Origin of the sequence: Pseudomonas sp. MWU12-3103b (assembly GCF_023100615.1) — a bacterium.
Taxonomy (GTDB): Bacteria; Pseudomonadota; Gammaproteobacteria; order Pseudomonadales; family Pseudomonadaceae; genus Aquipseudomonas; species Aquipseudomonas putida_A.
This window is the reverse complement of the sequence record NZ_JALMEY010000003.1, coordinates 399,089-450,021: the sequence shown is the minus strand read 5'-3', so window position 1 is coordinate 450,021 and position 50,933 is coordinate 399,089. Positions and strand designations below refer to the sequence as shown.

The following is a 50,933-nucleotide window of genomic DNA, read 5'->3' as shown; positions in this document are numbered from 1 at the left end:
TATTCTACAGCAGCCTCATTTGCTGTCAAGCGATTATTTTCAGAAGTTTTCGAAGAATTCTTCAACAACTTCAACCACTTGCGCTTCCGATCTCTCGTTAGCGGGAGGCGAATTCTACAGCGTTACACGCTGCTGTCAACACCTCTTTTTCTCCGCTTTCGACCGAGAAGATCGAACCGTCAAAAGAGCCAAACATCACCGCCCCTTCAACCCCTTCCAGGCTTCGATGAACTGAAGCAAGTCGCTGTCGAAAACCGCGTAACTCGTTGAATATCAAGGAGTTTTCCGTTTCGACTGCGCCGGAAGTGGGGCGAATTATAGACCTCCTGAATCTGCCGTCAACCGTTAATTTCAGTTTTCTATCAATGCACCGAAAAAGCCTGCTTATATATAGATGCAACGTCAGCGAATGCGCAGTATATTGCCCAACACTTAAAACAACACCCTGCTCTCACCTTCGGATGATGCCTCGCAATGACTGACCAACCTCGCTCTCTGGCCTCAATGCTGTTCCCGGTTGGCCTCTTATTAATAGCCATGGCATCCATTCAGTCTGGCGCCTCTCTGGCCAAGAGCATGTTCCCGGTGGTTGGCGCTCAGGGGACGACCACCCTGCGCCTGGTCTTTGCCAGCGTAATCATGCTGTTACTACTGCGTCCGTGGCGCGCCAGGCTGACAGCTCAGTCCCTGCGCACGGTGATCGTTTACGGAATGGCGCTGGGCGGGATGAACTTCCTCTTCTATATGTCATTGCGCACCGTGCCACTTGGCATTGCAGTCGCGCTTGAATTCACGGGTCCGTTGGCCGTCGCCATCTACGCCTCCCGCCGCGCTATCGATTTTCTCTGGATTGCTCTGGCGGCAGTTGGCCTGCTCCTGTTGATCCCGACAGGAGCGACATCCACGGGGATTGATCTAATGGGCGCCGGTTACGCCTTGGGGGCCGGCGTGTGCTGGGCGCTGTACATTCTGTTCGGCCAAAAGGCTGGCGCCGACAACGGAGTGACGACCGCGGCCCTGGGCGTGATGATTGCCGCACTGTTTGTCGCCCCGATCGGCATCGTGCATGCCGGCGCGGCATTGCTCACCCCGTCGCTGATCCCGGTGGCCATCGGCGTCGCCATCCTCTCGACTGCTTTGCCCTACACGCTGGAGATGGTCGCCCTCACCCGCATACCAGCCCGCACCTTTGGGACTTTGATGAGCATCGAACCGGCCTTTGGCGCGTTGTCCGGGCTGCTATTCCTGCAGGAGTACCTCACGCTGTCACAATGGATGGCGATCCTGTGCATTATTCTGGCTTCCGTCGGGGCAACCATGACCATGGGCAGTAGCGCCAAACCCGTTGTAGCGTCAGATTGAAACAGGATTTGACGAAGGTCTGGCAATTGGCGTTCATTTAGGCCATGTTTAGACCCCTTAACTCAGTGCCAGGCATGGATTTTTTCGGACAGGGATATCGAACCGCTTAAAGCGCAGGCGAATACAGGCAGACCCGAGCGCCAGACTCGTGGCTACCATAAGGACGGTAATGAAACGAATTTTGATACTGATCGCTGTATTGGCAGTAGCGGGGTGCGCAGCCACCGCCAAGACCCAAGTGAAGCACGGTAAAAAAGGGCTGCACATCAACTGTTCCGGGCTGTCGTCCTCTTGGGACAAGTGCTACACCAGCGCCGCCAATGCCTGCGCCCCAAAGGGCTACAAAGTCATCGCCAAATCAGGGGACGCCGTGGAAGAACCCGGCGACTACCCGTTCGGTCTTAATCCGGCCGGTTATACCAGCCGCAGCATGATCGTCATCTGCAAATGAATCATGCTGGCTGCTCGCCTTGTCGAGCAGCCAGCTGACGCCCGATTTCCTCATGACTGGATTTCAAAACCGTCCGTTGAATCTCCGGCGTCACCAGCATCCGCGCCACTACCAACGCTCCGACGCATTGCGACAGAATCGCCCACGCCAGGCTGTCGCTTTCCAGAATCTGCGCCCAACTGGCGTGCAACCGACAAATCCACAACTCTGCCTGCTCGCGAACCTGATCATCTGAACGGGCAATTTCCGCACCCAGTGTCGGCAAGGCGCAGCCCGATTCAGGCTGCTCCACGTGAGCCATGCTCAGGTACTGTTTCAGACAGCGTTCCAGCCGCTCACGATCCTGCGCCCCCTGCCCTCCCAGTCGCTCCAGGCTCTGACACAGTTCACGCTCGACGATCGCCGTGAACAGCTCGTTTTTCGACGAGAAGTGGCTATAAAACGCTGCGCCACTGAGGCCGATAGCCTTCATCAAACCATCGACACCGACTGTGGAAAAGCCCGAACGCTTGGCTGACAGCGCGCTGCTGTTCAGCAGTTTTTCTCGGGTTTCCAGCTTGTGACCGGCGGAATACCGCATGTGCTTGCCCTCTTGATCGACCGCCTTGACGTTGTCCGGATCCTAGCATAACGTTCGTTCACTTAACGATCGTTTACTAAAGGAATCTACCCATGAATAACAAGAAGGTCGTGTTGGTGGTGGGTGCTGGCGATGCCACCGGCGGAGCGATTGCCAAGCGCTTTGCCAGAGAAGGTTTTATCGCTTGCGTCACCCGGCGCAGCGCCGACAAATTGCAGCCGCTGGTCGAGGCGATTCAGGCCGAGGGTGGCGAAGCTCACGGCTTTGCCTGCGATGCGCGCAAGGAAGAAGACGTCATTGCGCTGATTGAAGAGATTGAAACCCGCCTCGGCCCGATCGAGGCGTTTGTCTTCAACATTGGTGCCAACGTGCCTTGCAGCATTCTCGAAGAAACTGCGCGCAAGTATTTCAAGATCTGGGAAATGGCCTGTTTCTCGGGTTTTCTCAATGCCCGCGAAGTGGCCAAGCGTATGGTCACGCGCCAGCGCGGTACCATTCTGTTCACTGGCGCCACCGCCGGACTGCGCGGCGCTTCCGGATTTGCCGCGTTTGCCGGCGCCAAACACGGCATCCGTGCACTGGCGCAAAGCATGGCGCGCGAGTTGGGGCCGATGAACATCCACGTCGCCCATATAGTGGTCGATGGCGCGATCGATACCGACTTCATTCGCAACAGTTTCCCCGAGAAGTACGCGACCAAGGATCAGGACGGTATTCTCAATCCCGAACACATCGCCGAAAACTATTGGTATCTGCACAGTCAGCCACGGGATGCCTGGACCTTCGAGCTGGATCTGCGCCCGTGGAACGAACGCTGGTAAGCCCCGCCTCCTCCATAACAATAATCAGAGAGCAGCGAAGATGACGAAAACCGTGGAGTTCTATTTCGACCTCGGCAGCCCTGCCACCTACCTGGCTTACACCCAATTACCGAAAATATGTGCCGCAACTCAAAGCGAGCTGATCTACATCCCGATGCTGCTGGGCGGCGTGTTCAAGGCGACCGGCAACGCATCGCCGGCGATGATTCCGGCGAAGGGCCGCTACATGTTTCAGGATCTGGATCGCTACGCCAAACGTTATGGCGTGCCGCTGAAATTCAATCCGCATTTTCCGATCAATACACTGATGCTGATGCGCGCGGTCACCGGCATACAACTGCGCCAACCGGAACGCTTTCACGCATTTATCGATTGTCTGTTCAAGGCATTGTGGGTGGAGGGACGCCCTCTCGATGAGCCGGAGACTGTCGCTGCGGTTTTGAGCGGACAGGGCTTCGATCCCAATGAAGTTCTGGCCCTGACCAGCGACGAGACAGTCAAGGCAGCCCTGAAGGACAACACCGAAACAGCCATTAAACGCGGGGTATTTGGCGCGCCGAGCATGTTTATCGGCAACCAGATGTTCTTTGGACAGGACCGCCTCGACTTCGTCGAAGAGGCCCTGCGTCAGGCTTAGAAAAACCTCAGAACCCGGACGCTGCCAACAGCGCCCGGGTTTCAGCCATTCAAATCGCCGCTGTGCGCGTGTTCAGCCACTCCAGCGCGGCCCCCTCCAGCAACGGACTCAGGCGCTCACGCACTTCAGCGTGGTAGGCGTTGAACCACTGCTTCTCTTCCTGCGTCAGCAAGGATGGCTCCAGGCAGCGCGTATCGATCGGGCACAGGGTCAAGGTTTCAAACTTGAGGAACTCACCGAACTCGCTGCTCCCCGCCTCGCGGTTCATCGCCAGGTTCTCGATGCGCACGCCCCAACGACCCGGACGATAGGTGCCCGGTTCAATCGAGGTGATCATCCCCGGTTGCATCGCCGTTTGCGGTGCCGGTGCTGCCTGATAGGCGATCACCTGCGGGCCTTCGTGCACGTTGAGGAAATAGCCGACCCCATGACCGGTGCCGTGACCGTAATCCACGTTTTCCGCCCAGATCGGTGCGCGGGCGATGGCATCGAGCAACGGCGAGAGAATGCCTTTCGGGAACTGCGCCCGCGACAGCGCGATAACGCCTTTGAGTACGCGAGTGCAATCACGCTTCTGCTCGTCCGTCGGGGTTCCGACCGGGACCATTCGGGTGATGTCGGTGGTGCCACCCAGGTACTGGCCGCCCGAGTCGATCAGCAGCAAGCCGTCACCCTCGATCACCGCGTGTTCTTCTTCGGTGGCGTGATAGTGCGGCATCGCGCCATTGGCGTTAAACGCGGCAATCGTGTTGAAGCTCAGCGACACGTAATCCGGACGGCGCTCACGGGCAGCGGTGAGTTTTTCGTCGATGGTCAGTTCGGTGATGCGTTCACGCCCCCAGGCCGATTCCAGCCAGGCGAAGAATTCGCACAACGCCGCGCCATCCTGCTCCATGGCCTGGCGGATATGTTGCGCATCAGCTTCGCTCTTTTGCGATTTGGCGAGGGTGGTCGGGTTCAAGCCTTCGACCAGTTTCACCGCGCTGTCGAGGTTATCCAGCAAACCGCTGGTCACCCGCGCCGGATCCACCAGCAGGCTCGCGCCACCCGGTACGGCGCGCAATGCGTCGGCCACTTCGCGGTAATCGCGCAGGGTCACGCCGTCCTGTTCCAGCACTGCACGCAGCTCGGCATCGACTTTGCTCAAGGCCACAAACAGCGTGGCCTGCTGTTGATTGATCAACGCAAAAGAAACAAACACCGGGTTGAACGACACGTCGCCGCCGCGCAGGTTGAACAGCCAGGCGATGTCATCGAGGGTGGCGATGAAGTGCCAATCGGCGCCACGTTCCTGCAGGGTCTCGCGCAGTTTGGCGAGTTTTTCGCCACGGCTGACCGTCGCTTGCGGTGGCAGATGTTGATAGATCGGCGCGTTCGGCAGGCTCGGGCGATCCGCCCAGACTTCATTCAACAGGTCGATGTCAGTGCGCAGACGCGCGCCGCGGGCTTCGAGCTTGCTGCTCAGGGTGCGCGCTGAAGCCACGGCCATCACCGCACCGTCGACCGCGACTACGCCACCTTCCGGGGTCTGCTCGGCCAGCCAGTCCAGCGGGCTCGGCTGCCCCGGTTGCAGCTTGACCAGCTCGATGCCGCTGCCCTTGAGTTCCTTGGTCGCCTGCTCCCAATAGCGACTGTCGGCCCAGACCCCGGCGAAATCAGCAGTCACGATCAAAGTGCCGACCGAACCATGAAAGCCCGACAGCCATTGCCGCCCCTGCCAATAACCCGGCAGGTATTCCGACAGATGCGGGTCGGCCGATGGCACCAGCAACGCATGAATGCCTTCACGGCGCATCAATTCACGGGTGTGCGCCAGGCGCTGGGGAACCGTTCCTTCGGTCAAAGTCTGGGTACTCATCATGTCTCCTGCCAATCACTTCATCGTTATTGTTCGTAGCCGTGAAAACGGCTGGTTAAAGCCCTGTCGCCCAGAATGCCGGGGCACTGGCGCAGGCGCTTTTGATCAGTTCTGCCGCCTGATCGATATCGTCGGCGGTGGTGAAACGGCCGAGGCTCAGACGAATGGTGCGACCGGCCAGCCGGGCGTCGTGCCCCAGTGCCAGCAGCACGTGAGAAGGCGTGTTGCTCGCCGAGTTGCAGGCCGAGGTCGCGGAAAAGGCGATCGACTGGCTCAAGGCCGCACTGTTGAATTCACCTTCGCTGAAAGTCAGGCTCAACGTGTGCGCGATACGCTGGCTGGCGCTGCCGTTGAGGCGTACGCCCGGCAGACTCAGCAACTGTTCGAGCAGCCGTTCACGCAGCGCCACGATGGACTTTTTCTCGGCATCGAATTGGGCTGCCGCCAAGGCGAATGCCGCGCCCATGCCGGCGATCTGATGCGTCGCCAGGGTCCCGGAGCGCAGCCCGCCTTCATGACCGCCGCCATGAATCTGCGCCTGCAAACGCTGTTGCGCGCGCGGGCCGACATACAACGCGCCGATCCCCTTGGGACCGTAAAGCTTGTGCGCCGAAAACGACATCAAGTCCACTGGCCACTGCTGCAGATCGATCGCCACTTTGCCGGCGCCCTGCGCGGCATCGACATGGAACAACGCGCCACGGCCGCGCACGACTTCACCGATGGCCGGGATATCGTTGAGGGTGCCGAGTTCGTTGTTGACCAGCATCAGCGACACCAGAAAGGTATCGTCGCGCATGGCTTCGCTGACTGCCTGCGGGGTGATCAGGCCATCAGCGTCCGGTACCAGATAGGTCACCGCGACGCCGGCATCCTGCAATTGCCGGGCGGTATCGAGAATGGCTTTGTGTTCGATCTGGCTGGTAATGATGTGGCCACCGGCAACGCCGCGTGCCTGGGCCACGCCCTTGAGGGCAAGGTTGTTGGATTCGGTGGCGCCGGAGGTCCAGACGATCTGCGCAGCCTCGGCGCCGACCAGTTCGGCGACTTGCCGACGGGCCTGCTCGACCGTGTGCCGGGCCTGCTGGCCGAAGGCATGGGAGCTGGACGCCGGGTTGCCGAAGTTACCGTGAAAACCCAGACAATCGATCATCACCTGGATGACCCGCTCGTCCACCGGGGTGGTGGCGGCGTAATCGAAATACAACGGACGTTTATTCATAAAAGACTCGCAGAGCGTGTTCCGGGATCAGGAGGCTCGTGTCTGCAAACGGCACAGCGCAGCCTTGTGAGCTGCGCCTGGGTTCGAGACCGTCATCAATACCTGATCGGATGCCGTTAAAGAAGAACAACTTCATTTAAAAGTGCGTAGGAACGCTCCTGAAGCCGAGCTTAACAGGCATCGGGCCGGCGGTTGAAGCAATGCGTCAGTGAAAGCTTTCGAGAAGTAATGGGTACAGCGAAATCACCAACAGCGCCGCCATGCCCCAGTTGAACACGCGCAACCAGCGCGGATCCTTCAGCACGTTGCGCAACAACGTGCCGCACGCTGCCCAGACACCGACGCTGGGCAGGTTGATGATGGCGAACACCGCAGCGATCACCACCACGTTGGTGAAGTAACCCTGCATCGGCGTGTAGGTGCTGATGGCGCCGATGGCCATGATCCAGGCCTTGGGATTGACCCACTGAAACGCGGCGGCACCCAGATAGCTGATCGGTTTGGCCTCGCCTTCCACGCCCTCACCCACCGGCCCCGAATGGGCGATTTTCCACGCCAGGTACAACAGATATGCAGCGCCGAGATAGCGCAGCACCGTGTAGAGAATCGGATAAGTCTGGAACACCGCGCCCAGGCCAAAGCCCACGGCGACCACCAATACGAAGAAACCGCAGGTAATGCCGAGCATGTGAGGAATGGTGCGGTTGAAGCCAAAGTTCACGCCCGACGCCAGCAACATGGTGTTGTTCGGCCCCGGTGTAATCGAGGTGACAAGGGCAAACAGGGCAAAGCCCAACAGTAGATCAAACGAGAGGGTCATGGGGTAATCCGTCAGGGGTCATTCTGGTGTTGACCCTATCGCACGGCGGCCCGCGAACCCACGGACAGTTACGCGAAAATTCGAGCAGTACAGTTTTCGATTAACTCGGACGACCGTGTAGCTGTATGCACGCCCGGCGCTCATTTCAGCTTTCTTGTCGAATTGCGATTCGCCCAACAGTGCGGATTTTTTCGCGTGATATTCGTCGAAAGACAAGCCGCTGCGGTTCAGCGCCTCCATCGCCAGTTCGCGGGATTCTTCGGCGGTGTACGGCCGTTGTTCGGGGGAAACGTAGCTCGCGCAACCGGCGAGTACGGAGACAGCGAGCAGCAGCGAAACAGTCAGTAAACGATTCATGGGGAGCGTCCTGGCGAGCGGTGGTAGTCGATGGACAAAGGCTACGCCCGCGCCTCTCCGGGCAAAAATCAACGCTCTCAATAGTGGCTATCAAGATTTCAGCTTCAACGCCCTCATATCTCTTAACGATCTATAAATATCGATTAACGTTCTTTTACGGAATAACCAGCAGCCGCTATAAATCCCTGCACACGGCGAACAACTGTTGCTCCAGCAACTGTTGCCCAGGCAACAGCAGATCAGCAAACCCGCCTGATATCTGCACAACCGACTCACGCCAGAGCGCTAAGACCCAAGTAAACCGGGGCTCTCAGGAATTGGTACAGCGCTTGCTCAAGCCTTGGCACTTACTCACTGCTCGCTGAGCAACTGTTGATAAAAAGGAACCCATCATGTCGCGTCCTCTGAAAGTCGTCGCCCTCTCCGGCGGCACCTGGCGTCCATCGCGCACGCTGGTGCTGACCCAAGCGCTGTTGGCCGAACTGGCCGGACACTTGCCGGTCGAGAGTCATCTGATCGAACTCGGTGATATCGCCCGGCCGTTGGGTGCTGCCCTGTCGCGTCAGGAGCTGAGTGCCGAGGTCGAGGCCGAACTGCAAGCCATCGAACAGGCCGATCTGCTGATCGTCGCCGCGCCGGTGTATCGCGGTTCCTACCCGGGACTGCTCAAGCATCTGTTCGACCTGATCGACCTCAACGCACTGATCGACACCCCGGTGCTGCTCGCCGCCACCGGTGGCAGTGAGCGCCATGCGCTGGTACTCGATCATCAGTTGCGGCCGCTGTTCAGTTTCTTCCAGGCGGTGACCCTGCCGATCGGGGTCTACGCCACCGAAGCCGATTTCGCCGACTACCAGATCACCAGCGAACCGCTGAAAGCGCGGATCCGTCTGGCCGCCGAACGCGCCGCGCCACTGTTCGGCACACAAATCAAACCGTTGCTGAAAATCGCTTAAGGAGCTGTTCATGGATGTTTTCTGGTTCCTGCCGACCCACGGCGACGGCCATTACCTGGGCACCACCCAAGGCGCGCGCCCGGTCACCCTGAATTATCTGAAACAAGTGGCGCAAGCCGCCGACAGCCTCGGCTATCACGGCGTGCTGATTCCCACCGGGCGCTCCTGCGAAGACTCGTGGGTGATCGCCTCGGCGCTGGTGCCGTTGACCGAACGCCTGCGTTATCTGGTAGCGATCCGCCCGGGGATCATTTCGCCCACCGTTTCGGCGCGCATGGCGGCGACGCTCGATCGACTGTCCAACGGTCGTCTGCTGATCAACGTGGTGACCGGCGGCGACCCCGACGAAAACCGTGGCGACGGCAGCTTCCTGAGCCACAGCGAACGCTACGAAGTCACCGACGAATTCCTCAGGATCTGGCGCCGGGTGTTGCAAGGCGAATCGGTGGATTTCGAGGGCAAGCACCTGAAAGTGCAGAACGCCAAAGCCTTGTATCCGCCGGTGCAGAAACCGTATCCACCGTTGTATTTCGGCGGCTCGTCCGACGCGGCGCATGACCTCGCTGCCGAGCAAGTCGACGTGTACCTGACCTGGGGCGAACCGCCCGCCGCCGTTGCCGAAAAACTCGCCGATGTACGTGAACGTGCCGCTCGCCATGGACGCAAGGTGAAGTTCGGTATTCGCCTGCACGTCATCGTTCGCGAGACCGCCGAAGAGGCGTGGAAGGCTGCGGACAAACTGATCGAGCACATCAGCGACGAGACCATCGAAGCCGCGCAGAAATCCTTCTCGCGCTTCGACTCTGAAGGCCAGCGGCGCATGGCGGCGTTGCACGACGGGCGTCGCGACAACCTGGAAATCGCCCCCAACCTGTGGGCCGGCGTCGGTCTGGTACGCGGCGGTGCCGGTACCGCGCTGGTGGGCGATCCGCAGCAAGTGGCCGCGCGGATCAAGGAGTACGCCGACCTCGGTATCGAGAGCTTCATCTTTTCCGGTTATCCGCACCTGGAAGAGGCTTACCGCTTTGCCGAACTGGTGTTCCCGCTGCTGCCCGAACCGTATGCAAGCCTGGCCGGACGCGGCGTGACTAACCTGACCGGGCCGTTTGGCGAAATGATTGCCAACGATGTGTTGCCCGGCCAAGCCAAGGCCTAAAAACGCCCATTGTAGGAGTGAGCCTGCTCGCGAAAGCGGTGTATCTGAGACGGTGATGTCGACTGTGCTGACCACATCGCGAGCAGGCTCACTCCTACAGGGATTGCATCGATTTTGAGGAACACCGCGTGACCGCCAAACCACAAAGCACCCTGCTCTCCCCGCTGCAGACCGCGCGCCAACTGGCCGCCGAATTCGCCCTCACCGCCGTCGAGCGTGACGAGCGCGGCGGCACGCCGAAGGCCGAGCGCGATGCCCTGCGCGACAGCGGCCTGCTGGCCCTGAGCATTCCCACCCGTTACGGCGGCCTCGGCGCGACATGGAGCGAAACCCTGCAAGTCGTGCGCGAGTTCGCCAAGGTCGACAGTTCCATCGCCCACGTCTTCGGCTTTCATCACCTGATGCTCGCCACCGTGCGCCTGTTCTCGCGGCCCGAACAATGGCAGCCGTGGTTCGAACAGACCGCGCGGCAGAACTGGTTCTGGGGCAACGCGCTCAACCCGCTCGACACCCGCACCGTGGTCAAGGACTTCGGCGGTTGGCGCGAGTTTTCCGGGAAGAAAAGCTTCTGCTCCGGCGCCAGCGATTCGCAGATGCTGATCGCTTCGGCCGTCGACGAAAGTGCCGGCGGCAAGTTGCTGATCGCGGCGATCCCCAGCGGTCGCAGCGGCATCACCCTGCACGACGACTGGAACAACATCGGCCAGCGCCAGACCGACAGTGGCAGCGCCACGTTCGAACGGGTGCGGGTCGAAGAATCCGAGCTGCTGCTCGATCCCGGCCCATTGAGCACACCGTTCGCCTGCCTGCGTCCGCTGATCGCGCAACTGACCTTCACCCACATGTTCCTCGGCATCGCCGAAGGTGCCTTTGAGGAAGCGCGCCAGTACACGCTGAGCGAAACCCGGCTCTGGCACAAATCCGCCGCCCGCAATGTGCGTGAAGACCCGTACGTACTCGCGCATTACGGCGAGTTCTGGGTGGCGCTGGAAGGCATCCGCCTGCTGGTCGAACGGGCCGCCGCGCTGCTCGATGAGGCCTGGGCCAAAGGCCCGAACCTGACCGCTGAGGAACGTGGACATCTGGCCACGGCGATTGCCACCGCCAAGGTCGCCGCCAGTCGTCAGGGGCTGGAGATTTGCAGCCGCTTGTTCGAAGTCACCGGCGCGCGTTCGACCCACGCCTCGCTGCGCCTCGACCGGCACTGGCGCAACCTGCGCACGCAGACCCTGCACGACCCGCTCGATTACAAACTTCATGAGCTGGGCGACTGGGCGCTGAACCAGGCGCTGCCGGTGCCGACGTTCTATTCCTGATCTTGCCTTTAATGGAGCGAGCCCCATGCAACTGCTGACCCTTCCGCCCTCACCCGCGCTGGCGACATCGATCCGCGCCACCGCGCAGGTCTTCGAAGACCCCAAGTCCCAGGCCCTGCTCGCCCATCTGCAACAAGTCGCGCCGAGCGAAGCCAGCGTACTGATCATCGGCGAGACCGGCACCGGCAAGGAGCTGGTGGCGCGGCACATCCATAACCTGAGCCACCGCCGGCATCGGCCGTTTGTCGCGGTCAACTGCGGCGCGTTCTCCGAATCGCTGGTGGAAGCCGAGCTGTTCGGCCATGAAAAAGGCGCCTTCACTGGCGCCCTCAGCGCCAAGGCCGGGTGGTTCGAAGAGGCGGATGGCGGCACCTTGTTCCTCGACGAAATCGGCGATTTGCCGATGGCGATTCAGGTCAAGTTGCTGCGGGTGTTGCAGGAGCGCGAAGTGGTGCGCCTCGGCTCGCGCAAGAGCATTCCGATTGATGTGCGCGTGCTGGCCGCGACCAACGTGCAACTGGAGAAAGCGATCAATGCCGGAAACTTCCGCGAAGACCTGTTCTACCGGTTGAACGTGGTCAATCTGGAACTCAGTCCGCTGCGCGAACGACCCGGCGATATCCTGCCGCTGACCCGGCATTTCATCGAGGCCTACAGCCAGCGCCTGGGTTACGGACGGGTCAGCATCAGCCCCGGTGCCGAACAGAAACTGCGCAGCTACAGTTGGCCGGGCAACATCCGCGAACTGGAAAACGTCATCCACCACACCCTGTTGATCTGCCGTAACGGCGTGATCGAGCGCGACGATCTGCGCCTGTCGAACCTGCGCATCGAGCGCCCGGACGATCAGCAGTCGAACGCCGACGATTCACCGGAAGCGCTGCTGGAGCGAGCCTTCCAGAAGCTCTTCGAACAACAGGCCGGCGCCCTCCACGAAAAGGTCGAAGACGCCCTGCTGCGCGCCGCCTATCGCTTCTGCCATTACAACCAGGTGCACACCGCCGCGCTGCTCGGTCTGAGCCGCAATGTCACCCGCACGCGGCTGATCAAGATCGGCGAACTGGCGGTGAACAAGCGGCGACTCACGGAGAACCTGCACGGTGAACGCCTGATTCAGTTGTCGATCTAGCCGACCAGGTTGCAGTGCAGCGCATCGTCATGACTGCGGGCGATGCTGCTCAACACCTGGAATGAATTGAAGGTCACGGTTTTCGCCTGGTGGGCGCGGATCAGCTGCCAGAAATCCTGCTCGCCGCTTTCATAACGACAGAACGCCGCCTCCCCGGCTTCGCGGCTCTGCCACTGGAGCAAGCTCAGCACCCGCCGACCGTCGTCGCTGACCTGGACGCTGGCGCTGACAAAGCCTGCGTAGCGCTGCGCCAGGTGTTCACTCTGCTGCGCCAGCGCACTGACCAATGCCGGTTGCTGGCGCGGCTCGATCTCGAATTCGATCAATTGGGTAAAGCTGCGATTTTTCGCTGAGGTTTGCATGAGAAGTCCCCACTCATCGTAAGCCGAGTCTTGCGACTCGAAGGCCTGCAGGGTAAAACCTCTAGTTAAGTCAAGGTCAAGAGTCATTTTGCAAAATGATCACCAAGGAAAACCTGCACAAGCAACTCACCGTGGGCGAAGTCGCCGCGCGCAGCGGAGTCGCGGTCACTGCCCTGCACTTTTATGAAGCCAAAGGCCTGATCACCAGCCAGCGCAATGCCGGCAATCAGCGCCGTTATCCACGGGCAGTCTTGCGCCGGGTGGCGTTGATCAAGGTCGCGCAGCGTCTGGGCATTCCGCTGGCGGAGATTGGCGAGGCGCTGAAGAGACTCCCCGACGACCGCGCTCCGACAGCAGCAGACTGGAAAGTCCTGTCCGAACAATGGCGCCGCGAACTGGACGAGCGGATCAATCAACTGACCTTGTTGCGCGACCGGCTTACCGGTTGCATCGGTTGCGGGTGTCTGTCGATGGAGGCTTGCCCGTTGCGCAATCAGGGCGATGTGCTCGGTGATCAGGGGCCGGGGGCGCACTTTCTGGACTGACTGCTCGTCGGGGAAAAATCCTGGCCACGCAGACAGTTCTATAGTGAATCTTCCACAAATCCAGTGGAGCCATACCTCGCAAAACAAAAACAGGGAGAACGTCATGAGCGTCAAACCCATTCCCGAGGGGTATCACAGCATTACCCCGTACCTCGGCATCCTCAAGGCCGCCGAAGCCATCGAGTTCTACAAGAAAGCCTTCGGCGCCACGCAGGTCATGCGCCTGGACATGCCCGACGGGCGCGTCGGTCACGCCGAGCTGCGCATTGGCGACAGCGCGATCATGCTCGGCACACCGTGCGATCAAGGGCCGTTGAGCGATCCGGACAATGCCGTGTCGGTCGGTCTGCATCTGTATGTCACCGATGTCGACAAGTCTTTTCAGCGGGCGCTGGATGCTGGGGCGAGTGCGGTGTCGGAGGTCAAGGATCAGTTTTATGGCGATCGCAGCGGGACGCTGAAGGATCCTTATGGGCACCTGTGGTTTCTGGCTACGCGCAAGGAAGATCTGACCGAGGAGCAGATCAAGCAGCGGGCGATGGAGATGTTCAGTCAGGGTTGAGATTTTCAGGGTTTGGGCTGGCCTCTTCGCGGGCAAGCCCGCTCCCACAGGGATCTCCGGTGTTTATACGATGGGTGTCACACAGTAAAAACTGTGGGAGCGGGCTTGCCCGCGAAGGGGCCAGCCCTGACGACACACATCACACTTCATGAACCTGTACACCACGCTTCAACCCTTGCCCCGAGTGCCGAACACTTTCAGGATGCATCCCACCCGCACCTGAACAAGGATTAGCCCGATGTTTGCCGGATTCGTCAAAGACCAGCGCCACGTCAACGGCGTCGACATCGCCTATCGCCTCGGCGGCAGCGGCCCGGGGTTGTTGCTGTTGCACGGACACCCGCAGACCCACGTGATCTGGCACAAGATTGCCGAGCAGTTGGCGGAGCACTTCACTGTGGTCGCCGCCGACCTGCGCGGCTACGGCGACAGCGCCCGACCGGCTGCCGATGAACAACACCGTCATTATTCAAAACGCGAAATGGCCAGGGACAACTTCGAGTTGATGCAGGCGCTGGGCTTCGAACAGTTTTCGATTCTGGCCCACGACCGTGGCGCGCGGGTCGGCCATCGCCTGGCCCTCGACCACCGCGCTGCGGTGCAGCGGATGCTGCTGCTGGACATCGCCCCGACCCTGGCCATGTACACGCAGACCAACGAAGCCTTTGCCCGCGCCTATTGGCACTGGTTCTTCCTGATCCGCCCGGCGCCGTTGCCGGAAACCCTGATCGAGGCCGATCCCGCAGCCTATCTGCGCAGCGTGATGGGCAGCCGCAGCGCCGGACTTAAGCCGTTCACCGAACCAGCGTTCAGCGAATACCTGCGCTGCCTGCAACGTCCCGGCAGCGCCCGGGGCATTTGCGAGGACTACCGCGCCAGCGCCAGCATCGACTTGGAACATGACCGGGCCGACATCGCTGCCGGCCATCAGCTTGATCTGCCGCTACGCGTATTGTGGGGCGCGCAAGGCACGGTCGGGCGCTGCTTCGACCCGCTCAAGGAATGGCAGCACGTGGCAACCGACGTCAGCGGCAAGGCGCTGCCGGCCGGGCATTATCTGGCCGAAGAAGTGCCAGAACTGTTGCTCGCCGAAGCGCTGGATTTCCTGCGCTGAATCGAGCCCTGTACCGCCGATGCTATGCTGGCGGCTTGTGCCGCCAGTGCTCGTTCCCACATGTCCCAGAACAAAGAAACCGTGCCCCTGCCCGAAGACCTGCGCGTGCTGCTGACCGTTATCCGCAAGAACGGTTTCGCCGCTGCCGCCGATGAACTGGGCCTGTCCCCGGCCTACGTCAGCAAACGCATCCAGATTCTCGAATCGACCCTCGGCACTCGCCTCCTGCACCGCACCAGTCGCCGGGTGTCGCTGACCGAAGACGGCGAGCGGGTGCAGCGCTGGGCCTTGCGCATCCTCGATGATTTTCAACAACTGCATGACGATCTCGCCGACGCTCACGACAGCCCACGCGGGCGCTTGCACATCTGCAGCAGTTTCGGTTTCGGCCGCAACCATGTGGCGCCTGCGGTTTCGCGGCTGGCCGAGCTTCACCCGCAGTTGCAGATCCGCCTGGACCTGTTCGACCGCGCGGTGGACATCGTCAATGAAGGTTTCGACCTGGAAATCCGCGTCGGCGACGACCTGCCCGGTCAGCACATCGGCCGGCAACTGGTGAGTAACCGCCGGGTGCTGTGCGCTGCGCCCAAATACCTTGAGCGCCGCGGCACACCGCAGACTCTGGACGACCTGCAACAACATGACTGCCTGGTGATCAAGGAGCGCGACAACGCTTTCGGCATCTGGCATCTGGATCGCGACGGCACACAGGAAAGCGTGCGGGTCAGTGGGCCGCTGTCTTCCAACAACGGCGAGATCGTCCTGCAATGGGCGCTCGACGGACGCGGCGTGTTGCTGCGTTCATTGTGGGATGTGAAACCGTTGCTGGAACAGGGCCGACTGCTGCCGGTGCTGGCCGATTACAGCCAGAGCGCCAATGTCTGGGCGGTGTACCCGACGCGGCTGACCAACTCCGGCAAGCTGCGGGCGTGTGTGGAGTTTTTGCAGGGGCATTTCAAGGATCTTTCTCTGTAGCCTAAACATCACAAAACCCTGTGGGAGCTGGCTTGCCAGCGAAGGCGTCAGTTCAGCCAATATAAATGTCGGATGTGCTGGCCTCATCGCTGGCAAGCCAGCTCCCACAGGGTCAAAGGGGTGTCAGGTCAGCCATGGGTTGGCGGCCAGGTGTTCGCGTTCGAAAGCCTCGATCTGCTCACGCCGCTGCAACGTACTGCCTATCGCATCCAGCCCCAGCAACAGCGCGGTCTTGCGCAAACCATCAATCTGGAAATCGATGACTTCACCGTCCGCCAGACGTATCTGCTGCGCCTCAAGATCCACATTGATCAGTGCCGTTTCAGGCTGACTCACCAACCGGCCAATGCGCTGCACCTGTGCCTCGTCCAGGGTAATCAGCAACACCCCGTTGCGTTGGCAGTTGTCGTAAAAAATCCCGGCAAAACGGCTACCGATCAGCGCGCGAATGCCCATTTGCTGCAACCCCCACACCGCATGTTCGCGACTTGAACCGCAGCCGAAATTCGGCCCGACCACCAGAAAGTTCGCGCCCTGCCAGGCCGGTTGGTTCAACACGAATTCCGGGTTGGGCGTGCCGTCGGCAAGAAAGCGCAGATCGAAAAACAGCCCACGATCCAGTCCCTGACGGTCGATACCCTTGAGAAACTGCTTGGGCATGATCACGTCGGTGTCGACGTTGGCCGCGAGCAGCGGCGCGGCCCGGCCGCTGACCTGAGTAAAGGGTTGCAGGCTCATGGGCGTTCTCCGAAGTGGCGGATGTCGGTCAGGTGGCCGTTGATCGCTGCTGCGGCGACCATGGCCGGGCTCATCAGGTGCGTGCGCGCCCCCGCGCCCTGGCGGCCTTCGAAATTGCGATTGGTGCTGGAGGCGCAACGGTCGCCGGGCGCGAGCACGTCATCGTTCATCGCCAGGCACATCGAGCAGCCGGACTGACGCCATTCGAAACCGGCGTCGATGAAGATCTGCGCCAGCCCCTCAGCCTCGGCCTGGGCCCGCACTGCGCTGGAACCGGGCACGATCATCGCCCGCACATGCCCGGCCACCCGCCGACCGCGCACCACGCTGGCGGCGTCACGCAGATCCTCGATCCGCGCGTTGGTGCAGGAGCCGATAAAAGCGTGGCTGATGACGATATCGCGCAGCGCCATCCCCGCCTCCAGGCCCATGTATTGGAGGGCGCGGCGCATGTCCTGACGCAGGATCGGATCGTCGATGCGTTGCGGGTCCGGCACCTGCGCGCCAATCGCAGCCGCCTGGTCGGGGCTGGTGCCCCAGGTGACCATCGGTTCCAGCAGACTGGCGTCGAGATGGATTTCGCGGTCGAACACGGCGCCGGGATCGCTGCGCAGTTCACGCCACTTTTCCACGCCCCGCGCCCACAGTACGCCTTGTGGTGCGCGGGGTTTGCCGTTGAGATAAGCAAAGACTTTTTCGTCCGGCGCCATGAACGCACCGCGTGCACCGGCTTCGACCGCCATGTTGCAAATGGTCATCCGCGCCTCGACGCTCAGCGCATCAATGGTCGAACCGCAGAACTCGATCGCATAGCCAGTGGCGCCCGACGCACCGATGCGGCCGATCAGCGCCATGATCACGTCCTTCGACGTCAGCCCCGGCGCCAGTTCGCCATCCACCGTCACGCGCAGGCTTTTCAGGCGTTTGTAGACCAGCGTCTGCGAGGCCAGCAGGTGCTCGATTTCCGAGGTGCCAATGCCAAATCCGAACGCCCCCAGCGCACCGTACGTGGTGGTGTGGCTGTCACCGGCAGCGATGACCATGCCCGGCAGAATGAAGCCCTGCTCCGGGGCGATCACATGCTCGATGCCCTGACGTTTATCGAGAATATCCAGCAGTTCGATGCCGAAGTCCCGGCAGTTCTCCGCCAGATACGACACCTGCCGCGCACCGCCGGCATCAGGCATCGCCGCCACCCGTTTGGGGGTGGTCGGGTTGACGTGATCGACCACCGCCAACGCCGTACCCGGCCGCCAGACCTTGCGCCCGGCAGCACGCAGACCGCTGAACGCCTGAGGGCTGGTGTATTCGTTGATCACCTGGCGATCGATATACAACAGCACATGACCCTGATCGTCGAGGCGGCACACGGTGTGCGAATCGATGTGTTTGTCGTAGAGGGTTCTGGGGTTCATCAGGGGGCTCGCTCAAGGGAATGCGGTGCTTTCCATCATAGGGAGCGCTTTGATGGCATCAATTGCCAGGCAGTGAGAGCGGCGTTCATGAATCGTGTTTGATCGGCTGATCAATGACTGCCCCTGTGGGAGCGGGCTTGCTCGCGAAGGCGTCGCGTCAGTCGACATCAAAGTTGAATGATCTACCGCATTCGCGAGCAAGCTCGCTCCCACAGGGGTTGGTGGTGACTGGGGGAATTGCGAAACATTTGCTTTCATATCACCTTTCGGGATTTGTCCGGCTCATCCGTCCTATAGAGATGCAGGCCGTTCGCACAGGCAACAGCCACGACCGCGCCTTTTGCGGACACCCGCGCTGCGAAGCCCGTAGCCGCGTGCCCTTTCATCGAAATCAAGACGCGCAATCATGTCGAAGAAATCCCGTTCCAAACTGTGGTTCCTGGTGCATAGCTGGCTCGCGCTGCCGATCTGGTTTTTTGTCCTGATCGTCTGTGTCACCGGCACGCTGGCGGTGGTCAGCCAGGAAATCGTCTGGCTGGCCAACCCGCAAATGCGCGCCAGCCAGCCATCGGATGACGCACCACGGCTCAGCTACGATCAGGTACTGGCCGCGATCAAACAGGCCGAACCGCAGACGCTGGTGGAAAGCATCAGCCGCCCCGACGAATCGCACTTCGCCCTCGATGTCGAGGTCAGCTACCCCGACGGCCGCTCGCAGACGGTCTACGTCAACCCTTACACCGGGGTGATTCAAGGCCCGGCGCCGGACTTCAACTTCAAGGCGTTCACCCGCGCCCTGCACGGCTGGTGGCTGGTGCCGTTCACCAACGGTTTCAGTTGGGGCTGGTACCTGGTGTCGTTCCTCGGCCTGCCAATGCTCGCTTCGCTGGTCACCGGGCTGGTGGTGTACAAGCGCTTCTGGAAAGGTTTCTTCAAACCCACCCTGCGTTTTCGCCACGGTGCGCGGATCTTCTGGGGCGACTTCCATCGACTGAGCGGCATCTGGTCGATCTGGTTCATCGCGGTGATCTCGATCACCGGCACCTGGTTTTTGATCCAGGCCATTCTGGCCGACAACCAGGTGTCCATCAGCAGCGAACCGATCATTCCCGCCATGTCTCGGGAAAGCGTACCGATGTCGAGCGACGCCAGTCCTCCCCCACGGATCAGCCTCGATCGCGCGGTACAGATCGCCGAACAGCACATCCCCGGGCTGGAAGTCAGTTTCGTCAGCCTGCCGGGCAATGCCTACAGCCACTTGAGCCTTGGCGGGCGCGGCTGGTATCCGTTGATGTTCCAGACCGCCACGCTCAACCCGTACAACGGTGAGATGGCCGCCACGCGACTGCTGACTGACCGCTCCTCGCTGGAGTTCGTCACCGAGTCGATGCGCCCGCTGCACACCGGTGATTTCGGCGGTCTGTGGATCAAACTGATCTGGTTCTTCTTCGGTCTGCTGCTGAGCATGATGGTCCTCAGCGGCCTGTTGATCTGGACCAAGCGCACCGCGCTGGCCACCGCCAACGCGCTCAAGCGCGAAAATAAAAAGGCCCGCAGCCTCCGCGTCAGCCGTGAACCGGCGGAGGTCAGCCCATGAGCCCGTCCAACCGCACTGCCCAACCGTCCGCCCTGCGCCGCTTCTGGCACAAATGGCGCTTTCACCTGAACGCCCTGTTGCTGCTGATTCCGCTGGGTTTCATGCCCAAGTATTTCGCCGATGCCGCGCTGTTTCGCGGTGACGTCGGCCTCGGTGAGCATGAGGTCGGCGAAATCCAGGTCGGCCCGTGGAGCCTGCGCCTGGCCGAACTGCGCAACGAAGCGCCGCGTCTGAGTGGCCCCGCCGGCTACATGAAGGACTTCAATGCTGCCCTGTGCGACGCCTGTGTCGAACAGGTCAAGGCCACCTACCTGCGCATCGGCAAACCGCGCAGCCTGCGCGCCGCCGGGGTGATTTTCTTTGGCACGCCGTATCGCATGGGCGCGCAATTGCCGGTGGCGGAAAAGACCAAAGCCGATGCCGAACTGTGGATCACCATGGAAGGCTGGGACGGCAGCATGCATCAGGCCTCGATTCCCCTGAGCCAGGCCTCCCCCGCCACCCTCGCCTGGCTGAACCAACAAGGAGCCAAACCATGAACCGCGTTCAACGCCCTTCCCGCCTGCGGTTGCGTGCCGCGTTGCTGATGCTCTGCGCAGGTTTCAGCGCCGGCGCCCTGGCCCATAACCCGATGTGCGAATGCAAAGCCGTCGATGCCGAGCAGATCAAATGCACCGGCGGCTTTTCCGACGGCAGCGGCGCGCCGGGGGTGACCCTCGATGTGATCGGTTACGACGAAACCATTCTGCTGCCGGGCAAGCTCGGCGCCGATTCGACCGTGACGTTCAAGAAACCGGCGGCCGAGTTTTATGTGCTGTTCGACGCCGGCCCCGGCCACGTTGTGGAAATCGACCAAGCCGACATCGAGGCCCCATGAGCACGCCCACCACCCAAGTCGTCCGCCCGGCCGGTGCCGGGCATGAAACCCTCAATGTTCTGCTGTTGTGTTTACTGATCCTTGCCGTCGCCGGATCAGTGGTGGCATGGCGCGGGGTGTCCCATGAACCGGAGCCGGTTTCCAGCCATCAACTCGATGCACGGCGCGACCTGAGTGCCGCCGAGCAAGGCATCTATGCCGACCTGCGGGTGACCCTCGACGAGATCCGCCTGCTGCGTGAAGAGCAGCAAAGCCTACCGACCCCGCAAAATCTGGCCGAGGAAGGTTTCGCCCCGTTCGCTCAGGACGCCAGCTCGGTCAGCCGTGGCGGGCATGCCTGGCAATTGCTGGCGGACACGGCCTATTTCGGCCACAGCCAGGCGCCCGCCGTCGCCGGTTCGTTCGTGATGCTACTGAGCGCCGACGCCACTGCCGCGCCGGACATCTGGCTCAACCGCGCCGCCGAGTTGCAGACGCCCACCGAACTGACTGACGCCTCGCTGTCCGCCGCAGGCTGGAAACAGATCGTCGCGCAGTTCGATGCCGGCGTGACCCGCGAGCATCGCCACTGAACCTTCGCCTTCACCCGAGAGAAGACCGCTAGCCCATGCTTATTTCCCTGACTCGCCGTCCCCTCCTGCGCACCCTGCTGTTAGGCCTGTGCGCGTGCCTGCTGAGCCCGCTGGCCAGCGCCGATCCGGGCAAACGCCTGCGCATCGGCATCACCCTGCACCCGTATTACAGCTATGTGGCGAATATCGTCGGCGACAAGGCCGAGGTGGTGCCGCTGATTCCCGCCGGCTTCAACCCGCACGCCTACGAGCCACGCGCCGAAGACATCAAGCGCATCAGCGGGCTGGATGTGATCGTGCTCAACGGGGTCGGCCATGACGACTTCGCCGACCGCATGATCGCCGCCAGCGAAACGCCGAACATCAAGACCATCGAAGCCAACGAAAACGTGCCGCTGCTGGCGGCCACCGGTACCGCTGCGCGCGGCGCCGGCAAAGTGGTCAACCCGCACACCTTCCTGTCGATCAGCGCTTCGATTGCCCAGGTCAACAACATCGCCCGCGAGCTGGGCAAACTCGACCCGGACAACGCCAAGGCCTATACCCAGAACGCCCGCGCCTACGGCAAACGCCTGCGGCAGATGCGCGCCGATGCGCTGGCCAAACTGACTCAGGCACCGAACGCCGAACTGCGTGTGGCCACGGTGCATGCGGCCTACGACTATCTGCTGCGCGAATTCGGCCTGGAAGTGACGGCCGTGGTCGAACCGGCCCACGGCATCGAACCGAGCCCGAGCCAGTTGAAAAAGACCATCGACCAACTGCGCGAACTCGACGTGAAGGTGATCTTCTCCGAGATGGATTTCCCCTCCACCTATGTCGAAACCATCCAGCGTGAGTCCGGGGTGAAGCTGTACCCGCTGTCGCACATTTCCTATGGCGAATACAGCGCCGACAAGTACGAAAAGGAAATGACCGGCAACCTCGACACCGTGGTGCGGGCGATTCAGGAGTCCGGGGCATGACAGCAAAAGAAACCCTCTCTGACACCCCGCCATCCCCTGTGGGAGCGAGCTTGCTCGCGAAGGCGTCCGGTCAGTCAGCATCATTATTGAATGAACCACCGCATTCGCGAGCAAGCCCGCTCCCACAAGATGACCGGCAACCTCGACACCGTGGTGCGGGCGATTCAGGAGTCCGGGGCATGACAGCAAAAGAAACCCTCTCTGACACCCCGCCATCCCCTGTGGGAGCGGGCTTGCTCGCGAAGGCGTCCGGTCAGTCAACATCATTATTGAATGAACTACCGCATTCGCGAGCAAGCTCGCTCCCACCAGATGACCGGCAACCTCGACACCGTGGTGCGGGCGATTCAGGAGTCCGGGGCATGACAGCAAAAGAATCCCTCTCTGACACCCCGCCATCCCCTGTGGGAGCGGGCTTGCTCGCGAAGGCGTCCGGTCAGTCAGCATCATTATTGAATGAACCACCGCATTCGCGAGCAAGCCCGCTCCCACAAGGGGTAAGTGGGCCGACTCTGGATTTTGCAGAAGTCTTTCTGACCCTCGGTCGCACGACAATCCTCGACAACGTGACCTTTCAGGTGCAACCCGGCCACGTCCACGCCCTGGTCGGCCCCAACGGCGGCGGCAAGAGTTCGCTGGTCAAGACCTTGCTCGGGCAAATGCCGCATCAGGGTCAACTGAGCCTGCACTGGCCCGGCCAACCCGGCACCATCGGCTACGTGCCGCAGGCGCTGGAGTTCGATCGCGGCCTGCCGATGACCATCGACGATTTCATGGCCGCCATGTGCCAGCGCCGCCCGGCGTTTCTCGGCCTGAGCAAGCACTACGCCAACGCCATCGGCGAGGCGCTGGAACGGGTCGGCATGCAGGACAAACGCAAGCGGCGCATGGGCGCGTTGTCCGGTGGTGAACGTCAGCGCGTGTTGCTCGCGCAAGGCTTGATCCCGGCCCCGCAATTGCTGGTGCTGGATGAGCCGATGTCGGCCCTCGACGAAGCCGGGATCCAGGTGTTCGAACGCCTGCTCGGCGACTGGCGCGCCGCTGGCATCACCGTGCTGTGGATCGAGCACGATCTGGAAGCGGTCAAGCGTCTGGCCGACCGGGTCACCGGTCTCAACCGCCGCGTGCTGTTCGACGCTACGCCGCAACAGGCGCTGACTCCGGAACGCCTGTTGAGTCTGTTTTCCACCCATCCACGGAGCGCGGTCTGATGAGTTACGAAGCCTTTCGTTTGATGATTCAGGGCTGGGCGTCGTCCGGTTACCTGCCGGAAGCGCTGGCCTACGGCTTTGTGGTCAACGCATTGCTCGCCGGCCTGTTGATCGGTCCGGTGCTCGGTGGCCTCGGCACGCTGGTGGTGGTCAAGCGCTTTGCGTTTTTCTCCGAAGCGGTCGGGCACGCGGCGCTGACCGGCGTGGCCATCGGCATTCTGCTCGGCGAACCCTACACCGGGCCGTACGGCAGCCTGTTCGGGTACTGCCTGTTGTTCGGCATCCTGCTCAACTACCTGCGCAACCGCACCGGCCTGGCGCCCGACACCCTGATCGGCGTGTTTCTCTCGGTGTCGCTGGCGCTTGGCGCGAGCCTGCTGTTGATTCTGGCCGGCAAGATCAACGTGCACATTCTGGAGAACGTGCTGTTCGGTTCGGTGCTCACCGTCAATGGCAACGACCTGCTGGTGCTGGCCATCGTCGGTTCGCTGGTCATGGCCCTGGCACTGCCTTTGTACAACCGGATCATGCTCGCCAGTTTCAACCCGCAACTGGCGGCGGTGCGCGGCGTCGCGGTGAAGACTCTGGATTACCTGTTCGTGATTCTGGTGACGCTGATCACCGTCGCGGCGGTGAAGGTCATCGGCGCGATTCTGGTCGGCGCATTGCTGGTGATTCCGGCGGCGGCCGCGCGCTTGCTCAGCCAGTCGCTCAAGGGCTTCTTCTGGTGCTCGGTGCTGATTGCTACCGTCAGCACGCTGTGCGGGATCCTCGCGCCGATCGTCTTCGATCTGCCGATCCCGTCCGGCGCCGCGATCATTCTGGTCGCCGGCATCGCCTTCGCCCTCGCCGCCATCGCGCGCGGGGTTGTCCCGAGTCTGAAAGGGAACCTTGGATAAATGATATTCTCACTGCGAAAACTGACCCTGGCCATGGCCCTGTGCGGCGTGGTCGGCAGCCCGTTGCTGGCGGCTGAAAACACCAAACCATTGCGCGTACTGGCCTCGCTGCCCATCACCTATGGCCTCGGCGAAGTGCTGCTCAAAGGCACCGACGTCAGCCTGGAGCGCGCAGCTCCGGCGAATCTGCCGGGCAGCCGTCAGACCGCATACTTCACCGGTCGCGGCGCTACGGCGCTGGGCAAACTGGCGAGCAATGCCGACGCGGTGATCGGCGTGCGCTCGCTGTGGGCCGATGATCCGCTGTACCCGATCGCGCGGCGCAGCAACATTCGCATTGTCGAGGTCGACGCGGCGCGCCCGGTGGACGGCGCCCTGCCAGGGATCGCCGTACAACCGGGGCTGAAGGTCGATGGCTTGAACAGTCAGCCATGGCTGGCGAGCAACAACATGGGGCGCATGGCTGATGTGATCGCCGCGGATCTGGTGCGCCTGGCGCCGTCGGCCAAACCGAAGATCGAGGCCAATCTGGCGGCGCTGAAACAGCGCCTGCTCAAGCTCAGTGCCGACAGCGAAGCGCGCCTGGCCGAGGCTGAAAACCTGAGCGTGATGAGCCTCAGCGATCACTTCGGTTACCTGATCGGCAGCCTGAATCTGGAGCTGATCGGTCAGGATCCACGGCCTGATAGCGAGTGGACGGCGCAAGAACTGAAGCAACTCACGGCGACGCTCAAGGACAACGACGTGGCGCTGGTGCTGCATCATCGCCAGCCATCGGAGGCAGTGAAAGCAGCAATTGCCGCCTCGGGGAGTCATCTGCTGGTGTTGAGTACCGACGCGGCGGATCCGGTGGCGGAGCTGGAGGGGAATGTGGATTTGCTGCTCAAGGGGTTGAGTGGGGCGTAGTTTCAGTAATACCGCGTTATCGTTCTTCGCGAGCAAGCCCGCTCCCACAGGGGAGTTGTGCGCACCACAGATCCAATGTGGGAGCGGGCTTGCTCGCGAAGAGGCCCGCCAGAACAACACCATTGCGAGCAATAAAAAAACCCGCTGCCTGTCACCAGTCCAGCGGGTTTGTTTTTGCCTGGCAGATTACTGAGCCGCCGCCTGCCCTTCCATCTTCTGTCGCAGGCTCAGCGGACGCATGTCGGTCCAGACTTCTTCAATGTAGGCCAGGCATTCCTTCTTCAGGCCGCTCTTGCCCACGGTGCGCCAGCCCTCCGGCACGGCTTTGTAATCCGGCCAGATCGAGTATTGCTCTTCGTGGTTGACCACGACCTGAAAGAGGATGTCCTCGCGGTCGAATACTGACGTCATGCTGGTTCTCCATCGTTGTAAGGGTGGGCTGCACCAGGGGTGCAGCCGGGTATGTAGATAGAACGTTCGGCGCTGCGAAAAATTTACTCGGCGGCGGCGGTGGCGGCGGCCAGGGCCCGGCCGAAGATCTCGGCGACGCGGTCGATTTCGGCGGCGGTGATCACCAGCGGCGGCAGGAAGCGCACCACCGCACCATGCCGGCCGCCCAGTTCGAGAATCAGCCCACGCTTGAGGCATTCGCGCTGCACCAGCGGTGCCAGACGCGCGAACGCGGGTGGGTGACCGAGCGCATCCGGCGCGCCGTTCGGATCAACCAGTTCGACGCCGAGCATCAAGCCACGACCACGAATGTCGCCCAGTTGCGGGAAGTCGCGTTGCAGGATGCGCAGGTGTTCGCTCAGGCGTTCGCCCATGGCGGCGGCGTGTTCGCAGACCTTGTGTTCGAGCAGATAACGCATCACCGCCGAACCGGCGGCCATCGCCATCTGATTGCCACGGAACGTGCCCGCATGGGCACCCGGTTGCCAGGTGTCGAGCCAGTCGCGATAGACCACCACCGCCAGCGGCAGGCTGCCGCCGATGGCTTTGGACAACACCACCACGTCGGGGACGATGCCGGCGTGTTCAAAGGCAAACATCTTGCCGGTGCGGGCGAAACCGCTCTGGATCTCGTCGACGATCAGCGCCACCCCGGCCTTCTCGGTGATCCGACGCAAGCCGCGCAGCCACTCGATATCGGCCGGGATCACCCCGCCCTCGCCCTGCACCGCTTCGACAATCACCGCTGCCGGCAACTGCACACCGGCCTCAGGATCATTAAGCAGGTTTTCCAGATAACTCAGGTTGGCTTTGACCCCGGCCGCGCCGCCGAGACCGAATGGGCAACGATAGTCATAAGGGAACGGCATGAATTGCACACCGTTGCTGAGCAAGGCGCCCAGCGGCTTTTTTGGCCCCAGACTGCCCATCAGGCTCAATGCGCCCTGGCTCATGCCGTGATAACCGCCGGAGAACGACAACACCGTGCTGCGCCCGGTGGCGGTGCGCACCAGTTTCAACGCGGCTTCCACCGCATCGGTACCGGTCGGGCCGCAGAACTGGATTTTCGCTTCGGCCGCCAGTGCTGGCGGCAGCAAACCGAACAGGTCCTGGACGAACTGATCCTTCACTGGCGTGGTCAGGTCGAGGGTGTGCAGCGGCAGCTCATCGGCCAGCACTTGCTGGATCGCCTCGATTACCACCGGGTGGTTGTGCCCCAAGGCCAGAGTCCCGGCACCGGCCAGGCAATCGATGAAGGTGCGGCCTTCGACATCTTCGACGTACAGGCCCTTGGCGCGCTTGAGTGCCAGCGGAATGCGTCGCGGATAGCTGCGGGCATTGGATTCCTGCTGGCTCTGCCGGGCCAGTAGTGGTGATTCGTTGAACTGATACAGGGTTTCCGTCGTCGCGGAGCTGATCCGGGCCGACGACTCTTCGATAAGGCTGGTGGCGACTGACATCTCTCGACCCCTCAATACGCTATGGATAGTGACCAAAACAGCACACCGCACAGGTGCGCGTTCCGGTCGCGGGGCGCACATGCAGGTTTTCCTGTTCTGGAAACGCTTAAGCGGGGCGAGGATTTAGACCCTTGATCGAGATGTCAGCCAGGCAATAGCAGCAGCTTGTGCAGCGTAACGCGGTGCAAGCCCCGATCGCTGGCCCGTGGCACTGCATCGCAGTAGCCCAGATGCCGATAAAAAGCCGCGCCGCTACGTGTGCTGGCGATGCGCGCCTGCGGCACACCACGAATCCGCAGCCAGCCTTCAAGGTCGGTCATCAGGGCGCGCCCTGCGCCACGGCGAAACCATTCAGGCTGCACATGACAAAAGCCTATCTCACCGCTGGCCGTGGCCATGCCGACACCCACCGGTTTGTCCTGCAACAAGGCGATATTCAGGTAGCAATGCGCGTCGGCAAGGTGCGCGCTGATGACGTCGGCAGATTGTCGGCCGATCCAGCGGCTGACCAGTTGCGGATCGTTGCGGTGTTCGAGCGCACAACCGACGCGAATCGATCGCTCGATGATGCGACTGATGATGCCGGCGTCGGCAGGTTTCGCCGGGCAGATGCAGATCGATGCTTCCATGGCGCGTTCCCTCAATCCATTGAGTCAGAGCAGCCCCGACCTTAACGCCGAGGCCGGCGAATCACCAACGCAGAGACGTTACATTTGATGTGCCACACCACGGATCCCCTAATGTGGGAGCGGGCTTGCTCGCGAAGGCGGCGTGCCAGTCAGCAACCTGTCGACTGACCGGACGCCTTCGCGAGCAAGCCCGCTCCCACAGGGGATTTTTGCTGGTTCAGACAGGTTGCAGCGGCATGGTCAACTCGACGCGCAAGCCATCCGGCCGGCTGTCGAAATGCAGGGTGCAGGCGCAGCGCTGGACGATGGCTTGCACGATGGCCAGGCCGAGACCGCAGCCGGTGCTCTGACCGTTGCGCCAGAAGCGTTGGGTCAGGTGCTGCAGATCTTCAGCCGCAATTCCGGGACCGTGGTCGCGCACCACAAAACGGGCGCGCTGGCCGACGGTTTCCAGGCTCAGCTCCACCTCAGCGTCTGCCGGGGTATGGCGCAGGGCGTTGTCGAGCAGATTGCGCAACGCGGCAATCGACAGCACCGCCGGCATTTGCACCGGCGCACTGGAGAGCTGCTTGGGCAATTGCAGCTTGATGCGCTGACGCTCGCCACCAGCCGCATCCTGCATCGCCAGTTTCGCCACCTGTTCGGCGCTGCACTGCACGCCGTCATCGAACGACAGACTGCCCTCGACCCGCGCCAGCAACAGCAGTTGCTCAAGGGTGCGGTGCATGCGGTCGGCGCCCTCTTCGGCCCTTGCCAGCGACTGATCGCGGGCACTGCCTTCGGTCATGCGTGCCACTTGCAGGTGGGTCTTGATCGCCGTCAACGGGCTGCGCAGTTCGTGGGCGGCGTCACCGGTCAGGCGACGCTCGCGTTCGATGGTCTTGCCAATGCGCTGGAACAGCTGGTTCTGCGTATCCAGCAGAGGTTTCAGTTCGCTGGGAAACGACTGCAATTGCAGCGGTTCAAGCGAGTCGGCGTTACGTCGCATCAGTGCTTCGCGCAGCCGATTGAGCGGCGCCAGCCCCTGGCCGATGCCCAGCCACAACAGGCACAGGCAACCGAGCAACGCCACGCCCACCGGCACCGAGGCCGCCAGCAGGATCGACATGTTCAGCGCTTCGCGTTCAATCTGCCGATCGGCCGTGGTGATCCGCACGTCCCCCCGCGCGAGAGTGAAACTGCGCCACGGCGCGCCATCGATCATCTGGTCATGGAAGCCCATCTTTTCCGCTTCCAGGGTTTGCTCGGGACTGCTGTGACTACGGGCCAGAATCTCCCCGCGCAACGAACTGACCTGACAGGCCATGCCGCCGGGAATGTTCAATTGTTCGGCACTGAAATGGGTGCCCTCGCCCTTGCTCGGCAGCGCCGGCAGTTGCTCCAGCAGCCCGGCGACCATGCGCGCCGAGGCTACCAGCCGCTGGTCGAGGGAAAACATCATCTGATTGCGCAAGTCGCTGAGCATCCAGGCCGCAGCCAGTGCCCAGATCAGGGCGAACGCGGCGCCGAGGGTCAGACTCAGGCGCAGACGCAGACTCATCACTTCTGCTGCTCTCCACCATCGGCCGGCCCAAGGCGATAGCCCAGACCGCGCACGGTTTCGACGATGCCCTTGCCGAGCTTGCTGCGCAGGTGATGGATATGCACGTTCAGCGCGTTGCTCTCCAGCTCGTCATTGAAGCCGTAGACGCTGTCCTTCAACTGCTCGGTGGACAGTACTCGGCCACGGTTGTGCAGCAGCGCCTGCAACAGCGATTGCTCGCGGCGCGACAAGTCCACCGGTTGCCCGGCCAACGTGGTTTCGCGGCTGCTTGGATCGTAGGTCAGCGCGCCGTGCTCGATCAGGTTGACGCTACGCCCGGCGACCCGGCGCAGCAGGGTTTGCAGACGGGCGAACAATTCCCGCAGATCGAAGGGTTTGAGCAGGTAATCGTCAGCCCCGGCCTGCAAGCCATCGACCCGGTCGGTCACCGAGTCGCGTGCGGTCAGGATCAGCACCGGAATTTCCAGGCCCTGCTGACGCAGTTGTTGCAGCAACTTGAGGCCATCTTCGTCGGGCAAGCCGAGATCGAGCACCATCACGTCGAATTCGGCAACCTTGAGCATCGCCCGTGCTTTCGAGGCGGTGTTGACGTGCTCGACCGTCAGGCCCTGCGCCGTGAGACCGGCAACGATACCGCTGGCGATCAGTTCATCGTCTTCGCAAACCAGTACGTGCATGATCCGTCCCGTAGAAAAAAGCCGATTAGGCCGTTGGCCGATTAAGCTGACATTATGGCGCCCAACGCCACAGCGACAAGGGCGTGACGGTTAATCATCGGTTAATCGCCATCCACCATTGTGCCCACACTTGCACAGGGACAAGGCTCCTCCATGCGTCATTTTTTTCTTTTGTTTGCACTGCTGATCTCCGGCCTGGCCCAGGCCGGGAACAATCCGTTCGAGACCAAACCGGAGTTTCTGCCGGTCGACCAAGCCTTCGTGCTCACCTCCGAACGCCTTGAGTCCGGGGAAACCCAGCTGTTCTGGCAAATCACCGACGGCTATTACCTGTACCAGAAACGCCTGAAATTCGACGGTTTGGCGGCCGAGCAGCAGCCGGCGCTGCCCGAGGGCGAGTCGCACAGTGACGAGTTCTTCGGTGAACAACCGGTGTATCGCCAGGGCTTGGAGGTAAAAATTCCGGCGTCGGCCAGCGGTCAGATCAAGGTCAGTTATCAGGGCTGCGCCGATGCCGGCCTGTGTTATCCGCCGCAGACCCGGGTCATCGATCTGGGCGGCAAAGCGACGCCAACGGCCAGTGCCGAAGCACCGGATCAGGCCTTGGCCAGCAGCCTGCAACAACGGGCGCTGGGCTGGAGCCTGCTGGTGTTTTTCGGCCTCGGCCTGTTGCTGGCGTTCACCCCGTGTTCGTTGCCGATGCTGCCGATTCTGGCGGGCATGATTGTCGGCAGCGGTGCAACCCCACGCCGTGGTTTCGCCCTGGCCAGCAGCTATGTGATCTGCATGGCGCTGGTGTATGCAGCGATGGGGGTGATCGCTGCGCTGCTCGGCGCCAACCTGCAGGCGTGGCTGCAAAATCCATGGCTGCTCGGTGCATTTGCAGCAGTGTTCGTGGTGCTGGCGCTACCGATGTTTGGCTTCTTCGAATTGCAATTGCCGGTGGCCCTGCGTGACCGCCTCGAACACGCTTCGCGCAGTCGCAGCGGCGGCAGCCTGATTGGCGCCGGGGTGCTCGGCGCGTTGTCCGGTCTGCTGGTCGGTCCGTGCATGACCGCACCACTGGCCGGCGCTTTGCTGTACATCGCGCAGAGCGGCAATGCGCTGCACGGTGGCTTGATTCTGTTTGCGCTGGGCATCGGTATCGGGGTGCCGCTATTGCTGTTGGTGACCGTCGGCAATCGCTTCCTGCCAAAGCCTGGCGCGTGGATGAACCTGCTCAAGGGCATCTTCGGTTTCCTGTTCCTCGCGACCGCGCTGCTGATGCTGCGCCCGGTGCTGGACTCGTCGCTGTGGCTGGGGCTGTGTGGCGCGCTGCTGCTGATCGCCGCGTTCTGTGCCTGGAAGCAATCGGACGGCTTCGGCCGGGTTGCCCAGGTGTTCGGCGCCAGTTCGTTGCTGCTCGGTCTGTGGGGCAGCCTGTTGCTGATCGGCGCTGCCGGTGGCAGTGACGACCCTTATCAACCGCTGCAGGTGTACAGCGCCGGCAGGGTCGCCAGCACCACGCCGAGCGGGCATGACGCGTTCACCACGATCAAGGATCCGGCCGCCCTGCAGCGAGAACTGGATAGCGCCAAAGCCCAGGGCCAGTGGGTGCTGCTCGATTACTACGCCGACTGGTGCGTGTCGTGCAAAGTCATGGAGAAACAGGTGTTCGGCAAGGACAAGGTCATGCAGGCGCTGAGTGATGTGCGCCTGCTGCGCCTCGATGTCACTGCTGACAACGCCGCCAGCCGCGAGCTGCTCGGCCGCTACAAAGTCCCGGGGCCACCGAGTTTTGTCTGGATCGGCACCGACGGCGAAGAACGACGTAGCCAGCGCATCACCGGTGAGGTGGATGCCGAGACGTTCCTGCAACGCTGGACCACCACCCGAGACGCCAATTAAATGCTGACGTTCACCCTCGGCACCTTTGCCATCGCGCTTAACCACCTGCTGCTGATCAGTGCCCTGGCGCTGGCGACCTTTGTCGGCTGGCGGGTGGCCAAGCGTGGCGGCGATAACCCCGAGTCGGCGCTGTTCAGCCTGTTTCTGCTGGGCATGCTCGCGGCACGCGTGGCGTTTGTCGCCCTGTACTGGGGCCACTATCGCAACGATCCGTGGCAGATCATCGACCTGCGCGATGGTGGATTCCTCGCCTGGCCGGGGGTGATCGTGCTGCTGCTCACCGCTCTCTATCGCGGCTGGCGCCGACCGGGCCTGCGTCGGCCATTGGGTTTTGGCGTGGCCAGCGGCGTGCTGTTCTGGTTGTTGGCGACCCTGTCACTGAACATCTACGAACAAGGCACGCGCCTGCCGGAAATCGCCCTGCGCAACGCCGCAGGCGAGACCATCCAGCTCAGCGACTATCAGGGCGGACCATTGGTGATCAACCTCTGGGCAACCTGGTGCCCGCCCTGCCGGCGCGAGATGCCGGTGCTGGAAAACGCTCAACAACAACGCCCGGACCTGACCTTTCTGTTCGTCAATCAGGCCGAAAGCATGCAAAGCGTTGCCACCTTCCTGGAAACCCAGGGCCTGAGCCTGAACAACGTGCTGTTCGACCGCAGCGGTCGACTGGGTCAGGCCGTGGGCTCCATGGCGTTGCCAACTACGCTGTTCTATAGCCCTGACGGTCGCTTGCTGAGCAGTCATCTGGGCGAACTGTCGAACGCCAGCCTGGCCCGCGCCCTGGAAAATTTCGACATCCCGAATCCAACCGCCGCACCGGCCACCTCTGCAAGGAAACTGCCATGCCCCGCCTCCGCCACCTGCTGACGCTGACTCTGGGCACTGCCCTGCTGCACCTGCCGTCGGTGCAGGCCGCCGAAGAATTGCCCGCCGCGATCAAGCAGATCGAAGCCAAGGGCGCAAAAATCGTTGGCCAGTTCGACGCCCCGGACGGCTTGCGTGGTTATGCGGCGCAGTACCAGAACCGTGGCATGGCGTTGTACCTGACGCCGGACGGGAAACACGTGCTGCTCGGCAATCTGTACGACGCCGACGGCAAGGATCTGAGCAGCGAGCCGTTGCAGAAACTGGTCTATGCGCCGATGGCCAAGGAAATCTGGGGCAAGTTCGAAGCCAGCAACTGGATTCAGGACGGCAACAAGGATGCCCCGCGCACCGTGTACCTGTTCAGCGATCCGAACTGCCCGTACTGCAACATGTTCTGGGAACAGGCGCGACCATGGGTCAAGGCCGGCAAGGTGCAGCTGCGGCACATCATGGTCGGGATCATCCGCGAAGACAGCCCGGCGAAATCCGCCGCGCTGCTGGCGGCGAAAGATCCGGCCAAGGCCCTGGAAGATCACGAAAAGGCCGGCAAGGCCAGCACCCTGAAGCCGTTGAAAGACATTCCAAAAGCGGTGCAGACCAAACTGGCCGCCAACATGCAGTTGATGGAAGATCTGGAACTGCAGGCGACACCGGCGATTTTCTACATGGATGACAAGGGTGAGCTGCAACAGCAGCAAGGCGCGCCTTCGCCGGAGAAACTGGCGAAGATTCTCGGGCCGAAATAAGTCCGGATTCTTTATTGCCTGATCTGGCCTCTTCGCGAGCAAGCCCGCTCCCACAGGGATCACCGCGGTCACTGTAGGAGCGGGCTTGCTCGCGAAAAGAACGATGACACGGTTTAACGGTTGCGCTCAGCCAAAAAAGTAAACAACACCTCGTTCACAAACTGCGGATTCTCCAGACTGGAGATATGCCCCGCCTCCGGCACCAGCACCCACGGGCAGCCGATCAATTCAGCCATTTCCTGTGCCTCCGAAGGCGGTCGCGGTTTGTCCTGATCGCCGCACAGCACCAGGGTGGTCGCGGCATTCAGTTCGCCCAGGCGCGGCAACAGATCATCACGGCTGAAGGTGATACGCCCCATCGGCACGATGCTTTCGCGCAGGCGATCCGCGGTGTACGCCGCGAGTTTGGCGCGGAAGTCCTGATACAGCGCCGACTGCGGATCAATGCCCGGGCGGAAGAAGATCGGCACCACGATGTCGAGCAACTGAGGCGCAATCTCGCCGCTTTCCTCGATCTGCTTGAACAGCGAGAAATAGTACTGACGGGTTGGCTCAGGCTCGACGCCGACGTAGGTGTCGAGCAGTACCAGACCGTTGATCCGCTGCGGGGCCGACAACGCCAGCCGCACGCCCCACATGCCGCCGACCGATAGCCCCGCCAGCGTGATCCGTTCGATCTGCAGATGATTGAGCAAGGCCTCGACCTGCCGCGCGATGTCATCCAGTGAGGTGGTGCCTGGCGGCAAGCGCCCGGATTCGCCGTGGCCCCACAGGTCCAGGGCAATCACCCGATAGTGCGGCGACAATGCAGCGATCTGCGGCGCCCACATGGCCGTGTCCCACAGATAACTGCCCGCCAGCAACACGGCCGGGCCGGTGCCTTGATCAATGTAGTGCAGCGCTTGTCCGTCAACCGTGAAGAAAGGCATCGACCACCCCCGAGACACAAAAGAGAACCGGCAGACTGAGCTGCCGGTTGTTGATCGTCAACCCTGGATATGTACGTGAATATGCCGGTTTATTTGTGTTGAATTCACTGACGCTTTCGCGAGCAAGCCCGCTCCCACAGGGGAATGCATTCCAATGGTGGGAGCGGGCTTGCTCGCGAAGGGGCCGGTGAAGACGCCGGAAATTACAAGCCTTCCAGCTCCGCCATCAGATCATTCAAGCGATCCACCTTGTCCTCGGTCATGTCACTCGCCGCCAGGCCTTCGATGTACTCGGCCAGTTCCTGCACCGTGCTGCACTCGAACATCGCCCGCAGCGGCACATCGCGTTGCAGGGTTTTCTGCACCCGCGAGGCGATCTGCGTGGCCAGCAACGAATGCCCGCCCAGCTCGAAGAAGTTGTCGCGCACGCCGACCTTGTCGACCTTGAGCACTTCGGCCCAGATGTCGGCCAGGGTCTGCTCCAGTTCGTTGCGCGGGGCCAGGTAATCCTCGCTCTGCAACTGACCGATCTCCAGCGCCGGCAAGGCCTTGCGGTCGAGTTTGCCGTTGGCGTTGTGCGGCAACTGATCCAGCCACAACCAGTGCAGCGGCACCATGTATTCCGGCAGTTCGCTACGCAGGCGTTGCTTGATCCGCTCCAGACGTTCGCTCGGGTTGAGCGCCGAATCCGCCGCGACCAGATAGCCGACCAGGTGCTTGCCATTCACGCCTTCCTGCACGCCGACCGCCGCATCGCGGACTTCCGGTTGTTCGTGCAGACGCGCTTCGATTTCACCCAGTTCGATCCGGTAACCGCGAATCTTCACCTGATGGTCGACCCGGCCAACGTACTCCAGCACCCCGTCACTGCGCCGCCGCGCGAGGTCACCGGTGCGATACAGACGCTCGCCCGGCGCGCCGAACGGGTTCGGCACAAATACCGGCGCGGTGCGCAGCGGATCGCTGACGTAACCGCGACCGACACCGGTCCCGGCCACGCACAACTCACCCACCGCGCCCAGCGGCACCAGTTCCAGCGCGCCATCGACCAGATACAGCAAGTTGTTGTCGGTCGGCGTACCGATCGGCAAATAGCTGCCGCGAGTCGAAGCCATGTCCACACGGAAGAACGCCACGTCATCGGAGCATTCCGCCGGGCCGTAAGCGTTGACCAGACCGATCTGCGGATAACGCAGCAGCCATTGGTGCGCGAGTTCCGGCGGCATTGCTTCACCGGTCGGCAGCATCCAGCGCAGACCGTCGAGGCTCAGGCGTTCCGAGGCGAGCATGCCCTGAATCAACGACGGCACGCTCTCCAGCACGGTAATGCCCTGCGCCTGCACATGCACCAGCAGACCCTGCGGATCGTGGGCGATGCTGTTCGGCACGATGTCCACCCGCGCCCCGAACAGCGGCGCGGCGAGGAACTGCCAGACCGAAATATCGAAGCTTTGCGAAGCGGTCTGCGCAATCACATCGGCGTCCGTCAGTTGCAGGTACGGCACCTTGCTCAACTGGTTGTTGAGCATGCCGCGCTGCTCGACCATCACGCCTTTCGGCAGACCGGTCGAACCCGAGGTGTAGATCACGTAGGCCAGATTGTCCGGACCGCTGTAGATCCCCGGATTTTGCAGCGATGTCGCCAGCGCCTGCACTTCTTCCCAGACCAACAGCCGTGGACGGTTGGCGCAGCTGAACTCATCGAGCAAAGTCTGCGCCTGTTGGCGGCAGGCTTCGCTGCACACCAGCACTGGCGTGCGGCTCAGTTCGATGATGCGTTGCAGACGCTGGCTCGGCAGGCCCGGATCCAGCGGCAGGTAACCGGCACCGGCCTTGAAGCTGCCGATGATCATCCCCAGCAGATCCAGATTGCGCTCGCCCAGCAGCGCCACCGGTTGATCCAACTGCACCCCGGCCGCGACCAGTGCATGGCCGAGGCGGTTGGCGTTCTGGTTCAGCTCGGCATAGCTCAGTTGCTGATCAAGGCACGTAGCGGCAATGCGTTGCGAATGTTGCGCGACCTGCGCTTCGAACAGCGCCACGTAGCTCTGCTCCAGCGGATAATCGTGCGCGCTCTGATTGCAGCCGTGCAGCAGGAAGTCCTGCTCCTCGGCCCCCAGCAGCGGCAGATCGGCCATGTCGCCATGGAAGCCATCGACCAATGCCAGCAGCAGGCGCTTGAACTCGCCGAGCATGCGCTCGATGGTCGATTCGTCGAAGTAGCGCTGGTCATACGACAGGTGCAGACCGAGGTCATCGCCCGGGTAGCACACCGCCGTCAGCGGGAAGTTGGTGTGGGTACGGCCCGAATCCGACGTCGCGTTGAGGCTCTGCGCACGGTCCAGCACCGAGACTTCCACCGGCGCGTTCTCGAACACGAACAGACTGTCGAACAGCGGCTGGCCTTTCGGCAGTTCGCTCTGCTCCTGAATGTTCACCAGCGGCAGGTATTCGTACTCGCGCAGCTGCATGTTGCTGTCGAGCAAAGCGCTCAGCCACTGCCGCACACTGCTGCGCTGATCGTCCTCAGGCATTTTCACCCGCAGCGCAATGCTGTTGATGAACAGGCCGACGGTGCGTTGCATCTCCGGCATTTCCACCGGGCGCCCGGCCACGGTGACGCCGAACAGCACGTCGCGATCACCGCTCAGACGGCGCAGTACCAAGGCCCACGCCGCTTGGGCGAAAGTGTTGATGGTCAGTTGATGAGCCTGGGCCAGCTCGCGCAGCCGGACGCCATCTTCAACGTTGAGACGGGTGTAGCGGTCACCGACGATCATGCCGCCGCTTTCGCCGGCGTGTTCGCGCAGGAACGGTCGGTCGCTCGGGATCGGCGTGGTGCGTTCGAAACCTTGCAGGTTCTGCTGCCACCACTGGCGTGCCTCGGCCAGGCTCTGGCGTTGCAGCCAGCCGATGTAGTCGCGGTAACGCGGCGGCACCGACAACTGTGCTTCGCGCCCCTCACCGAGGGCGGTGTAGATCTCGAAGAAATCGTTCATCAGCAACGAACGGCACCAGGCATCGATGAGGATGTGGTGGTTACTCATCATGAACCAGTAACGCGCCGCACCGACCTTGATCAGGCGTAGGTGGAACGGTGCCTGATTGAGCAGATCGAATCCGGCCTCGCGCTCGCTTTTCAGCAGCGCTTGCAGCTTCGGTTCTTGCTCGTCCTCGGCAACGGCGCTCCAGTCCAGGTACTCGATCGGCGTGCGACCCGGGGTGTGGATCACTTGCAGCATGTCCTCGCCGACGCTCCAGCAGAACGAGGCACGCAACGCTTCATGACGGGCGACCACCGCTTGCCAGGCCTGGGCGAAACGCTCGGGATCGAGCTCGCTGTTGATGCGGTAGCGATCCTGCATGTAGTACAGACCGGTGCCCGGTTCGAGCAAGGTGTGCAGCAACATGCCTTCCTGCATCGGCGTCAGCGGATAGACGTCTTCGATCTGCGCCGCCGGCACCGGCAGTGCATCGAGTTGCGCCTGGGTCAGTTTCGCCAGCGGGAAGTCCGACGGCGTCAGTCCGCCAGCGTCGTCCTGCAAACAATGTGCGATCAGGCTTTGCAGCTCGCCGAGGTAGGCGTCGGCCAGATCGTTGATGGTTTGCGCCTCGTAGCGCTCGCCACTGAAAGTCCAGCGCAGCAGCAGTTCGCCGCCGTACACCTGACTGTCGATGCTCAACTCGTTGGGCAACGGCGCCTGCGGATCGTGGGCCGCACCGACCGGCTCGTCCAACGGACGGAACAGCGCATCGCTGGCGAAACTCTGGTCGAACTGGCCGAGGTAGTTGAAGGTCACTGGAGCATTCGGCAACGCCGCCATGCTGCGCTGACTGAGGTCATCGGCCAGATAACGCAACACGCCATAACCGAGGCCTTTGTGCGGTACCGCGCGCAGTTGCTCCTTGATCGCCTTGATCGAGGCGCCCTGCCCGGCAGCCTCTTCGATGTTGTGCGGGGTCAGGCGTAATGGATAGGCGCTGGTGAACCAGCCGACGGTGCGGGTCAGGTCGATCTCGTCGAACAGCGTTTCGCGGCCGTGGCCCTCCAGTTGAATCAACGCCGACGGCTGCCCGCTCCAGCGGCACAAGACGCGGGCCAGCGCGGTCAGCAGCAGATCGTTGACCTGTGTGCGGTAGGCCCGCGGCGCCTGTTGCAGCAGTTGTTGGGTACGCTCGGCATCCAGGCGCACGCTGACGGTTTGCGCGTGACGATTCTGTTGTCCGCCCTGCGGGTTTTCGCACGGCAGCTCGGCGCTCGATCCGGCCAGTTGGGTCTGCCACCAGTTCAGTTCCTCGCGCAGCGATTCGCTGCCGGCATAGGCCTGCAAACGTGCCGCCCAGTCCTTGAAGGCACTGGTTTTCGCCGGCAGTTTTACCGACTGTTCGGCGTCGAGCTGGCGGTACACGGTTTGCAGGTCGTCGAGCAATACGCGCCACGACACACCGTCGACCACCAAGTGATGAATCGCAATGAACAGGCGTTGCTGCCCTTCGGGACCATCCACCAGCAAGGCGCGCAGCAGCGGGCCGTTCTGCAGATCGAGACTGCGCTGGGCATCAGCGAACAGCGCTGCGCACTGGTCCATCGCCGCCACCCGAACCTGCCACAACACCTCGGCGTCGGACACCGGTTGATGCGTTGCCTGCCATTGATCGTTGACCTGGGTGAAGCGCAGACGCAGGGCGTCGTGCTGTTCGATCACTGCCAGCAGCGCCTGCTCCAGACGATGCGGTTCCAGCGCCACTGTCGGCTCCAGCAGCAGCGCCTGGTTCCAGTGCTGACGCTCGGGAATATCAATGTCGAAGAACCAGTGCTGAATCGGCGTCATCGCCGACTCACCGAGCACCAGTCCCTGCTCGGCAGTGACTTGCTCGCTGCGGCTGGCGACAGCGGCGAGGGTCTGCACGGTCTGATGCTGGAACAGATCCCGCGGGCTGAAATGAATGCCCTGCTGCCGCGCGCGGCTGACCACTTGAATCGACAGGATCGAGTCGCCGCCGAGTTCGAAGAAGTTGTCGTTGAGACCGACCTGCTCGACGTTGAGCACCTCGCACCAGATCTGCGCCAGGGTCTGTTCGAGTTCGTTGCTCGGGGCGACATAGTCCCGACGGTTCAACTCGGGATCCGGCGCCGGCAAGGCGCGGCGGTCGAGTTTGCCATTGGCGGTCAGCGGCATGCTCGCCAGCAGGATCAGGTGCGTCGGCACCATGTAATCCGGCAGTTGTGCCTTGAGGTGCGACCTCAGTGCTTCGCGCAGTTCGGCCTGTTGCGCTTCGCCTTGCTCGGCAACTTCGCTGACCAGGTAGCCCACCAGTTGCTTGCCGCTCGGCGCATCCAGCGCCAGCACCACCGCTTCGCGGATCGAAGCGTGATCGAGCAGACGGGTTTCGATCTCACCCAGCTCGATACGGAAACCGCGGATTTTCACCTGATGGTCGATCCGGCCCAGGTATTCCACCAGACCATCGGCGCGCTGGCGCACCAGATCGCCGGTGCGGTACATGCGCCCGCCATCGGCGGCAAACGGGTCTGCCACGAAACGCTCGGCGCTGATGCCCGGACGGTCGTGATACCCCTGCGCCAGACCGGCGCCGCCGACGAACAACTCACCGGTCGCGCCTTGCGGCACCAAAGCCAGATCGGCGTCGAGAATGTACGCCACGCGGTCACCGATCACGCTGCCGATCGGCACGCTGCCGGCGCCCTCTTCCAGCACTTCCGGGGCGAGACTGGCCAGTGGCATGACCACGGTTTCAGTCGGGCCATAGGCGTTGAAGAACAGGCTTGGTTTGAACGCGGCGCGAATCCGTTGCAGGTGCTCGCCAGTCAGCGCTTCGCCGCCGGTGATGATCATCCGCACCGGCAGAGTTTCATTCTGCGTGGCGAGGAACTGCGCCAGCTGGCTGCCGTAGCTCGGGGTGAAGCCGAGCACATTGATCCGATGGGTGCGGATCAACCCGCAGATTTCTTCCGCATCCCACTGCCCTTGCGCTCGCAGCACCACTTGCGCGCCGCTGAGCAACGGCACCAGCAGACGCTCGGTGGCGGCGTCGAAGTTGATCGAATAGAAGTGCAGTTCGCAGTCGTCCGGACGCATGCCGAAACGTTCGATCACGGCCTGGCAATGCATGGCGATTTCACCGTGGGACACCACCACGCCTTTCGGCTTGCCGGTCGAACCCGAGGTGTAGATCAGGTACGCCTGATGCTGCGGCAGGCTGATAAAGGGCAGCTCAGTGGCCGGGTAATCCGCCAGCGCCGCGCAGTCGTCTTCCAGGCACCAGCGCGCCACGTTCGACGGCAGAGCGCCAAGCGCTTTGAACATCGCGCGGTCGCTGAGCAGCAGACCGATGCGGCTGTCTTCGATCATGTAGTGCAGGCGATCGAGCGGGTATTCCGGGTCCAGCGGCACATAAGCGCCGCCGGCCTTGAGAATCGCCAGCAGGCCGACGACCATTTCCAGCGAACGCTCCAGCGCCAGACCAACCCGCACTTGCGGGCCGACCCCACGCTCGCGCAGGGCCCAGGCCAGGCGATTGGCGCGGGCATCGAGTTCGGCGTAGCTCAAAGTCTGTCCGGCGAAAGTCAGGGCCGGGGCATCTTTGCGCGCCAGCGCCTGCTCGGCGAACAGATGATGGATGCACTGATCGAGACGACGCTCGCCCGGTTCAACGCCGAGGCTGTCGAGCAACTGCTGTTGCTCAGTCGGGTCGAGCAGCGGCAATTGGCTCAGACGCTGTTGCGGATCGGCGATCAGCGCTTCCAGCAGGTTGCGCCAATGCTTGGCCATGCGCGCAATGGTCGGCTCGTCGAACAGATCGGTGCTGTAGGTCAGGCAGCAACCGAGTCGATGATCGAGGTCGGTGACTTCCAGGTTGAGATCGAACTTGGTCGCCCGCGCATCGTTGGCCAGGTACTCGACGGTCATCCCGGCGAGCATGCGGCTCTGCTGGAATTCCCAGCGCTGCACGTTGCACATCACCTGGAACAGCGGGTTGTACGCCGCGCTGCGGGGTGGTTGCAGCGCTTCGACCAGATGATCGAACGGCAGGTCCTGATGCGACTGGCCCTCAATCACCGTGTGACGCACTTGCTCGAACAACTCGCCGACCGACATCTGCCCGTCGAGCTGGCAACGCAGTACCTGAGTATTGAGGAATGCACCGATCAGCCCTTCGCTTTCCGGACGAATCCGGTTGGCCACCGGCGCGCCGATGCGCAGGTCGGTCTGGCCGCTGTAGCGGTAGAGCAAGGTGGCGAGCGCGGCGGTCATGGTCATGAACAGGGTCAGACCGTTTTGCGCATTGAACGCACGGACGCGGGCGGCGAGATCGTCGCTCAGATCGAAACGGAACAGTTCGCCCTGATGACTTTGCACCGGTGGCCGCGGACGGTCGCCGGGCAGTTCCAGCAACGGATGTTCGCGACCGAGTTGCGCGGTCCAGTAGTCGAGCTGGCGCTGACGCTCACCGGACTCCAGCCACTGCCGTTGCCAGACGCTGTAATCGAGGTACTGCACCGGCAACGCTTCAAGCGGCGAATCGCGCTCATCGACGAACGCTTCGTACAGCGCGCTGAGCTCGCGGGCAAAAATATCCATCGCCCAGCCTTCGGTGACGATGTGGTGCAGGGTCAGCACGAAGTAGTGTTCGTGCTCGGCGGTCTTCACCAGACAGGCGCGCAGCAGCGGACCGCTTTCCAGATCGAACGGCAGATGCGCCTCGTCATCGGCCAGTTGCTGGACCTGCTGCTCACGCTGGTCAGCCGGCAGTTTCGAGAAATCTTTCCAGCCCATGCGCACGCCGGTCTCGGCATGCACCTGCTGACGTGCCACGCCATCGACGCTCGGGAACGTGGTGCGCAGGGTTTCGTGGCGCAGGATCAGCGCCTGCAAGGCTGCCTCGAAATGCTCGACGTGCAACACGCCGCGCAGGCGCGCCATGCCGCCGACGTTGTACGCCGGGCTGTCCGGTTCCATCTGCCAGAGGAACCACATGCGTTGCTGCGAATAGGACAGCGGTACGGCTTGGCGGCGATCGACTTTGGCAATCGGCGGCTGTTGGTTGGTCTGGCCGCTGGCCTGGATCAGGCGGATCTGCTCGGCGAAATCGCCGAGTTCGCTGTGCTCGAACAAGGCGCGCAACGGCAACTCGACGTCACAGGCCTGACGGCTACGCGAGATGATTTGTGTGGCCAGCAACGAGTGCCCGCCGAGGGCGAAGAAGTCGTCGCGCAGACCGATCCGTGGCAGACCCAGCACTTCGCGCCAGATCGCGGCGATCTGTTGTTCCAGCTCGGTGACCGGTTCGATATGCTCACGCACTTGCCACTGCGGCTCGGGCAAGGCGCGACGGTCGAGCTTGCCGCTCGGGCTCAGGGGCATTGCGTCCAGGCGCATCAGTTGCGCCGGGACCATGTATTCCGGCAGTTCGCCGGCCAGCGCGGTTTTCAGGCGGGCGATCTGCACGTGCTGATCTTCGCTGGCATCGACAGCGGTGAAGTAGCCGATGAGTTGCGAGCCGGCTGCGGTGTCGCGCACCAGCACCACGGCTTGAGCGACGCCGTCCTGGGCCAGCAGCCGCGCCTCGATTTCTTCCGGTTCAACGCGGAAGCCACGCAGTTTGACCTGCTGATCGAGACGCCCGAGGTATTCGATCACGCCGTCCGAGGTCCAACGTGCACGGTCGCCGGTGCGGTACAAACGTGCGCCCTGCTCGCCCAACGGGTCGACTACAAAGCGCTCGGCCGTCAGCGCCGGGCGACCGAGGTAACCCCGGGCCAGACCGATGCCGCTGATGCACAGTTCACCCGGCACACCGGCCGGCACGGGATTGAGATCGGCGTCGAGCACGCGGCAGATCACATTGCCCAGCGGCCGGCCAATCGGCGAACGCTCGCCGTCGGCCGTGGTGCAGTGCCAGTGGGTGACGTTGATCGCGGTTTCGGTCGGGCCGTAACGGTTGTGCAGTTGCACCGCCGGCAGCTGCGCCAGCACGCGGTTGCGCAGTTCCGCCGGCAGCGCTTCACCGCCGGAGAATAACCGGCGCAGGCTGGTGCATTCGGCGCTCAGCGGCTCATCGATGAACAGCGCGAGCAGCGGCGGCACGAAGTGCAGCGTAGTCACGCCGTACTGCTGAACCAACTGCGCGATGCGATGCGGATCGCGGTGTTCACCGGGGCCGGCGATCAACAGACGCGCGCCAGTGATCAGCGGCCAGAAGCACTCCCACACCGACACGTCGAAACTGATCGGCGCCTTTTGCATCAACACGTCGCTGTCGTTCAGGCGATAGCTGTTCTGCATCCACTGCAGCCGTTCGGCCAATGCGGCGTGGGTGTTACCGACGCCTTTCGGTTGACCAGTGGAGCCGGAGGTGTAAATCACGTAGGCGAGATTGTCGCCGTGCAGGTGCAGACCCGGTGCCTGACTGGGCCAGTTTTCCAGGTGCAACGCGTCCATGGCGATCACGCTGACGCCGTCACTGGCTGGCAGACGGTCGAGCAATGCAGTCTGAGTCAGCAGCAGCTCGACACCGCTGTCGCTGAGCATGTAGGCCAGACGGTCGGCCGGGTAATCCGGGTCCAGCGGCACATAAGCGCCACCGGCCTTGATGATCGCCAGCAGGCCGATCAACAGTTGTGGCGAACGCTCGGCTGCAATTGCCACGCACACATCCGGGCCGACGCCTTTATCGCGCAGATAGTGCGCGAGGCGGTTGGCCTGGGCGTGCAATTCGGCAAAATCGAGACTGCCGCCGTCCCACACCAGCGCGGTGCGTTCCGGAGTCTGGCGCGCCTGTTCGTTGAGCAATTCCGGTAGCCAGTGTTGCGCCGGGGTGCACGGGGCGACGCTCCACGCTTGTTGCTGTTCCTGCTCGCACGGAGTCAGCGATGGCAGGTCGCCGATCGCCTGTTGCGGTTGTTCGCAGACGGCGCGCAGCAGATTGCTGAAGTGTTCGGCCAGACGCTCGATGGTCGCCGCGTCGAACAGTTCATCGGCGTAGTCGAAGGACAGGGTCAAGCGCCCGTTGCGATCTTCTTCGCTGTGCAGTTGCAGGTCGAACTTGGCTTCGCGGCTGTGCCACGGCAGTTCTTCGGCGAGCAGGCCCGGCAGGCGCTTGAGCGCACTCAAGTCGCGTTGCTGGTGGTTGAACATGACCTGGAACAGACCCTGTTCACGGGCCTGCGGGAACGCTTCGAGCAGTTGCTCGAACGGCAGATCCTGATGGGCCTGAGCACCCAGTGCAGCCTCGCGGGTCTGCGCCAGCAACTCGACAAACGACAGCCGCGAATCAACCTCGGCCCGCAGCACCTGAGTGTTGATGAAGAAGCCGATCAGACCCTGGGTTTCGAGGCGCGGACGGTTGGCGTTGGGGATGCCGATGCGGATATCGCGCTGACCACTGTAACGGTGCAGCAGGCTCTGGAAGGCCGAGAGCAACAGCATGAACGGCGTCGATTGATGCGCCTGCGCAGTCTGCTTGATCGCATCACTGAGGCTGACGCCAAGGCGCACACTGTGGCGCGCGGCGCTGTGCAATTGTCTGGCTGAACGCGGGTGGTCGGTGGCCAGTTCCAGCACCGGATGTTCGTCGCCCAGCCGGGCTTTCCAGTACGCCAGTTGCCGCTCGCCCTCGCCTTGCGCCAGCCACTGGCGCTGCCAACTGCCGTAGTCGGCGTATTGGGTGGGCAGCGGCGCGAGTTCGGCGCGCTGGCCTTGGAATGCCGCAGCGTACAGGCGCGAGAATTCGTCGATCAGCACGTTCAGCGACCAGCCGTCGGCGATGATGTGGTGCAGCGTCACCAGCAACTGGTGATCTTCGTCGTCGAGACGCACCAGCGTCACCCACAGCAGCGGGCCTTTTTCCAGATCGAATTGAGTGCGCGCCTCGTCCTCGCGGATCTGTTGCGCGCGGGCTTCACGCTCGTGCGCCGGCAGGTCGCTGATGTCGATCAGTTGCAGGTTGAATTCAGGCGCGGCGTCGACTTGTTGCAGCGCTACGCCGTCGCGCTCGAAGAAGCGCGTGCGCAGCGATTCGTGGCGCTCGATCAGTTGCTGGAAGCTGGCGCGCAACGCGTCTTCGTCCAGCTCGCCGCGCAGACGCAGGGCGCCGGGGATGTTGTAGGCGCTGCTGTGCGGGTCGAGTTGCCAGGTGATCCACAAACGGTTTTGTGCCAGCGATTGCGGCAGTGCTTCGCTGCGCGACAAGGCGTTGATTGCACCTTGGGCGTTGCCGCCATCCTGTTGCTGCTGCGCCACGGCAGCAGCGAATGCCGACAGGGTCGGTGCTTCGAACAACAGGCGCAGGTTCAGCTCCAGGCCCAGTTCTTCGCGCACCTTGGCGATCACCTGAGTTGCCGCAATCGAGTTGCCGCCGAGCAGGAAGAAGTGATCGTCGGCGCCGACTTGTCTGACGTTGAGTTGCTCGGCCCAGATCTTGCCGATCAGCGATTCCAGCTCGGAAGCCGCCAGGGTCGACTCGGTATTTTGCACCTCGGCGGACGGGAATACCGCGTAGCTGTCGAGGCTGCCATCGGCCAGACGATTGCGGCACGCCGAGCGTTGCAGCTTGCCGCTGGACGTCTTCGGCAGCGCACCGGGGTTGAGCAGCACCACCACGCTCGGTGCCTCTTGATAGGCCTCGGCCACCGCTTGGCGAATAGCTTTGATCAGTGCTTCGGGCGGCAGGATTTTTTGCACGCTGCGGCTGATTTCTGCGGCGATGCCAATGCCTTCTTCACCGCCCTGATTGACCGCGAATGCCGCGACGCGACCTTTGCGCACCACTTCCACTTCACGCTCGACGGTTTGCTCGATGTCCTGCGGATAGAGGTTGTGACCGCGCACGATCAGCATGTCTTTCAGGCGCCCGGTGATGAACAGTTCACCGTCGCGGATGAAGCCCAGATCGCCAGTGCGCAGCCAGGTGCGGCCGGCGTGCTGAACGAAGGTTTTGGCGCTGGCCTCGGGGTTGCGCCAGTAGCCGTGGGCGATGCTCGGGCCGGCGGCCCAGACTTCGCCGACCGCATTGTCATTGAGTTCTTGCAGGCTGCTCGGCTCGACGATCAGCACCGCATGCTCCGGCTGGCTGATGCCGCAACTCATGATCGGGCTGCCATTGCCCGGCTCGGCGCGGTTTTGCGCCAGCGCCAGATCGTCGACGCGCAGCGCAGGAATGCCCGTGCCGCGCGGTGTGCCGGCGACGAACAGGGTCGCCTCGGCCAGACCATAGGAGGCCATGAAGCTGTCTTCGCTGAAGCCGCACGGGGTGAACTTCTCGGCGAAGCGCTCAAGGGTATCGAGACGGATCGGTTCGGAGCCGGAATAGGCCACCCGCCAGCGGCTCAGGTCGAGGCGCTCCAGTGCTGATTCGCTGACCCGCTCGCTGCACAGACGGTAGGCGAAATCCGGCCCGCCGCTGATGGTGCCGCCGTATTGGCTGATCGCTTCGAGCCAGCGCAACGGGCGACCGAGGAAGTACGCAGGCGACATCAGGATGCACGGCACGCCGCTGAAAATCGGCTGGAGTAATCCGCCGATCAGACCCATGTCGTGGTACAGCGGCAGCCAGCTGACGATCACGTCGTCGGGGTTCACGTCGATGCCGAAACCGTGGCGAATCAGCAGCTCGTTGGCCACCAGATTACCGTGGCTGACCTGCACGCCTTTGGGCAGCGCGGTGGAGCCGGAGGTGTATTGCAGGAAGGCGATGTGGTCTTGCGGCAAAGTCGGTTCGACCCAGCGCTCGGCCTGGGCGTTGTCGAGGGTATCGACGCACAGCAACGGCGGCGCGCCGTCGATTTGCTGCAAGGCATCGCGCAGGTCGGCACTGGTCAGCAGCAGGCGCGGTTCGGCGTCGGCAATGATCGACAGCAGGCGTTCCTGATGATGACGACGGGCGGACTCCGGCGGATAGGCCGGCACTGCGATCACCCCGGCGTACAGGCAACCGAAAAACGCCGCGACGTAATCTGCGCCACTTGGAAACAGCAGCACCGCGCGATCACCGAATTCAGCCTGGGCCTGCAACGCGGCAGCAATGGTGCGCGCGCGTTGATCCAGTTCACGGTAACTGAGCACCACGCCCTGCTCCTCGGTTTCGGCGAGAAAGCGCAGGGCCAGGCGATCCGGCGTCTGTGCCGCACGGCGCTGGAGGGCTTGGACCAGAGTGCTGGGGAGTTCGAACGCGTCGGTCATGAGGTTTCCTGCCTGAATTCGGCTTGCTAAGTGGAATCGGGTTGCTGCGTCACGCCGATCGAGGGCGTGCAGGGCGCGGTCTGTGCCGACCGCGCAAGGCATCGGAATGCTGTCTGGCCGGGGCTCGGTACCCGGAACCATTCACCAATGAGAACGGATGACGTCTTGAAATAATTAGTCGGCGGGCAGGATCGCCAACGGGGGCCGAGATGTGGCGGTGTGTCGCAGTTCTCGATTCGCACCTTTACGGAGCATTAGTTCTCTTTCTCAATTGACAATCATTATCATTCAACATAATTTGTCGCTCGATGTGTAGGACGGCCCCGTCCCCCAGGCGTCCCACTAACCTATTGGCAGCAAGGTGATTTCCATGACGGAACAAGTATCCACAAGCAGGTGCGATTCACCGCTACTTCAGGCCTTCGTCGACAATCGACTGATTCTGGTGAAGATTGCAGCGCGCATTACCGGCTGCCGTTCACGCGCCGAAGATGTGGTGCAGGATGCGTTCTTCCGCTTGCAGTCGGCCCCGCCGATCACGTCGTCAATCAAGGCTCAATTGAGTTACCTGTTCCAGATCGTGCGCAATCTGGCCATCGATCACTACCGCAAACAGGCGCTGGAACAGAAGTACTCAGGCCCGGAAGAGGAAGGGTTGAACGTGGTCATTCAGGGCGCTTCGCCGGAAACCTCGCATATCAACTTCTCGACGCTGGAACACATCGCCGACGCGCTGACCGAACTGCCCAGCCGCACCCGCTACGCCTTCGAGATGTACCGTCTGCACGGCGTGCCGCAAAAGGACATCGCCAAGGAACTCGGCGTCTCGCCAACCCTGGTCAATTTCATGATTCGCGATGCGCTGGTGCACTGCCGCAAGGTGTCGGGCAGTCGTGGGGATGCGGCTTCGATGGGGCGTCGCTAAGCCCTGAATTCGGCGTCAAGCCATTCGCGAGCAAGCCCGCTCCCACATTTGACCGGCGTACACAGGTCGATGTGGGAGCGGGCTTGCTCGCGAAGGCAGACTTGAGACCGCAATAGATCCCAGGCCTTGTCACCTCAGGCCAGCTTGCACCGATCAAAAAACCGCTCACGCCCCAGAATCATCAACGCCGCGCGCTTGTGCGGAAAGTCGAATTCCTTCTCGCAGTGGAAGCACTGATTCTGCATGTGGCCGATCATCTTCGCGTTGTCGGCACGCGGTTCGGCGACCACGCGCTGGGTACGCGGATCATCCAGAAACAGATAGTGCACCAGCGCCGACAACCAGCTCGCGACCTTGTGCGGGCCACGGTGATTCTCTTCCCCCACCAGCATGTGGATGCCACGGTCGTAATTGTCGACATCATAGAACGGCGCGATACGGTCTTCCTTGGCCCAGTAGGCCTCGAAATAGGCAAACGGCTGATCGTCGAAACAGCCGATCAACGTCAGCGTGTGCGGATCGGCGTCGAGCTTGCTCAGGTATTCGCGATGCTGCTCAAGACTGCCCTCCTCCTGCCAGAAACTGGCGACACGCGGACTGTTCTGCCAGCGATTGAACCGCGCCAGATCCTGCTCGATCTCCACCGTGCGCAGGGAAATCCACGCCCCGAGGCGTGCATCGAAACGTCGATAGACTTCGCCGCGCGGCTTGACCGGACGCAGCGGATGGCGCTTGCCCTGGCTGATCACCATTTGTTGTGGGTAGCTGCCGCTCAGCGATGTACCGAGCCATGGCTGCGGCAATTGCCAGAAAAGGGTGCGCTCGCAACGGTATTCGCCGGCCACTTCGGTGCTGACCAGCAAGCCGCTGAGCAAGGCTTCGGTGGGCGGCTGATCCAGTTGCCAGAGCAATTGCTGACGCTCCGGCTCACGGGCGAACAACCAGTAACAGGCAGCCCACAACGCCAGGCCGGGCGGCAGGGCAAAACGCTCATCGAGCTGAATCGGGCCGGTGCCGTCACGATTCAGACGCAAGCGAACCAGCGGTTGCCCGTCCAGGCTCAGGCTCAGACGGCTTTCAGTAGCATCGGCTACCAGTTCACTGCCCGAAGGCAAGGCCAGGGCAGTCAGGTCATTCAGATTGGACATGGGTCGGGCTCACGATAATCGTCGACAGTTCAACGATGGGACGTGAGCCGCACGGGAAAATTTAGCCGGCGGGGTTAAATCAGTGTTGCGGTACCGGTACCAGAGCGATCTTGTATGGCTCGAAAATCTTCAGCATCTGCCCGTTGTCCCGCAGCTCCTGCAACAATTTGCCAAATGCCTCGCCGGTGATCGGCGCGGCCGGGCGCAGAATGGAGTAATGGTGATAAACCTGATCGATGCGCTGCGACACCAGCAACTTGTCGGCCACCTTTTCGTTGCGTTTCAGGTAGTCGAACAGGTAAGAGCGCGTGACCAAAGCAATGTCGGCGCGCCCGCGCAGCACCATCAACAGGTTGCTGTCATGGGAATAGGTCAACGTGGCCTTGAACGTATCCGCGAGAAATTTGGGGTCGGCGTTGAAATTGGCGAACTCGTAGTGATAACCGCTGTACAGCGCCAGCCGCTTGCCCTTGAGGTCCGAGAAGTAATCCTGCTGCCGCCCCTCTTCGCGTTGCGCGACGAAAATCTCGGCATCTTCCAGACCCATATCGACCGTGGTGTGTGGAATGTCCTTCCAGCCCCACTCCGGGTTTTCGAAAATCGCCATGTCGGTGCGCCCTTCCTTCAGGTCGCCGAAACGCCGGGGAATCGAGGTCGGTACCAGGACAAACTGATACTCCTTCTGCAACGCATTCAGCGCTTCGACCAATTCCGGCAGCAGACCGGTGTCGGCACCGTTTTCCGGGCGGATGGTGTAAGGCGGAAAGTGCGCGGCGCCCACTCGAACCAGTTGCGCCGCCTGCGCAGGCAGCCCTGAAAATGCCGTCAGCGCGACGAGTACCAGCCCCGTGGCCGTCCGAATTGGCGAAGACTTCAAAACACCCCACTCCCCGAAAAAATACCGATCAATGCATTCAAGCTAGGCGGTTTCGCCCAGTTAGCCAGTTTCCTGACCTGTTGGAACGTGGGTTAACGCTCTTCGAGCACCAGAATCAGCGCTTCATCGGCCAACTGATCGAGGCTCAGGCTGCCGCCGGCACGAAACCAGGTGGTGGTCCAGGACA

General features: G+C 62.3%; 41 protein-coding genes and 3 pseudogenes (1 of these 44 cut by a window edge). 26 read left to right on the top strand and 18 right to left on the bottom strand.

Annotation, left to right across the window (positions count from 1 at the left end):
* From M0808_RS08150 to M0808_RS08140, 3 genes and pseudogenes are all read left to right on the top strand, one after another.
* A pseudogene (locus tag M0808_RS08150) lies at positions 1-235 on the top strand (hypothetical protein); the annotation flags it as partial.
* Positions 236-474: 239 nt separating this feature from the next.
* A complete protein-coding gene (gene rhtA / locus M0808_RS08145) occupies positions 475-1,362 on the top strand; it encodes a threonine/homoserine exporter RhtA (protein WP_247840634.1) in 888 nt (295 codons plus the stop codon).
* A 169-nt stretch (positions 1,363-1,531) separates the two neighbouring features.
* Positions 1,532-1,813 (top strand): hypothetical protein, encoded by a 282-nt coding sequence (locus M0808_RS08140; RefSeq protein WP_096795010.1) that lies wholly within the window; start codon positions 1,532-1,534, stop codon positions 1,811-1,813.
* Position 1,814: 1 nt separating this feature from the next.
* Here the strand turns inward: M0808_RS08140 and M0808_RS08135 are convergent, their stop codons facing one another.
* Complete coding sequence (locus tag M0808_RS08135; protein WP_027613371.1) at positions 1,815-2,393, bottom strand: TetR/AcrR family transcriptional regulator; 579 nt, start codon at positions 2,391-2,393, stop codon at positions 1,815-1,817.
* Positions 2,394-2,485: 92 nt separating this feature from the next.
* Here M0808_RS08135 and M0808_RS08130 point away from each other — a divergent pair, with 92 nt between their 5' ends.
* On the top strand, positions 2,486-3,214 hold the full coding sequence (locus tag M0808_RS08130; protein ID WP_027613372.1) for an SDR family oxidoreductase: 729 nt from the start codon (positions 2,486-2,488) through the stop codon (positions 3,212-3,214).
* Positions 3,215-3,254: 40 nt separating this feature from the next.
* Positions 3,255-3,851, top strand: a complete 597-nt coding sequence (locus M0808_RS08125) for a 2-hydroxychromene-2-carboxylate isomerase (protein WP_135296261.1) — start codon at positions 3,255-3,257, stop codon at positions 3,849-3,851.
* A 49-nt stretch (positions 3,852-3,900) separates the two neighbouring features.
* On the opposite strand, the gene M0808_RS08120 is transcribed toward M0808_RS08125, so the two are convergent.
* From M0808_RS08120 to M0808_RS08105, 4 genes and pseudogenes are all read right to left on the bottom strand, one after another.
* Entirely contained in the window at positions 3,901-5,709 is a 1,809-nt protein-coding gene (locus M0808_RS08120) for an aminopeptidase P family protein (RefSeq protein ID WP_247840632.1), read from the bottom strand.
* Between the two features lie 55 nt (positions 5,710-5,764).
* Entirely contained in the window at positions 5,765-6,931 is a 1,167-nt protein-coding gene (locus M0808_RS08115) for an aminotransferase class V-fold PLP-dependent enzyme (protein ID WP_247840630.1), read from the bottom strand.
* A gap of 205 nt (positions 6,932-7,136) precedes the next feature.
* Complete coding sequence (locus M0808_RS08110; protein ID WP_247840628.1) at positions 7,137-7,751, bottom strand: LysE family translocator; 615 nt, start codon at positions 7,749-7,751, stop codon at positions 7,137-7,139.
* A 100-nt stretch (positions 7,752-7,851) separates the two neighbouring features.
* A pseudogene (locus M0808_RS08105) lies at positions 7,852-8,108 on the bottom strand (hypothetical protein).
* A 392-nt stretch (positions 8,109-8,500) separates the two neighbouring features.
* On the opposite strand from M0808_RS08105, the gene msuE reads away from it, so the two are divergent.
* The 4 genes from msuE (at position 8,501) to M0808_RS08085 (ending at position 12,665) form a co-directional block, all read left to right on the top strand.
* Positions 8,501-9,064, top strand: coding sequence for an FMN reductase (msuE, locus tag M0808_RS08100; RefSeq protein ID WP_095137368.1), 564 nt, complete (start codon positions 8,501-8,503; stop codon positions 9,062-9,064).
* Between the two features lie 10 nt (positions 9,065-9,074).
* Positions 9,075-10,220: an FMNH2-dependent alkanesulfonate monooxygenase gene (ssuD, locus tag M0808_RS08095; RefSeq protein ID WP_223009464.1), complete on the top strand. Its 1,146-nt coding sequence runs from the start codon at positions 9,075-9,077 to the stop codon at positions 10,218-10,220.
* A 128-nt stretch (positions 10,221-10,348) separates the two neighbouring features.
* Positions 10,349-11,536, top strand: a complete 1,188-nt coding sequence (locus M0808_RS08090) for an acyl-CoA dehydrogenase family protein (protein ID WP_098964834.1) — start codon at positions 10,349-10,351, stop codon at positions 11,534-11,536.
* 25 nt (positions 11,537-11,561) lie between these two features.
* Positions 11,562-12,665, top strand: coding sequence for a sigma-54 dependent transcriptional regulator (locus tag M0808_RS08085; RefSeq protein ID WP_003226649.1), 1,104 nt, complete (start codon positions 11,562-11,564; stop codon positions 12,663-12,665).
* Here the strand turns inward: M0808_RS08085 and M0808_RS08080 are convergent.
* Positions 12,662-13,027, bottom strand: a complete 366-nt coding sequence (locus tag M0808_RS08080) for an antibiotic biosynthesis monooxygenase (RefSeq protein WP_247840626.1) — start codon at positions 13,025-13,027, stop codon at positions 12,662-12,664. The two genes, M0808_RS08085 and M0808_RS08080, sit on opposite strands and share 4 nt — an antisense overlap.
* 95 nt (positions 13,028-13,122) lie before the next feature.
* Between M0808_RS08080 and soxR the strand changes: the two genes are divergently transcribed.
* From soxR to M0808_RS08060, 4 genes are all read left to right on the top strand, one after another.
* Positions 13,123-13,572 carry a redox-sensitive transcriptional activator SoxR gene (soxR, locus tag M0808_RS08075; RefSeq protein WP_247840624.1) on the top strand — a complete coding sequence of 150 codons (450 nt, stop codon included), beginning with the start codon at positions 13,123-13,125 and terminating at the stop codon, positions 13,570-13,572.
* 103 nt (positions 13,573-13,675) lie between these two features.
* Entirely contained in the window at positions 13,676-14,134 is a 459-nt protein-coding gene (locus M0808_RS08070; protein WP_095137362.1) for a VOC family protein, read from the top strand.
* Positions 14,135-14,372: 238 nt separating this feature from the next.
* Positions 14,373-15,248 carry an alpha/beta fold hydrolase gene (locus tag M0808_RS08065; RefSeq protein WP_247840622.1) on the top strand — a complete coding sequence of 292 codons (876 nt, stop codon included), beginning with the start codon at positions 14,373-14,375 and terminating at the stop codon, positions 15,246-15,248.
* Between the two features lie 24 nt (positions 15,249-15,272).
* Complete coding sequence (locus tag M0808_RS08060; protein WP_247840620.1) at positions 15,273-16,223, top strand: LysR substrate-binding domain-containing protein; 951 nt, start codon at positions 15,273-15,275, stop codon at positions 16,221-16,223.
* Positions 16,224-16,346: 123 nt separating this feature from the next.
* Here M0808_RS08060 and leuD read toward each other — a convergent pair whose 3' ends face one another.
* Both leuD and leuC read right to left on the bottom strand, forming a co-directional pair.
* Complete coding sequence (gene leuD / locus M0808_RS08055) at positions 16,347-16,961, bottom strand: 3-isopropylmalate dehydratase small subunit (RefSeq protein ID WP_027613385.1); 615 nt, start codon at positions 16,959-16,961, stop codon at positions 16,347-16,349.
* Positions 16,958-18,376 carry a 3-isopropylmalate dehydratase large subunit gene (leuC, locus tag M0808_RS08050; RefSeq protein ID WP_247840618.1) on the bottom strand — a complete coding sequence of 473 codons (1,419 nt, stop codon included), beginning with the start codon at positions 18,374-18,376 and terminating at the stop codon, positions 16,958-16,960. The genes leuD and leuC overlap by 4 nt, the downstream gene beginning before the upstream one ends.
* 113 nt (positions 18,377-18,489) lie before the next feature.
* Here leuC and M0808_RS08045 point away from each other — a divergent pair.
* The 9 genes and pseudogenes from M0808_RS08045 to M0808_RS08005 form a co-directional block, all read left to right on the top strand.
* A pseudogene (locus tag M0808_RS08045) lies at positions 18,490-18,591 on the top strand (metal ABC transporter ATP-binding protein); the annotation flags it as partial.
* 191 nt (positions 18,592-18,782) lie between these two features.
* Positions 18,783-19,973 carry a PepSY domain-containing protein gene (locus tag M0808_RS08040; RefSeq protein WP_247840616.1) on the top strand — a complete coding sequence of 397 codons (1,191 nt, stop codon included), beginning with the start codon at positions 18,783-18,785 and terminating at the stop codon, positions 19,971-19,973.
* Positions 19,970-20,512, top strand: coding sequence for a hypothetical protein (locus tag M0808_RS08035; RefSeq protein ID WP_027613388.1), 543 nt, complete (start codon positions 19,970-19,972; stop codon positions 20,510-20,512). The genes M0808_RS08040 and M0808_RS08035 overlap by 4 nt, the downstream gene beginning before the upstream one ends.
* A complete protein-coding gene (locus tag M0808_RS08030) occupies positions 20,509-20,850 on the top strand; it encodes a hypothetical protein (RefSeq protein ID WP_007965473.1) in 342 nt (113 codons plus the stop codon). Before M0808_RS08035 ends, M0808_RS08030 begins: the two co-directional genes overlap by 4 nt.
* Positions 20,847-21,422, top strand: coding sequence for a DUF6162 family protein (locus M0808_RS08025; protein WP_247840614.1), 576 nt, complete (start codon positions 20,847-20,849; stop codon positions 21,420-21,422). Before M0808_RS08030 ends, M0808_RS08025 begins: the two co-directional genes overlap by 4 nt.
* A gap of 35 nt (positions 21,423-21,457) precedes the next feature.
* Complete coding sequence (locus tag M0808_RS08020) at positions 21,458-22,387, top strand: metal ABC transporter substrate-binding protein (RefSeq protein ID WP_098964849.1); 930 nt, start codon at positions 21,458-21,460, stop codon at positions 22,385-22,387.
* 362 nt (positions 22,388-22,749) lie between these two features.
* Positions 22,750-23,598, top strand: coding sequence for a metal ABC transporter ATP-binding protein (locus M0808_RS08015; protein WP_247840613.1), 849 nt, complete (start codon positions 22,750-22,752; stop codon positions 23,596-23,598).
* The gene (locus M0808_RS08010) at positions 23,598-24,497 is read left to right on the top strand and encodes a metal ABC transporter permease (RefSeq protein ID WP_154853849.1); all 900 of its coding nucleotides are present in this window, start codon (positions 23,598-23,600) and stop codon (positions 24,495-24,497) included. The genes M0808_RS08015 and M0808_RS08010 overlap by 1 nt, the downstream gene beginning before the upstream one ends.
* Positions 24,498-25,403, top strand: a complete 906-nt coding sequence (locus M0808_RS08005; protein WP_247840611.1) for a zinc ABC transporter substrate-binding protein — start codon at positions 24,498-24,500, stop codon at positions 25,401-25,403.
* Positions 25,404-25,589: 186 nt separating this feature from the next.
* Here M0808_RS08005 and M0808_RS08000 read toward each other — a convergent pair whose 3' ends face one another.
* The 5 genes from M0808_RS08000 to M0808_RS07980 form a co-directional block, all read right to left on the bottom strand.
* Complete coding sequence (locus M0808_RS08000; protein WP_003226665.1) at positions 25,590-25,814, bottom strand: MbtH family protein; 225 nt, start codon at positions 25,812-25,814, stop codon at positions 25,590-25,592.
* 83 nt (positions 25,815-25,897) lie between these two features.
* Entirely contained in the window at positions 25,898-27,313 is a 1,416-nt protein-coding gene (locus M0808_RS07995; RefSeq protein WP_247840609.1) for an aspartate aminotransferase family protein, read from the bottom strand.
* 143 nt (positions 27,314-27,456) lie between these two features.
* Positions 27,457-27,942: a GNAT family N-acetyltransferase gene (locus M0808_RS07990; protein WP_247840607.1), complete on the bottom strand. Its 486-nt coding sequence runs from the start codon at positions 27,940-27,942 to the stop codon at positions 27,457-27,459.
* A 217-nt stretch (positions 27,943-28,159) separates the two neighbouring features.
* Entirely contained in the window at positions 28,160-29,482 is a 1,323-nt protein-coding gene (locus M0808_RS07985; RefSeq protein ID WP_098964858.1) for an ATP-binding protein, read from the bottom strand.
* Positions 29,482-30,162: a response regulator gene (locus M0808_RS07980; protein ID WP_007969056.1), complete on the bottom strand. Its 681-nt coding sequence runs from the start codon at positions 30,160-30,162 to the stop codon at positions 29,482-29,484. Before M0808_RS07980 ends, M0808_RS07985 begins: the two co-directional genes overlap by 1 nt.
* Positions 30,163-30,315: 153 nt before the next feature.
* On the opposite strand from M0808_RS07980, the gene dsbD reads away from it, so the two are divergent.
* The 3 genes from dsbD to dsbG are packed head-to-tail and all read left to right on the top strand — an operon-like array spanning position 30,316 to position 33,665.
* Positions 30,316-32,049 carry a protein-disulfide reductase DsbD gene (dsbD, locus tag M0808_RS07975; protein WP_247840605.1) on the top strand — a complete coding sequence of 578 codons (1,734 nt, stop codon included), beginning with the start codon at positions 30,316-30,318 and terminating at the stop codon, positions 32,047-32,049.
* A complete protein-coding gene (locus tag M0808_RS07970; protein WP_247840603.1) occupies positions 32,050-32,919 on the top strand; it encodes a TlpA disulfide reductase family protein in 870 nt (289 codons plus the stop codon). It begins immediately after the preceding gene.
* Positions 32,895-33,665: a thiol:disulfide interchange protein DsbG gene (gene dsbG / locus M0808_RS07965; RefSeq protein WP_027613399.1), complete on the top strand. Its 771-nt coding sequence runs from the start codon at positions 32,895-32,897 to the stop codon at positions 33,663-33,665. Before M0808_RS07970 ends, dsbG begins: the two co-directional genes overlap by 25 nt.
* Before the next feature lie 113 nt (positions 33,666-33,778).
* Here dsbG and M0808_RS07960 read toward each other — a convergent pair whose 3' ends face one another.
* Positions 33,779-34,594, bottom strand: coding sequence for an alpha/beta fold hydrolase (locus M0808_RS07960; protein ID WP_247840601.1), 816 nt, complete (start codon positions 34,592-34,594; stop codon positions 33,779-33,781).
* Positions 34,595-34,797: 203 nt separating this feature from the next.
* A complete protein-coding gene (locus M0808_RS07955) occupies positions 34,798-47,796 on the bottom strand; it encodes a non-ribosomal peptide synthetase (protein ID WP_247840599.1) in 12,999 nt (4,332 codons plus the stop codon).
* Positions 47,797-48,166: 370 nt separating this feature from the next.
* On the opposite strand from M0808_RS07955, the gene M0808_RS07950 reads away from it, so the two are divergent.
* Complete coding sequence (locus M0808_RS07950) at positions 48,167-48,721, top strand: RNA polymerase factor sigma-70 (protein ID WP_027613402.1); 555 nt, start codon at positions 48,167-48,169, stop codon at positions 48,719-48,721.
* Between the two features lie 134 nt (positions 48,722-48,855).
* Here the strand turns inward: M0808_RS07950 and M0808_RS07945 are convergent, their stop codons facing one another.
* The 3 genes from M0808_RS07945 to M0808_RS07935 form a co-directional block, all read right to left on the bottom strand.
* Positions 48,856-49,869: a GNAT family N-acetyltransferase gene (locus tag M0808_RS07945; RefSeq protein WP_027613403.1), complete on the bottom strand. Its 1,014-nt coding sequence runs from the start codon at positions 49,867-49,869 to the stop codon at positions 48,856-48,858.
* A 79-nt stretch (positions 49,870-49,948) separates the two neighbouring features.
* Complete coding sequence (locus M0808_RS07940; RefSeq protein WP_098964866.1) at positions 49,949-50,746, bottom strand: transporter substrate-binding domain-containing protein; 798 nt, start codon at positions 50,744-50,746, stop codon at positions 49,949-49,951.
* A gap of 92 nt (positions 50,747-50,838) precedes the next feature.
* Positions 50,839-50,933, bottom strand: the end of a protein-coding gene (locus M0808_RS07935; RefSeq protein WP_247840597.1) for a TetR/AcrR family transcriptional regulator. The gene runs 529 nt beyond the window's last position; the window shows 95 of its 624 coding nt (coding positions 530-624); its start codon lies off the right edge, out of view; it ends in the stop codon at positions 50,839-50,841.

Coding starts and splice junctions, on each gene's coding strand:
- M0808_RS08015 (WP_247840613.1), top strand. CDS start 22,750: ATGACAGCAAAAGAATCCCTCTCTGACACCCCGCCATCCCCTGTGGGA.
- M0808_RS08020 (WP_098964849.1), top strand. CDS start 21,458: ATGCTTATTTCCCTGACTCGCCGTCCCCTCCTGCGCACCCTGCTGTTA.
- M0808_RS08070 (WP_095137362.1), top strand. CDS start 13,676: ATGAGCGTCAAACCCATTCCCGAGGGGTATCACAGCATTACCCCGTAC.
- M0808_RS08000 (WP_003226665.1), bottom strand. CDS start 25,814: ATGACGTCAGTATTCGACCGCGAGGACATCCTCTTTCAGGTCGTGGTC.
- M0808_RS08085 (WP_003226649.1), top strand. CDS start 11,562: ATGCAACTGCTGACCCTTCCGCCCTCACCCGCGCTGGCGACATCGATC.
- M0808_RS08120 (WP_247840632.1), bottom strand. CDS start 5,709: ATGAGTACCCAGACTTTGACCGAAGGAACGGTTCCCCAGCGCCTGGCG.
- leuD (WP_027613385.1), bottom strand. CDS start 16,961: ATGAGCCTGCAACCCTTTACTCAGGTCAGCGGCCGGGCCGCGCCGCTG.
- M0808_RS07960 (WP_247840601.1), bottom strand. CDS start 34,594: ATGCCTTTCTTCACGGTTGACGGACAAGCGCTGCACTACATTGATCAA.
- msuE (WP_095137368.1), top strand. CDS start 8,501: ATGTCGCGTCCTCTGAAAGTCGTCGCCCTCTCCGGCGGCACCTGGCGT.
- leuC (WP_247840618.1), bottom strand. CDS start 18,376: ATGAACCCCAGAACCCTCTACGACAAACACATCGATTCGCACACCGTG.
- M0808_RS08080 (WP_247840626.1), bottom strand. CDS start 13,027: ATGCAAACCTCAGCGAAAAATCGCAGCTTTACCCAATTGATCGAATTC.
- M0808_RS08005 (WP_247840611.1), top strand. CDS start 24,498: ATGATATTCTCACTGCGAAAACTGACCCTGGCCATGGCCCTGTGCGGC.
- M0808_RS08025 (WP_247840614.1), top strand. CDS start 20,847: ATGAGCACGCCCACCACCCAAGTCGTCCGCCCGGCCGGTGCCGGGCAT.
- M0808_RS07970 (WP_247840603.1), top strand. CDS start 32,050: ATGCTGACGTTCACCCTCGGCACCTTTGCCATCGCGCTTAACCACCTG.
- M0808_RS08065 (WP_247840622.1), top strand. CDS start 14,373: ATGTTTGCCGGATTCGTCAAAGACCAGCGCCACGTCAACGGCGTCGAC.
- M0808_RS07995 (WP_247840609.1), bottom strand. CDS start 27,313: ATGTCAGTCGCCACCAGCCTTATCGAAGAGTCGTCGGCCCGGATCAGC.
- M0808_RS07950 (WP_027613402.1), top strand. CDS start 48,167: ATGACGGAACAAGTATCCACAAGCAGGTGCGATTCACCGCTACTTCAG.
- M0808_RS08130 (WP_027613372.1), top strand. CDS start 2,486: ATGAATAACAAGAAGGTCGTGTTGGTGGTGGGTGCTGGCGATGCCACC.
- M0808_RS08135 (WP_027613371.1), bottom strand. CDS start 2,393: ATGCGGTATTCCGCCGGTCACAAGCTGGAAACCCGAGAAAAACTGCTG.
- M0808_RS07985 (WP_098964858.1), bottom strand. CDS start 29,482: ATGAGTCTGCGTCTGCGCCTGAGTCTGACCCTCGGCGCCGCGTTCGCC.
- M0808_RS08010 (WP_154853849.1), top strand. CDS start 23,598: ATGAGTTACGAAGCCTTTCGTTTGATGATTCAGGGCTGGGCGTCGTCC.
- M0808_RS07990 (WP_247840607.1), bottom strand. CDS start 27,942: ATGGAAGCATCGATCTGCATCTGCCCGGCGAAACCTGCCGACGCCGGC.
- M0808_RS08060 (WP_247840620.1), top strand. CDS start 15,273: ATGCTGGCGGCTTGTGCCGCCAGTGCTCGTTCCCACATGTCCCAGAAC.
- dsbD (WP_247840605.1), top strand. CDS start 30,316: ATGCGTCATTTTTTTCTTTTGTTTGCACTGCTGATCTCCGGCCTGGCC.
- M0808_RS07945 (WP_027613403.1), bottom strand. CDS start 49,869: ATGTCCAATCTGAATGACCTGACTGCCCTGGCCTTGCCTTCGGGCAGT.
- M0808_RS08030 (WP_007965473.1), top strand. CDS start 20,509: ATGAACCGCGTTCAACGCCCTTCCCGCCTGCGGTTGCGTGCCGCGTTG.
- M0808_RS08035 (WP_027613388.1), top strand. CDS start 19,970: ATGAGCCCGTCCAACCGCACTGCCCAACCGTCCGCCCTGCGCCGCTTC.
- M0808_RS08040 (WP_247840616.1), top strand. CDS start 18,783: ATGTCGAAGAAATCCCGTTCCAAACTGTGGTTCCTGGTGCATAGCTGG.
- ssuD (WP_223009464.1), top strand. CDS start 9,075: ATGGATGTTTTCTGGTTCCTGCCGACCCACGGCGACGGCCATTACCTG.
- M0808_RS08140 (WP_096795010.1), top strand. CDS start 1,532: ATGAAACGAATTTTGATACTGATCGCTGTATTGGCAGTAGCGGGGTGC.
- M0808_RS07955 (WP_247840599.1), bottom strand. CDS start 47,796: ATGACCGACGCGTTCGAACTCCCCAGCACTCTGGTCCAAGCCCTCCAG.
- soxR (WP_247840624.1), top strand. CDS start 13,123: ATGATCACCAAGGAAAACCTGCACAAGCAACTCACCGTGGGCGAAGTC.
- rhtA (WP_247840634.1), top strand. CDS start 475: ATGACTGACCAACCTCGCTCTCTGGCCTCAATGCTGTTCCCGGTTGGC.
- M0808_RS08125 (WP_135296261.1), top strand. CDS start 3,255: ATGACGAAAACCGTGGAGTTCTATTTCGACCTCGGCAGCCCTGCCACC.
- M0808_RS08110 (WP_247840628.1), bottom strand. CDS start 7,751: ATGACCCTCTCGTTTGATCTACTGTTGGGCTTTGCCCTGTTTGCCCTT.
- M0808_RS08115 (WP_247840630.1), bottom strand. CDS start 6,931: ATGAATAAACGTCCGTTGTATTTCGATTACGCCGCCACCACCCCGGTG.
- dsbG (WP_027613399.1), top strand. CDS start 32,895: ATGCCCCGCCTCCGCCACCTGCTGACGCTGACTCTGGGCACTGCCCTG.
- M0808_RS07980 (WP_007969056.1), bottom strand. CDS start 30,162: ATGCACGTACTGGTTTGCGAAGACGATGAACTGATCGCCAGCGGTATC.